This is a genomic window from Pinirhizobacter sp. (genome assembly GCF_036499745.1).
In the GTDB taxonomy this organism is placed as follows: Bacteria; Pseudomonadota; Gammaproteobacteria; order Xanthomonadales; family Rhodanobacteraceae; genus Pinirhizobacter.
In genome coordinates this window covers 1-42,907 of record NZ_DASYDG010000007.1, presented here as the reverse complement: position 1 = coordinate 42,907, position 42,907 = coordinate 1, and the positions used below count along the sequence as shown (strand labels likewise).

Below are 42,907 nucleotides of genomic sequence, written 5' to 3'. Positions count from 1 at the left end.
CGACCGCTCCCCCGGACGCAACAGCGGGTTGTGGGGAGAGCGGGATTTTGCTTTGCAAGGCCGCCTCAGGAGTCGGAGGGAGCGGTTGGGTGTCACCCTGAGAACGCTTCCGCAGGGAGGCGAAGCCGACTGAGGACTTAGCGACGTAGCGCCATCCGACCGCTCCCTCCCCGCCACGCGATAGAATCGGAGGATGGATGTTTCTCATTTGCTTGATGCGCTTAACGATGCGCAGCGTGAAGCGGTTAGTGCCGAGCCGGGCCACTACCTGGTGCTGGCTGGTGCGGGGTCGGGGAAAACCCGTGTATTGACGCACCGCATTGGCTGGCTCACGCAGGTGCTGGGGGTGCCGCCCTGGGCGGTGTTGGCTGTCACCTTCACCAACAAGGCCGCGGGCGAGATGCGTTCGCGTCTGGAAGGGCTGATCCCCGGTGGTACGCAGGGCCTTACCGTTGGCACCTTTCACGGCATCGCGCATCGACTGCTGCGCCGGCATTGGCGCGAAGCGGGGCTGGTGGAGGGGTTCCAGATCCTCGATTCGGACGACCAGCAGCGCCTGGTCAAGCGTGTCGTGGCCGGCATGGGCCTGGACGAGGCCCGTTTTCCGCCGCGCCAGGCCAGCTGGCAGATCAACAACTGGAAGGATGAAGGCAAGCGCGCAAAAGACGTCGAACACCGAGACCATCCGGTCACCCGTACCTTCGTGGAGATCTTCAAGGCCTACGAAGACGCCTGCCAGCGGGCGGGTTTGGTCGACTTCGCCGAGCTGCTGCTGCGCGCGCACGAATTGTGGCTGAAGGATCCGCAGGTACTGGAGCACTACCGGAATCGCTGGCGGCACCTGCTGGTCGACGAATTCCAGGACACCAACACGCTGCAATACGCCTGGATCCGCATGCTGGCCGGCGACACCGGCAAGGTGTTCGTGGTGGGCGACGACGACCAGGCCATCTATGGCTGGCGTGGCGCGCGGGTGGAGAATGTGCAGCAGTTCCTGCGCGATTTCCCCGGTGCGCGGACTATTCGTCTTGAACAGAACTACCGCTCCACCGCCATCATCCTGAAGGCCGCCAACAGCGTGATCGCGCGTAACGGTGGGCGCCTTGGCAAGCAGCTATGGACGGCCGGCGACGAGGGCGAGCGCATCGCGCTGTATGCCGCTTATAACGAGCAGGATGAAGCGCGTTTCGTCATCGAGCGCATCCGCGAGCACATCGCGGAGAAAGGCCGTGCCCGTGACTGCGCCATCCTTTATCGCTCTAATGCGCAATCGCGCAACTTCGAGGAACAACTGATCCAGCGCGATATTCCCTATCGCGTGTACGGCGGGCTGCGTTTCTTCGAGCGCGCGGAAATCAAGGATGCGCTGGCGTATCTGCGCCTTACCGCCAATCGCCACGACGATGCCGCCTTTGAGCGCGCGGTGAACACGCCCCCGCGCGGCATCGGCGACCGTACGCTGGAGGAACTGCGCCGCCGCGCGCGCGGCGAGGCTACCTCGATGTGGGAAGCGGCGCTGTCCGAACTCTCCTCAGGCTCGCTCGCGGCGCGTTCGAAGAATGCCGTGAAGGCGTTCCTGTCGATGATTGAAGAGATGGCGCGCAGCTTCGGCGGCCTGCCACTGGATGGCGCTGATTCGCCCTCCGCGTTGAACCTCGCCGAGCAGATCGAACACGCCATCATGCATACCGGCCTTCGCGATTATTACGAACGCGACAGCCGCGGCAATGCCGAATCCCGGGTGGAGAACCTGGATGAACTGGTGAACGTGGCCAGTCGCTTCGAGCCCACGGCCGACGACATCGATGCGGGCCTTACCGAACTTACCGCATTCCTGTCACACGCCTCGCTGGAGGCCGGTGAAGGCCAGGGTGAGGCCTGGGACGACTGCGTGCAGCTGATGAGCCTGCATTCGGCCAAGGGCCTGGAATTCCCCGTTGTGTTCCTGGTGGGCATGGAAGAGGGCCTGTTCCCCAGCCAGCGCACGGTGGAAGAAGACCGCCTGGAAGAAGAACGACGCCTGGCCTATGTGGGCATCACCCGCGCCCGCGATCGCCTGTTCGTGACCCATGCCGAATCACGCCGTATGCATGGCAGCGAGATGCTGGCGCGGCCCTCGCGATTCCTTGGTGAGATTCCAGCCGAACTCATCGACGAAGTGCGGCCGCGCGTGCAGGTGTCGCGGCCTGTCTACGGCGGTGCCGGCAGCGCCTATGCCGCGCCGGTAGTCGATAACCTGCCTGTGGCGCTGGGTTCGCGCGTCTCGCATCCGAGCTTCGGCGAGGGTGTGGTGGTGAGTGCCGAAGGCGGTGGTGCCCATACCCGGATCCAGGTGAATTTCACCGATGCCGGTTCCAAGTGGCTGGTGCTTGCCTACGCCAACCTCACGCCACTGTAGTTATTTCGGCAGGCGCGGCACGCCGTGCACGTCGCGTTCTTCCACGGCCACCGGCCGGGTATCGATGCGGCTGGCATGCACCGCAGGCAGCGGTTCAGCCGCCTCGCCACGGGCGATCGCCAACGCATTGCGATAGCAGCGGTGGGCGAGACTCGTTTCACCCTGCCCCACGCAGGTATCTCCCAGCGCCTCCCAGGCCAGCGGGTCCGGAGCCAGCGCCAGCGCACGCTCGAGATAAGCCCGTGCCTTGCCCCACAATTTCAGGCGCACGCACATGCGGCCAAGCGTCGTAAGTAGCGAGGCATCGTTCGGATGCGCGTCGAGCCAGCCCTCGGCACGGCGCATGCGTGTTTCGATGTCGTCAACACCAAGCGCGCCATAGGTGGCTGCCAGGGAGGACGACCACTCGCGGCGCAGCGATGATTCCACTTCGTCCATCGCGGCGAGATTCTGGCCAAAGCCCGCGGCGCGGCGTGCATAGGCATCGACCACCGCCGCCGACCTGCGCTGGTTTTTCGGCAACTGCGACCAGAATTCGGTCAGCGCCGCACCGTCGGGAGCGCGGGCAATGGCCATCTGAAGAATGCGGTTCTCAAGGTCTGCGAGCTGTTTCGTCGATAGCACGCCGCTCTTCTGCAGAGGCTCAAGGCAATCGCGGGCACGACGGGTGTCACCTGCGAGCACCGAGGACTCGGCCAGTTCCACCCAACCCGCAGGCGGCAGGCTGCGGCTATCCGCGTCGGCTGCCAGCAGCGCGACCGATTCCTGCGGACGGCCGTCAAGCCGAAATAGCCGCGCACGCACGATGCGCGCGGTGGCCGGCGTGATCTGGGCGGCCTGGTCGAGCGATTCGATGGCGCGGGCTTTCTCTCCACGCCGGCTGGCTGCTTCCGCGGCACCGAGCAGCGATGCTGCGCGAAGGGGCTCGTACCGCGAGGCACGGGCGAGATCCCGTTCGGCATCGGCATTACGGCCTTCGAACAGGGCCACGATGCCATCGCTGAAACGGCGACGGCTTTGCCGCCGTTGACGGCGGGTGGTGGCATCGAACGGCCACCGCAGCAAAAACCAAAGCGCGCCGAGCAGGAACCAGATCACCAGCAAGGCAACGATCGCAAAAACCACTGTCGTGGTAATGCGCACACCACGGATGCGCACGAACACCAGGCCTGGGTCCACCGCAATCCAGTGCCAGCCAAAGGCGGCCACGGCCGCCACGAAAATCAACAGCAGTAACCAGCGCCAGGGCTTCATGGCCGACCCTGGGCCGGTGCCGACGAAGCCGCGGCGGGCGCAGCCGGCGCACCATGCAAGGCATGCACGGAACGTGCATTGGACAGTTCCGCCAGCGCCGCGCCCAGCTGCGGCGGAGCGACGTTGCCGGTGGTCTCCAGCAGCATGTCCGCGATCTGTGCGCGGGCCTGGCGCACGCGTGCGTCGCTCGGGTCGAAGTTCCTTTCCAGCGTGGTATCGACGCGGCGGAGGGCATCGGTACGGCCCTTGTCGTCGAATGCGAGCAAGGCGGCCTGGGCCTGGGCAAGGTCGAGTAGTGCCAGTTCACGCGCCAGACGGCCGTCGGCCATCGCCAGCGGGGTGCCGTCGTCGCGCTGGATGCTGATCACACCAGCCAGGGCGTGGCCGACACGACCGAAGAACCCCTGGGCACCTTCATCGGCGACAGGCATGTCCACCGGACGGTAAGGCATTTGTGCAAGGTCGCCGCGCATGGCCGACAGCAGGGAAAGATCATGCGCCATCGCCGGCACCTTCACCTTCGACAGCGCCTCGCGTTCGGCATTGAGGCTTTGCCGCACACCGGAATAGGCACCGTCGTTCACCGCCGCCAGGGCCTGGTCGGCCGAGGTATAGGCGGCGATGGCGCCGCCGGCGTCGTTGAACAGCACGAAGCGCTCGCGGCCCATGCGCAGCAGCGATTCGGCCTCGTCCAGCAACATGGTGTCGTGGCCACTGACGCTTCGCTCGGACAACCTGGCCACGGCGTCTTCAAGGTTGCGCGTGCGTTCGGCATTGCCCAATACGTCTTCGCGCAGCGAACGATTCACGCCATCGGCATCAGCCAGGCGCTGGCGAAGGCCGGCGCGCTCGTCGCGCAGGTTGTTCACCTGCAGGCCCAGGTTGCCGACCTGCTGGCGAAGGTCATCCACCGCACGTCCACCCGCGGCACTGGCCTGTTCAAGTTGCCAGCCGCGCCAGGCGACGTAAGCGGTGCCGGCGAGAGCCACCAGGGCCACCAGCAGGGCCAGGGCGATGGTGCCGCCGCGGCGCGGCGCGGCGCGGCCGATGGAAGCCTGCGAAGGCGTGCGGGGCGATGCCGGCGTGCTGGTCGCGGCGGGCTCGGGCTGGACGGGAGTCGTTTCGCTCATGCATCGCATGCTAGCAGGAGCGCGTAACGGGGTCGTCAATCAGGAACGTGCGCGGCGACATCCAGCAAAGCCTGGCCTTGCGCTGCCGACGCCACGTGGACGATGGCGATGCCTGCGTCACGGGCCATGGCAGCCAGGCGCTCGCTACTTACGATCCAGGTGGCGCCGAGCAGCGCCTGCCACGGCGCCCCGGCCAGTCCCCGTTGGAGGTTCGCCAGGGCCTCGGCGCTGGACAGCAGCACCCGATCGCGCGGCGTGAAGGCGCCGGCGGCGGCGCGATGGCGCGCATCCAGCCGCGCTGGGCCGCGCCGGTACACATGCACTTCTTCGAATTGAGCCGAGCGGTCGCGCAACGCCGCACGCACTATGCCGCGACCGCCCGCTGCACCCACCAGGGCAACGCGTGCATGGCCAAGCTGCGACATGACGTCCATGGCCAGCAGTCCCTCGCTGTCCTCGCGATCGGGAAACCGCACATTCGTGATGCCCGCGCGGGCAAGCGCCTTCGCCGTGCCGGCACCTACAGCGCAGGCCACCGCGGTCGTGGCCAGCGAACGCAGTTGCCGGGCATGGGCCACGGCTGCCGGGCTGGTGAACACGACGACATCGGCGGTCAACGCATGATCAAGCAGGGTGGCAGCGACCCGGGTGTCCTCCACCGTGCGCAGCGAAAGACCGGGCAAAAGCACGGGCATTCCCCCGCGGGCACGCACCGCCGCGACCAGCCCAGCGGCGGTACCGGCCGGTCGCGTGATCGCCACGCGGCGGTCCTTGAGTGAATGATCCGACGTATCCGCCATAAGGCTCCGGAGTCTACCCTGCTTGCCCCCGCCGGCCTGCGGCGGCAGACTGCCGCGCCATGTCGACCGAACCTGGACTACACCTTTCCGCGCTGCTGGCGCGCATCCCCCTGGTGCAGGCCATGCAGCTTCGGCTGCATGCATGGGACTCTGGTCAGCTTGTAATGACCGCGCCGCTGGGGCCCAACGTGAACGACAAGGGCTGCGCGTTCGGCGGCAGCCTTGCCAGCGTGATGACCCTGGCCGGCTGGGGGCTGGTGGAACTGGCCATGCATGCGCGGGGGCTGGACGCTGACATCTTCGTGGGTGAATCCACCGTGCGCTACCTGCAGCCGGTATGGGACGACTTCAAGGCGGTCGCCACGCTGGACGAAGGTGCCACCTGGGAAGCCTTCTTCGACGACTGGGCCCGCCATGCCCATGCCCGTGCGCAGGTGCTGGTTACCGTCCCCGGGCCCGGCGACAAGCCCGCTGCCACCCTGCAGGCACGCTTCGTGGCCAAGCGCCGCAAGGCATGATGCGGCACAATGGGTCCTTCGGATGGGGCTTGAGATCACCAGGGGAATTCACCGATGCGCCGACTTATCCTGATCCTGGCCGTGATGGCAACCGCGCTTGCCGGTTGCGCCAGCGACCGCCGCTCCGATTCCATGACCGAGACGCTCAACCGCTATGGCTCGGTGGTGCGCTGGGGCGACGTCCGCAGTGCCATGTCCTTCGTCGACCCGAAGGTGCTTGAAGCAAACCCGCCCTCTTCGATGGAGATGTCGCGCTGGTCGCAGGTACGCGTGAGCGGCTACGACGAAGGCGTGGGCCCTCTTCCGGGCGACAATCCCAACGAAGTACGCCAGGTGGTGCAGATCGGCCTGATCAACAACAACACCCAGGCCGAGCGCAGTGTGGTGGATCACCAGGTGTGGCGTTACGACGCAGAAAAGCACAAGTGGTGGCTGATGAGCGGCGTCCCGAACATCGCGCCGCAGTAACCGGGCGCCCTGAACCGCTATAATCGCCGGCTACCTGCCTGGACGCGCCGATGAACGACGTGCTGCACAAACTGCCCCAGTTCCTGGGCAACCATCCTTTCCTGCTGGCCCTGTTCGTGGCCCTGGTGCTCGCGCTTATCGTCACCGAGGCCCTGCGGCTCACCCGCAAGTGGAAGGAATTGACCCCGGCGGCGCTTACCCTGCTGATCAACCGCGAGAGCCCGCTGATGGTGGATATTTCCGCCTACGCCGATTACGAAAAAGCCCATATCCCTGGGTCGAAGCACGTCCCGCCCAGCCAGTTCGATCCGGAAAACAAGGAACTGGCCAAGGTCCGCGAACTGCCGGTGGTGATCGTGGACAAGGATGGCCGCTCCATGGACAAGGCCGCCGCACGCCTGGTCAAGGCCGGTTTCACCCGGGTGCACACCCTCGGCGGCGGCGTCGAGGCCTGGCGCCAGGCCCAGCTGCCGCTGGCCAAGGGCAAGAATTAACCGCTAGAGCCCGTGGATCCCGGCGCGGGCGGCCAGGATGCTGGCCAGCACGTCGGGCGCGTATTCGAAGGAATCGAAGTAGAGGCGATCCTCGGGTAAACCCGCCGCCACCAGGCGCTCGCGGCTGGCTGCGATCATCGCCGGCGGCCCGCTCATGTAAAGATCCACGCCGGAAAGGTCGGGCCAGTCTTCGAGCACCGCCTCATGGACCAGGCCCGCGCGCATACCCACCTGGCGGGCCTCATCGGCATCGCTCAACACCGGAATGAAGGTAAGGCCCGGGTGCCGCATGACCCACCCTTCGGCGCGTTCGCGGTCGTAAAGGTCTGGCTCCACGCGGGCGCCCCAGTACACGGTGATCGAGCGCTGTGTCCCCAGGGCCAGGAAATGCTCGACGATGGCCTTGATCGGCGCGAAGCCCGTGCCGCCGGCCATGAACACCATCGGGCGCTCGGTATCCTCGCGGGGAACGAAGGTGCCCTTGGGCCCCTCGATTTCCAGCGTATCGCCTACCGCCAAAGTGGAATCGACATACGCGGTAAAGCCACCGCCGGCCACGTGGCGCACGTGCAATTCGATGCCGTGGTCGTCCGCCGGACTGCTGGCGATGGAGAACGGCCGGCGCTTGCCGTCTTCAAGCACGATATCCAGGTACTGCCCCGGCAACCAGCGCAGCGGTGTGTCATGCACCGGCACCAGGCGCAGGCCGATCACATCGGGGGCCAGGCGTTCCTTGCGCGATACGAGCACCTGGATCCTCACCCTGGGAATATCCTCGACCGACGCCACCTCGCGCGAGGCGATGGTGATGTCGCCAAGGGGCACCGCCTGGCAGGTAAGGATGGAATGGCGCACCTGCTCGGCCGCCGACAGGGCCACCGGGGGATTGCGCGGGTAATCGCATGCGCCCTGCAACAACGTGGCCTTGCAGCTTCCGCAGACACCACCCTGGCAAGAGTACGGCAGGGCTATGCCCGCCCGTTGTGCCGCCTCAAGCACGGTTTCGCCCGGCGCCACGTTGAAGCGGTGGCCGGAGGCTTTCAGGGTTACGGTGTGCACCAGCGCATTGTCGCCAAGCGGGAAGAACCACGACAATGCGGCCCAACGCGCAGGAGATCAAGCATGTCCATCTGGAAACAATCCACCGATCTGGCCCGCATCAATGGCTGGAGTACGAACACAATGATGGCCACGCTCGGCATCGCCTTCAGCGCGGTGGGTGATGACTGGCTCTCAGCCACCATGCCGGTGGACCATCGCACCCATCAGCCGTTCGGCCTGCTCCATGGCGGCGCATCGGTGGTGTTGGCAGAGACTGTCGGCAGCACCGCCGCGATGCTTGCGCTCGATCCGGCTATTGAAGTCGCCGTGGGCCTGGACATCAACGCCAACCATATCCGTGGTGTGCGTTCGGGGCTGGTCACCGGCACCGCGAAAGCCGTGCACCTGGGCCGAAGCACGCAGGTGTGGGAAATCCGCATCGTGAACGAAGAAGATTCCCTGGTGTGCCTGTCACGGCTGACCATGGCCGTGGTGCCTACCCGCAAAGTAGCGCCGGCCGGCTTCGGCCAGTGAGCCACGACGCGCCGTACGCCGCGCTCTCGCCCGACGTGGTGCTACAGGCGGTCGAGGCCACGGGCCTGTGGACCGATGGGCGCCTGCTCACCCTCAACAGCTATGAGAACCGCGTATTCCAGGTGGGACTGGAAGATGGCGGGTTCCTGGTGGGCAAGTTCTATCGCCCCGGCCGATGGAGCGATGCGGCCATTGCCGAGGAACATTATTTCGCGGGGGAACTTGCCGGCGCTGAAATTCCCATGGTGGCGCCGCTGCGATTCGGCCACGACACGCTGCTGCACCATAACGGCTTCCGCTACGCGCTCTATCCGCGCCGCGGCGGCCGCGCGCCCTCGCTGGAATCCTCCGATCAACTCGAGTGGCTGGGGCGCCTGATCGCGCGCATCCACCTGGTGGGCGCGAAGGAGCCTTTCCAGGCCCGTGGCCGTCTTGACCGCAAGACGATGATCACTGAACCGTGCAATGCAGTACTCGCCTCGCCGCTGTTACCCGTGTCGGTTCGCGAATCCTACCGGCTTGCCGCCGCACACGTGAGTGAAGCGATCGATGATCGCCTGGACGCTTACGGACCGTGGCGCGCCCTGCGCCTGCATGGCGACTGTCATCCGGGAAATGTCCTTTGGACCGACGACGGCCCGCATTTCGTCGACCTTGACGATGCCCGCATGGGCCCGGCCGTCCAGGACCTGTGGATGCTTGCCGGCGACGATGCTTCCATGCGCGCACTGCTGGAGGGCTACACCCAGTTCCGCGAGTTCGACGAAGCGGAACTGGCGCTTGTACCGGTGCTCCGTGCCATGCGCCAGGTGCACTACGCCGGATGGATCGCCCAGCGCTGGGGCGATCCGGCCTTCCCGGCCGCCTTTCCTTTCGCAGCCGAACCCCGTTGGTGGGAGCAACACATCGCCGACCTTGGCGAAATCACCGATGATCTGTCGTAGACGTTTTCCCTGGAGCCCCGCATGACGCTTTTCCTCTTCCGCCTGATTGGCCTGGTACAGATTGCCGGCGGTTTCTTCGGCCTGTCGTCGATGACCTATCGCCTGCTGGCCGGTGGCGGCGGGATGCATGCTTTGGTGGACATCCTGGGCGCCGCGCTCTATGCCTTCATCCTGGTGGCAGGCGTGTTACTGGTGTCCAACGACGGTCGCGGCCAGGGCCTGTCGATGTGGGCGCAGGGGCTGCAGGTGCCGTTGCTGTCGCTGCCGTTGATCCACTATGAACTTCACGCCGGCGCCTTCTTCTACCTGATCGTGCACCTGGCTCAGGGCGCGCACCTGGGCGTCGATTACCACGTGGGCACCTACGGCTGGGGCGCCTGGCTCGGTGGGGGCGGATCCTCGCGATTTGGCATCAACCTCCTGGCTGCGGTGTCCTGGCTGATCCTCAAGCTGCGCTAGAGGGTCGGCTATCATGCGTGGATGGATAATCCCGCACTCCCCGTGATCCGCCTTAAATCCGACCGCGCGCCCGGCCATCCCTGGGTGTGGTCGGCCCAGGTGCACAAGCCCGATAGCCGCCTGCCACCCGGCACCGTGGTGGATATTGCCGACAGCCGCGGCAACATCGTCGGCCGTGGCTTCTGGAATGGCCATGCGCGGATCGCGCTGCGCGTGCTGGGCAATGGCTACGAAGCCATCGATGACACCTGGATTGCCGCCCGCATCCGCAAGGCCGTGGCGCTGCGGCGCGAGCTGCTGTCACTCGATGACACAAGCGATGCCTGGCGCGTGGTGCATAGCGAAGGGGATGGGCTTTCGGGCCTGGTGGTGGACCGCTACGCCAACTCCCTGGTGGTGGAATATTTCGCCGCCGGCATGTGGCGCTTCCGTGAGGCCATCCACGCTGCGCTCGCTGAATGCTTCCCGGGAAGCTCCCTGTACTGGTTCGCCGAACAGCACGTGCAGAAGCAGGAATCCTTCGATTGCCGCAGCGGCGAAGCGCCGGAACCGGTGGAAGTGCACGAACACGGCCTGCGCTTCCGCTCGGCGCCGGGCCTGGGCCACAAGACCGGCTTCTTCGCCGACCAGCGCGACAACCGCGCGACCTTCGCGCGCCTGGCCCAGGGTCGGCGCGTGCTGGACCTGTGCTGCAATGCCGGTGGTTTTGCCGTGCATGCAATGGCCGGGGGTGCGGTCGATGCCATCGGCGTGGATGCGGACGCCGCCATCCTGGATATCGCCCGCGGTAACGCTGCGCTCAACAACGTGCAGGCCACGTTCGAGCAGGGCGACATTTTCGAATGGCTGCGTGCGGCGATCGCCGATGGCCGCACCTGGGACGCGGTGGTGCTGGATCCGCCCAAGCTCACCCGTGACCGTACCCAGGTGGTTCCGGCGCTGAAGAAATACTTCGCTATGAACCGCAGCGCGCTCGATGTGATCGCACCGGGCGGCATTCTGCTCACATGCTCGTGCACCGGACTGGTGTCGGAAGGCGACTTCCTGGAGATGCTGCGCCGCGTGTCGCTGAATGCCGGTCGCAGCATCCAGGTGCTGGAAGTGTCCGGCGCCGGCGCGGACCACCCGGTGGCGGCCACGGTACCCGAAGGCCGGTATCTGAAGGCGGTGTTCTGCCGCGTCGATTGATCTACCAGGGGGAACTCCATGGACCTTATCCTGCGTGGCGCCAGCCTTCCCGACGGATGCTCGGGCATCGACATCGGCATCCGCGACGGGGTGATCTCGCACCTTGGACCTGCGCTGGAAAATTCGGCCGCCGAGGAGATTGACGCGCGCGGCCGTCTGGTAAGTGCTCCCTTCGTCGATGCACATTTCCATATGGACGCCACGCTCTCGCTGGGCCTGCCGCGAATGAATATCTCCGGCACGCTACTGGAGGGCATTGCGCTTTGGGGCGAGCTCAAGCCCATGCTCACCGTCGATGCGCTGATCGAGCGCGCCATGGCCTATTGCGACATGGCCGTGGCCCAGGGCATCGGCGCCATCCGCAGCCATGTGGATGTCTGCGATGATCGACTGCTCGCCGTCGATGCCCTGCTGGAGGTTCGCAAGCGTGTGGCGCCCTACCTCGACCTGCAGCTGGTGGCCTTCCCCCAGGACGGCCTGCTGCGTTCGCCGAACGCGAAGGAAAACCTCCTGCGCGCGCTCGATCGCGGCGTGGACGTGGTCGGTGGTATTCCCCATTTCGAGCGCACCGACGCCGATGGCGCCGAGTCGATCCGCTGGCTGTGCGAACTGGCCGCCGAACGCGGCCTGATGGTGGACATGCATTGCGACGAGACGGACGATCCGATGTCGCGGCATATCCAGACGCTGGCGGCGCAGACGATCCGCACCGGGCTGCAGGGTCGGGTCACCGGTTCCCATCTCACCTCCATGCATTCGATGGACAACTACTTCGTATCCAAACTGATTCCCTTGATAGCCGAAGCCGGCGTGCACGCCGTTGCCAACCCGCTGATCAACATCACCCTGCAGGGCCGCCACGATACCTACCCCAAGCGCCGCGGCATGACCCGCGTACCCGAACTGATGGCAGCGGGCGTGAACGTGGCATTCGGCCACGACTGCGTGATGGACCCCTGGTATGCGATGGGTTCGGCCGACATGCTCGAGGTGGCCCACATGGGCCTGCACGTGGCGCAGATGACCAGCCGCGACGGCACGCGCGCCTGTTTTGATGCAGTGACTACCAACGCCGCGAAAGTCATGGGCCTGGAAGGCCATGGCATCGAGGTCGGCAAGCGGGCCGACATGGTGTTGTTACAGGCGGCCGACACCGTGGAGGCGATACGCCTCAAGGCCGCGCGTCTGGCAGTGATCCGCGGCGGTAAAGTGGTCGCCAGCGCTCCGGAACGCGTGGTCAACCTGGACCTCCCTGGACGCCCTGCGGCGCTCCATTTCGAACGCCCTTCCGGAAACTGAACAAAAGCGACGGTACCCTCGCTTTCCACCCCCCTCGTTCAGGTTCATCACCCTACATTGCAGCTGCCGCCCGGCCTTCCGAAAGTTTCAGGAAAGACGCCGGGCTTTACTGGAGGAATTGGCCATGAACCGACTTACCCGCATTGCCGCTGCCGTCGTCCTGGGCTGCGCGAGCCTGTCGGCATTCGCCCAGCACGACAACGATCGGGGACGTGACCATGGCCGCAGCGGCCATGACGACCGTCGAGGCAACGACCACCGTGGCAACGATCACCGCGGTTACGACCATCGTGGTGGCTATGGCCATCGCCCGCCGGCACGCTATTACGGCCATCCGCATTACTACGGCGGCCACCCCGGCCCCTATCGTGGACACTGGGTCCGCGGCCATCGTTACAACGGTCCGGTATATGTCGTAAATAATTACGGTTACTACCGTCTGCGTCCGCCGCCGCGCGGTTACCACTGGGTACGCAACGGAAGCGACTATCTTCTGGTTGCCGTCGCCACGGGTATCATCCTGGACATGGCGACACGTTGATCGATCCCCTTGGCGCGGCCTGCACGCGGGCCGCGCCATGCTTCCCCCTCCCCTTGAGGAAACACCATGAAACCGATCCGAAGCCTGTTGCTGGGTGGTCTGCTGCTCTCGGCCACGAGCATCGCCATGGCCCAACCGCCGCATGACCACGACGGCGACCGTGACCATGACAACCACGGTCACGATAATCGTAATGACCACCGCGATGACCACCACAATAATGGCGGCCATGAACGCTGGTCGCGAGGCCACGCCCTGCCGTCGCAATACCGGGACCGCGGGCACTATGTCACCGACTACCGCACCTATCGCCTGCGCGAACCGCCCCGTGGGTACCGCTGGGTACGCGCCGACAATGATTTCGTATTGGTAGCCATCACCACCGGGTTGATCGCCGACATCGTCGCCAACTCGCAGTAGTCCCCCACGGCTGTATCGGAAAGGGCGGCCCCTCGCGGCCGCCCTTTTTCGTGCGCCGCACAACACCGCAGCACCCAACGTCTGCCTATACTCGGTCGGTCCGTTGCTTTCAGGGGAACGGCTCGACAACCAACGAGGAGGCTTCGATGCTGCAGCAGTACGGCTTGTGGATCGCCCTGGCTTGTGCGGTCCTGGCAGTTCTTTATGGCGCTTTATCCGTTCGATGGATCCTGGCGCAGTCCCCCGGCAACGAACGCATGCAGGAAATCGCCGCCGCCATCCAGCTGGGCGCGCGGGCTTACCTGAACCGGCAATACGCCACCATCGGCATGGTCGGCATCGTCCTTTTCCTTATCGTCGGCTTCGCCCTGGCCTGGTCCACGGCCATCGGCTTTGCCATTGGCGCCATCCTTTCCGGTGCCACCGGCTATATCGGCATGAATGTCTCGGTGCAGGCCAATGTCCGCACCGCGGAGGCCGCGCGTAACGGCCTGGCCAGCGCGCTAAAGGTCGCCTTCCGCGGGGGCGCCATCACCGGCATGCTGGTGGTGGGCCTGGCCCTGCTTGGCGTGGCTGGCTATTACGGAGTGCTGCTGCATTACGGCCTGCCGCAGATGGAGGCCCTGCACGCGCTGATCGGCCTGGCCTTCGGCTCGTCACTGATCTCCATCTTCGCCCGCCTGGGCGGTGGCATCTTCACCAAGGGCGCCGACGTAGGCGCAGACCTGGTGGGTAAGGTCGAGGCCGGCATCCCCGAGGACGACCCACGCAACCCGGCGGTGATCGCCGACAACGTGGGCGATAACGTGGGCGATTGCGCCGGCATGGCCGCCGACCTCTTCGAAACCTACGCCGTCACCCTGATCGCCACCATGCTGCTGGGTGGCGTGATGGCCGAACAGACCGGAACCAACGGCGCGCTGTTCCCGCTGGTGCTGGGCGGCGCCTCGATCGTGGCCTCGATCATCGGCACATTCTTCGTGCGGGCCGGCAAGGGCAAGATCATGAACGCCCTGTACGCAGGTGTGGCGGTGTCGGCGGTCCTCGCGGCCATCGCCTTCTACCCGATCACCCAGGGCCTCATGGGCGATTCGAGCTTCGGCGCGGGCAAGCTGTTCGGGTGCGAACTGATCGGCCTGGCGCTCACCGGCGCCATGGTGGTGATCACCGAGTACTACACCGCCACCGAGTACGGTCCCGTGCGCCACGTGGCCAAGGCCTCGCTAACCGGCCACGCCACCAACATCATCGCGGGCCTGGGCGTGTCGATGAAGTCCACCGCGCTGCCGGTACTGGCCGTGTGTGCGGCGATCTGGGGCGCCTACGACCTGGCAGGCCTCTACGGTATCGCCATCGCCGCCACCGCCATGCTCAGCATGACCGGCATGATCGTGGCCCTGGATGCCTATGGCCCGATCACCGACAACGCCGGCGGCATCGCCGAGATGGCCGAGCTTCCGCCGGAAGTACGCGGCGTTACCGATCCGCTGGACGCGGTAGGCAATACCACTAAGGCGGTAACCAAGGGCTATGCGATCGGTTCGGCGGGCCTGGCAGCGCTGGTGCTGTTTGCCGATTACACCCATAACCTGAGCCAGCACCTTGGCGTGGCGCAGGTGCCTTTTGACCTGTCCAACCACTACGTGATCATTGGCCTGCTGATCGGCGGCCTGATCCCCTACCTCTTCGCCGCCATGGCGATGGAAGCGGTGGGACGCGCCGCTGGCGCGGTGGTGGAGGAAGTGCGCCGCCAGTTCCGCGAAATCAAGGGCATCATGGAAGGCACCACCAAGCCTGATTATTCCCGCGCGGTGGACATGCTCACCCGATCGGCGATCAAGGAGATGCTCGTTCCCTCCCTGCTGCCGGTGCTGGTGCCCGTGGTAGTGCTGTTCCTCTTCAAGTGGCTCGGCGGCAGCGAAGCCGGTGCGCAGGCACTGGGTGGCGTGTTGATCGGCACCATCGTTACGGGCTTGTTCGTGGCGGTCTCGATGACTACCGGTGGCGGCGCCTGGGATAACGCCAAGAAATACATTGAAGACGGGAATTTCGGCGGCAAGGGGTCCGATGCCCACAAGGCTGCCGTCACCGGCGATACGGTGGGTGATCCGTACAAGGACACCGCGGGGCCGGCGGTGAATCCGTTGATCAAGATCATCAACATCGTGGCGTTGTTGTTGGTGCCGTTGTTGTAAGCAGTACTGGCAGATTGCAAAAAAGGCGCCCCGAGAGAAACCGGGGCGCCTTTTTTTAACCCGGAACGGATCTTAATCAGCCGACGGGTGGATTGGTGGTGTTAAACGTAGGCCGGTCCTGAGACCACGACAACTGGCTTCACGCACGACGCTTGGCGGATGCCGCAGCCTTCCCCGCCCGCTCGCGATGCGCTGCCTGCTTGGCCCGGTTGCCGCACACAGCCATGCTGCACCAGCGCCTGGCGCGGCCACGCGTATGGTCGACAAACAATAATGTGCAGGCGTGGCCCTGGCAGGGCTTCACGTCGCTGAAGTTCTCCGTAGTCAGCAAATCCGCGATGCTTCGCGCAATCGGTATCAACAGCGTGTCCGAAGAACGCCAGCGCCGACGCGATTCAAAGGCTAATCCAGTGGCGACACCGCTGCTTGTGCCATCCTGCCTCGCCACGATCTGCCCGTAGCCCTCGTCTCGCGCCAGTATCCGATTGAGCGGATCCAGCGCGCCCACCGCATCGTCCGACAGCGGCTTACCCATGTGTTGAACGACGAAACCACGGAACCATTCCCTGAACGCGCGGGCATGGGTCGCTACGGCATCGAGTTCCCCCGGTGCGGCGGTAGCGCTGAACTGCTCCAGCACCTCCTTCGGCACCAGATGAGCCTGATCCAGCCATGAAAGCAGGCTCCCGCCGTCGCCGATGAATTCCACGGTGGTGTCGACCGGTATGGCAATGGAGTTCAAGAAGTCCAGGCCAAGTGAATCGGCAATAAAGAGTGCTGGGGGGTTTGCCTGGTTCATAAATACTCAATGGGGCAGGGGAAACTGGGCGGGTTGCGAAGAAACTTTACGTAACCACTATAACAGGTATTGACAAGTTATGCGGATCGGAGAAGACTCCACGTCAGCCCGCTTAGTAACCTCTTTAAATACACCTGAAAGGTTATGTAAGCGTCAACGAATCCTGACGACAGGCTACACACGCCATGACCGCCGAACATCCGAGCCCTGAGCGACTGATCCTGTTTTCCGACGCCGTGTTCGCGATCATCGTCACCTGCGACCTGACACTTTCAAGCCCAGCTTCATAAAGCAACGTCCTACCCCGACCGCCTGACCCGACAACTTAAGTCACCCGAATCTGGGAGATGGCCTGGCCGTCGCCAAAGGGTGAACTTGTTTTAAAAAAACGCATTGGAGAACAACATGACTGACGCAAACAATCTTCCCACCATCATCCTGGTCCATGGCGCGTGGGTGGATGGAAGCAGTTGGGCACATGTGATCGTGGCGCTAGCCGATCGCGGATACAAAGTCATTGCCGCGCCGCTGCCGCTAGCTTCGTTGAAGGCGGACATTGATTCCTTGCAGGCCGTGATCGATCGTACGGAAGGCTCCGTCGTGCTGGTGGGCCATGCCTATGCCGGCGCTGTGGTTTCAGGTATCCAGGACGAGCGTGTATCTGCGCTGGTGTTCATCTCAGGCCTTGCACCTGCACAGTCCGAAACTGTCGCGGACGTGTTCTACCGCGATACCCAGCATCCCGATGCACCAAAGCTTGCACCGGAACCGGACGGACGGTTCTGGCTGGCCGCCGACAGTTTCAGCACGGCATTCGCGCAGAACGCCGATAAAAAAACGCTCACGGTGATGGCGTCCGTGCAGCGACCGATCGCCGCACCGTGCATCACCGAGCCGATGGGCCCAACGCTATGGAGCAAGCGTCCATCCTGGTACCTGGTGGCGCTTGACGACCGGATGATTCCCACGCCAACCCAGCGCTTCCTTGCCCAGCGCATGAATGCCACCAGCCGCGAAGCGGCGGTTGATCACTGCCCAATGGTGACCGCTCCGGACGAGGTGGTCTCAATCGTCGATGAGGCCGCACGGCTGGGCACGAAAACACGCTGACCCCCGCGCGTTACGCACAAGCCACGACCCTAACCAACTTCCTACAGGACAACTCCCATGACAACCGTACATTTCAAGTCAATCAAAGTCGACGGCCTGGACATCGCCTACCGCGAAGCCGGCCCTTCAAACGCCCCGACACTGCTCCTTCTGCATGGCTTCCCTACCTCCAGCCACATGTTTCGCGACCTAATTCCCGCGTTGGCGGATAAGTACCACATCGTAGCCCCCGACTTCCCCGGCTTTGGCCGTTCGTCGATGCCCGATCGCAGCGAATTCGCTTATTCCTTCGCCCATCTGGCCGATGTCATCAGCCGGTTTACCGAAGTGGTTGGACTGAAGACGTTCGGCATCTACATCTTCGACTATGGCTCGCCCGTCGGTTTGCGCATCGCATTGAAGCACCCGGAGCGCATCACCTCGATCATCAGCCAGAACGGTAATGCCTACGAGGAAGGCCTGAGCGACGGCTGGAACCCGATCCGCACCTACTGGAAAGATCCCAGCGACGCCAATCGCGATGCGCTGCGTGGATTCCTTTCGCCTGAAAGTACGTATTTTCAGTACACGCACGGTGTAGCCGACACCACGTTGGTATCCCCGGATGGTTTTTCGCTCGACGACTTCTACATGGCACGTCCGGGCGCTCATGAAGTGCAATTGGACCTTCTGCTCGATTACGCCAGCAACGTGGCGATGTATCCAGAGTTCCAGGCCTATTTCAAGAAGCATCAGCCGCCGATGCTGGCAGTGTGGGGTAAGAACGATCCGTTCTTCCTGCCGCCAGGCGCTGAGGCATTCAAGCGCGACATCCCAGCCGCCAGCGTGCAGTTTTTCGACACCGGGCATTTCGCGCTCGAAACGCACCATGCGCAGATCGCCAAGGCGATCCTCGGTTTCATGGGTAGCAGGTCATGAGCCAGGAGACCGTGGCCATTGTCACGGGTGCCAGCCAGGGCATCGGTCGCGCCACGGCTATCCGCGTGGCTCAGGATTTCTCGCAGGTGGTACTGGTGGCACGTAACCGCGGACATCTTGAAAGCACGGCCGACGCGGTGAGGCTTGCCGGTGCCGAACCCCTGGTGATCGATGCCGACTTAAGCCAGGTGCCCGCCGCGGACCAGGTAGTGCGGGAAACGCTGGCTCGACTCGAGCGTATCGACGCGCTGGTGAACATTGCCGGCGCGGTGCCACAGATCGATCTGTTCGAGATGACCGACGAGCAATGGTATGCCGGTACGGAATTGAAGCTTCACGGCGCGCGCCGCCTCACCATCCGTGCATGGGATGCGCTCAAGGCCTCGCGGGGCGCGGTCGTGCTCACTTCCGGCAACTCCGCGCAGTTTCCCAAATCGCCCTATGCCGCCGTGGGCGCGATCAACGCGGCAATCGTGGCCCTGGCCAAGGCCTTCGCCGAGCGCGGGCTGAAAGACGGCGTGCAGGTGAACAGCGTGATGCCCGGCCCGGTCATGACCGGGCGTCGCGAAAGTTATCTGAAAAAATGGGCGACCGATCACAAGCTCACCGTCGAAAATGCGACGAGCGCATTCCTTGCCCAATCGGGTATCAGCCGTTATGGCAAGCCCGAAGAACTCGCCGACCTCATGGCGTTCCTGGTGTCGCCCAATGCACGTTGGCTTACCGGCGCATCCATCCGCATGGATGGCGGCGAAGTCACGTCGATCTGATCGGGAAAAGTTCGTATCAAGAAGAGCGCAGTCCGGGCCGGATCGAGGAAAACGCCTCGCAGTCCGGCCCTGCCAGGCTAAGCTGTCGATGGCCCGATAGTGGTAGATCGGGCCGCTGAGGGCGTATCGAGCAACTTCCGAATGTCGCGCCCGCCCGGCTCCTGGAAGACGTTCAGGCTGAACTCGCCCATCACGGCCAGCAGATGGTCGAAGATGTCCGACTGGATATCCTCATAAGCGGCCCAGGCCGTCGTGGCGGTGAAGCAGTAAATCTCCAGCGGCAACCCTTGCGGCGTCGGCTGTAGCTGGCGCACCAGCATCGTCATCTCGTTGGAGATACCGGGATGGGCGTGCAGATAGGCCAGGACATAGGCCCGGAAGGAACCGATATTTGTCACTCGCCGGCTGTTGACCGGGTCGCATCCCTGATCGGCCAGTTTACGATTCCATGCGTCCAACTCGACCTGCTTGCGGTCCAGATAGTCGTCGATTAGCGCAAAACGCCGTAGCGCGGTCTGCTCCTCGGGCACAAGGAAGCGCACGCTGGCCTGGTCGATCAGTAGCGACCGCTTGATCCGCCGCCCGCCCGACTCCGACATGCCGCGCCAGTTCTTGAAGCTGCTTTCAATCAGCTTGTAAGTCGGGATGGCCGTGATCGTCTTGTCCCAGTTCTGCACCTTGACCGTGTGCAGCGCAATATCGATCACATCGCCGTCCGCGTTGAGCTCGGGCATCTCGATCCAGTCGCCCACGCGTAACATGTCGTTGGAAGTGAGCTGCACCGAGGCGACCAGCGAGAGGATGGTGTCCTTGAACACCAGCAACAACACTGCCGCCATCGCGCCGAGGCCTGAAAGCAGCAGCAGCGGCGACTGTTCCATCAGCGTGGCGACCACCAGGATCGCCGCGCCCGCGAACAGCACGATCTTGAGCACCTGGATATAGCCCTTGATCGGCCGGTTCGCCGCATCCGGGCGACGCTGATACAGATCGTTGGCGAAACCGAGAAACGCGCTGATCGCCAGCACGATCGTCAGGATGATGAAGGCGCTCGCGACATTCTTCGTCACGGTGACCGCACCGGCCGGAAGATGGGGAATCAGTTCGATTCCCCGTGAGATGATCACCGCTGGCACGATGTTGGTCAGCCGGGCGATCGCCTGCGCTGGCGTTACCCCGTCGTTCGGCAACACTCGTAGAGCCAGCTGCAGCAGAACCTTCTTGACGAGGAAATTGGCGAGCCCGGCGAAGGCGATCAGAATGGCCAGGCCAATGAGGGACTCCGCCCAGGGCGGCAACGTGGGGAGAGCGGCGAGGATGGGAAACGGGTTGGCTTCGGTCATGTTGCGAACTGATTGAAAGGAAATTGAGCAATGCCAGCTACAGGCTGGACTGTCACTTCGCTTCCGGGTAAAGAAAAATCCTGATTGTCTCGTCAGGATACAGCCAATCCGGGCCAGCCTCGGACGCAGGATCGAATGGGCCGATTTTGCGTAAACCTGCGGCAATACGTCAGCAACTCAAGTTTGGACGTTAATCGAAAGCACGAGGCATTCGCGCCATAATCCCCGCCGATCCCGCTCCGGCGATGCTGGCGGGGGAAGGACGATCGCGCCCGATGAGGGCGCGAAGCCGGCAGGGAATGCCGCGAGCCTCGCCATGCAACCTCCAGGAGTGCGCATGGCACAGCGACGCGCCCGTCGGGTCCAGCGACCTGCAAACGCTTAGCGAGGCTGTCATGTTTTCATCCCCTTACCGTGCCTGGCGGCGAATGAATGCCAGGCTGGACCACCCCGGCATTGGCCAGTCCATCGACGATGATGGCCGCCTGGCAGCCAGCTACCTTTTCATGTGTGCGATGGCCGCGGGCATCGCCATGATCGGCCTGCTATGCAACTCAGCCTCGGTGATCATCGGCGCCATGCTGGTATCGCCATTGATGGGTCCGATCGTGCGCCTGGGTTTGGGGATCGGCACACTGAGCTTCACACGGGTCTGGTGCTCGCTGGGCACGCTGGCCTGCGGCATGACGGTGGCGCTGGTGGTTTCAGTGGTGATCGTGGCCGTTTCGCCGCTGAAGGTGGCGACACCTGAAATCCTGGCGCGAACCAACCCGAACATCTTCGACATGGTGGCGGCCACCCTATCGGGTCTTGCCGGTGGGTACGCAATGATCCGCAACCGTGGCGGCACGATCGTCGGTGTCGCCATTGCCACCGCGCTGATGCCGCCGATGGCGGTGGTGGGTTTTGGGGTGGCCACCGGCCAGTTTGCTTTCGCCCGGGGGGCGTTGTTGCTGTTCACCACGAACCTGGCGGCGATCGCCCTCAGCGTGACACTGGTGTGCACCTTCTATGGCTTCGGTGGCGCGGCCACGCGCAAGGCGGTGGCCTGGCAGTTCGCTGTCGGCGCGCTGGTGTTGTTGCCGCTCGCCTTGCCGCTTAGCACTGCCCTGGCCGACATCGCCCGGCAGACTCGCACGGTCAATACCGTGCGGGCCGCAATGACGACCGCGCTGGGTAATCAGCAGATGCGTATCCTCGATCTCAAGCTGGACAATACCGGCGCCACGCCGCTACTGGATGTCACCTTCGCTGTACAGGCTTTCACCCGGGAAGAGGACGAGCGCCTTCGGCGGGCGCTGGCGCCCGCCCTGGCCGCCGGTACCGTGATGCGGTTCCAGCCTGTGATCGTTGCCGATCCCCTGGGTACTGAAGGCGGTCGTTCCAGCCTGGGTAGCGCGGTGGTCGGCACGGTGGTTGCCAGTGCTTCAGTGGCCGAAGATCCCACGGCCGGGGACATCGTGCGGCACTTCCCCCTGCCGTTGCTCGATTCGCACGTCGACGCCGCGAAGCGCAGCATCGAACTGGTGGTCTCGCCCTCGGCCCGTGTATCGCTGGCCACGCTTCGCCAGATGGAAGCCACGCTTGCCGATGGCGCCCCCGATTGGCGGGTAGGCATCATCCCATCACCACGCCCGCTGCCGCCCATATTGTTCGCGCGCGGCTCAGCAGCCCTCGGAAACTCGCAGATGGGCACGCTGGCCGACCTCGCCTGGGCCATGCGCCATTGGGGCAGCAGTAGCGTCTTGGTCGAGGGCCGTGCCAGCAGCGATGGCCACGGCCCGGTCGACCTGGCCCAGGCACGCGCCGAGGCCGTGCGCGGCTGGCTTGAGCAGCAAGGTTTCATGGTTACCCTCGGTGCCAGCTATCCCCTGCCCGACCAGCAACGGCGCGAGGATGCCGAAGGTGTGGATGCTTTCCGCAGTGTCTTCGTGCACGTCACCGATGCCCAGGCCCCCGACGCACCACCCCATGATCCCTGACCTTCGGCAGGGGGCCTTGCCCCCATGCGACGCTATGGTCAACCTGTTCACTGCGGTGCCGCCTTTAATGCCGGCACCGCAACCACCACCTGCCAGGGGACAACCTTTGTGAAACGAAGCCACCTTGCCCTCTGGGCCAGCCTTGCGATGACCGGAATGACCTACGCCCAACCTCCCGCCCAGCCGGCAGCGCCAGCGGCCAGCGCAAGTACCAGCGACGACGCCTATCTGTGGCTTGAAGACATCGATGCGGCAAAGTCGATGGACTGGGTCAAGTCGCGCGATGCCGACACGGTAAAGAAATACGGGGACTCCACCGAGTTCGCCACCATGCAGGCGCAGTTGCTGGAAGTGCTCGATTCGGAAGCGCGCATCCCGATGGTCACCAAGATCGGCGACCACTACTACAACCTGTGGAAAAACAAGGCCAACCCACGCGGCGTCTGGCGGCGTACCACGCTTGATGAATACCGCAAGGACAAACCCGCCTGGGAAACCGTGATCGACGTCGACGCACTGGGCAAGGCGGAGAGCACCAACTGGGTGTGGCACGGCGCGCAATGCGTGAAGCCGGACTACAAGCGCTGCCTGGTGTCACTGTCGCGCGGCGGCGCCGATGCCGATGTGGTGCGCGAGTTCGACCTCACCACCAAGAGCTTCATCAAGGACGGCTTCACCTTGCCTGAGGCAAAGAGCCAGGTGGCCTGGCGCGACCTCGATACCATCTACGTGGCCACCGATTTCGGCCCGGGTTCGATAACCGAATCGAGCTACCCGCGCATCGTCAAGGAATGGAAGCGCGGCACGCCGCTCGCTTCCGCGGCCACGGTGTACGAGGGCAAATCCACCGATATGTCGATCTCGGCCTTCCGCGATCTCACCCCCGGATTCGAGCGCGACTTCGTACAGCGTGCACTGGCCTTCTACGACGACGAACTCTACCTGCGCGGCAAGGACGGCAAGCTCACCAAGGTCGACGTGCCCGACGATGCGGTCACCGATATCCAGCGCGAATGGCTGCTGGTACAGCCACGCACGCCGTGGAAGGTGGGTGGCAAGACGTATCCTTCCGGCTCGCTGCTGGTGACGCACCTTGACGACTACATGGCGGGCAAGCGCGAGATCACCGTGCTGTTCACACCCAATGAGCATCAGTCGCTGGCCGGGCATTCGTGGACGAAGAACCACCTGATCGTCACCGTGATGAACGACGTGGTGAGCCAGCTCACCGTCTACACCCCGCCCAAGGGTGGCAAGGGCGCCTGGACGCATGCACTGCTTGGCGGCGCGCCGGCGTTGTCGTCGATTGACGCCTCGGGTGTGGACGCGGACGACAGCGATGACTATTTCCTGGTCTCCAACGGCTTCCTGCAGCCGGCCACGCTCTACTACGGCACCGTAGGTGGCAAACAGGAAGCGCTCAAGCACGCCCCGGTATTCTTCGATGCTTCGGGCTTCCAGGTAAGCCAGCACTTCGTCAAATCAAAGGACGGCACCCGCGTGCCGTATTTCCAGATCTCGCCCAAGTCGATGAAGCTCGACGGCAGCCATCCAACGCTGGTGTATGGCTACGGCGGCTTCGAGATTTCGCTGGAGCCGGCGTACTCAGGCGGCATGGGGCGTGCCTGGCTCAGCCATGGCGGCGTGTACGTGATCGCCAATATCCGTGGCGGCGGCGAGTACGGCCCGCGCTGGCACCAGGCGGCGCTGAAGGCGAACCGCCTGCGTGCCTATGAGGATTTCGCCGCGGTGTCGCAGGACCTGATCGACCGCAAGGTCACCTCACCCAGGCACATGGGCATGATGGGCGGCAGCAACGGCGGCCTGCTGGCCGGCAACATGCTCACGCTCTACCCGCAGCTCTACGGCGCAATCGTGAGCCAGGTGGCCTTGCTGGACATGAAGCGCTACACCCACCTTTCCGCCGGTGCCTCCTGGATGGCCGAATATGGCGACCCGGACAAGCCAGCGGAGTGGGCCTTCATCCAGAAGTTCTCGCCGTACCAGAACGTGAAACCCGGGGTGAAATACCCGCCCGTGCTGTTCACCACCTCCACCCGCGACGACCGCGTGGGCCCGGTGCATGCCCGCAAGATGGCCGCCAAGATGCAGGACATGGGCTACGACGCCAGCTTCTACGAGAACATCGAGGGCGGCCACGGCGCGGCGGCGGACAACAAGCAGTCGGCCTTCATGAACGCCCTGGGTTACAGCTTCCTGTGGGACCACCTGAAGTAGATCCAGGGTTACCGGACAAAGGAAAAAGCCGCCTTCGGGCGGTTTTTTTCACTGCGGCTGGACACGCGGCACATGGCGATGCCACGGTTAGCACCTGCCGCCTGTCTTCGAGGTTAATCCATGGATCGCTTCGCTCCTTCGCGCCGTCATTTCATGGGCCTGCTTGGCATCACCGCGGCAGCAGCGGTCTCTGGCCTGCGGGCGGCCGACGTGCAACTGCCTTTCGACAATGGCAAGCGGCAGCTGGTGGAGGGTTTCGAAGGCAAGGGCCGGATGATCCTGCAGCGTACCCGGGCACCCTTGCTGGAGACGCCGTTCGAGGTCTACGACAACGGACTGCTCACGCCGGTCGATCGCTTTTACGTGCGCTGGCATACGGCCAGCGCACCACGCCAGATCGACACCGCCGCCTTTCGCCTGAATGTGCATGGCCATGTGGAACGCGAACTGTCGCTGGCCCTGGCCGATCTACGGTCCCTGCCGGCCAGGGAGGTCACCGCCGTGAGCCAGTGCGCGGGTAATTCGCGCGGATTCTCCGACCCCCGCGTACCGGGCGCACAGTGGGGCAACGGGGCGATGGGCAATGCCGTGTGGCGCGGAGTGAACCTGCGCCAGGTACTGGACCGCGCTGGCGTAAAAGCAGGCTCGATGGCGATCCGCTTTCGCGGACTGGATGCCGCACCGCCCCACTTCGGTAAATCACTGGGCGTGGATATCGCCCGAAACGATGATGTCTTGCTGGCCACCCACATGAACGGCCAGCCGCTGCCATGGGACCACGGGTTTCCATTGCGTCTGGTGGTTCCAGGCTGGTTCGCCACTTACTGGGTGAAGGCCGTCAGCGATATCGAGGTTCTCACCACCGAGGACGACAACTACTGGATGGCCAAGGCCTACCGCATACCGGCCACGCCCGACGGAAGCACCACACCTGGTGCGCCCGCAGGTGCCACCACGCCGATCAGCACAATGCCGCCGCGTTCGTTCGTCACCAATGTGCGCGATGGCGACCGGCTGCGCGCCCATAGCCAGCACGCGATCCGCGGTATCGCCTTTAGTGGTAAAGCTGCCATTCGCCGCGTCGAGTGGTCCGGTGACGGCAACACCTGGCATCGCTGCCAGATCGATGGCGAGGGCGGCGTTTACGGTTTCCGCCGATGGCACACCCAGATACCGGTGGGGGCGCCGGGCGGGCAGCAACTGCTGGTGCGTGCCACCGATGCCGCAGGCAACGTGCAACCGCTTCATGCAGGCTGGAACCCCGGTGGCTTCATGCGTAACGCCGTGGAATCGCTGAATCTGGTGATCGCATGAACATCCGCATACTGATCCTGGCGCTCATTACCCTGCCCTTTGCCGTGTCGGCACAGGTGACCGAACCACCGTTGCCATTGACTGGCGCCCCGCCTGCCGCAGCGGTCTGCATTGCTTGCCATTCATCGGAAATGATCGATTCCCAGCCACGCCTTACCGAGGCCCAATGGCGCGCCACCGTCCTTAAGATGAAGGCCGCCTACGGCGCCCCGGTCGCCGATAAGGATGTCGACGACATCGCGCGCTGGCTCACCGCGCACCAGACAGGCAGCGGGCAGGCTGCTGCGAGACAAGGCCGATTGCCGTAAACTTGTGGTTTTCCGCGCTTTCCAAGGACTACCCATGGGCCTCCACCTGGTCGCCGCCGGCCGCAACGTGCCGGACGAAATCAACGTCATCATCGAAATCCCGAAGGATGCCGAGCCCGTCAAGTACGAGGTGGACAAGGAAAGTGGCGCGATCTTCGTCGACCGTATCCTGTCCACGCCCATGCGCTATCCCTGCAACTACGGCTACGTGCCGGGCACCCTGGGCGGCGATGGCGATCCGCTGGACGCCCTGGTGATCCTGCCGCTGTCGCTGGTGCCGGGCTCGGTGATCCGCTGCCATCCGGTAGGCATGCTGAAGATGACCGACGAGGCCGGAGCCGACGAGAAGCTGGTGGTGGTCCCGGTCGACAAGGTGTTCGCAGGCTACGCGCACATCAAGGACATCAAAGGCGTGTCGGGCCATTGGCTCGAGCGCATCGGCCACTTCTTCGAGCACTACAAGGATCTTGAGAAGGGCAAGTGGGTCAAGATCGACGGTTGGGTCGGCGCTGATGAGGCCAAGGCCGAGATCATCGCCGGCGTCAGGCGCTACAAGGAAGACAAGGGGCCGAAGGCCGTCTAAGCCCGCCAAAGGCGGAAAATGAAAAGGGGCGCGAAAAAGCGCCCCTTTTTTATTGCTGAAGCAAGCGAAGCCCGTTAACCGCGCTTGAGCAACTCGCGCAAGTCGATCAACGCCGCATTGGCGCGGGACACGTAGTTGGCCATCACCAGCGAGTGGTTGGCAAAGAACCCGAACGGCGAACCGTTGAGGATGATGGGACTGGCGACAGGTTTCTGCGCTTCTTCCAGTTCACGGATCACCTGCTGCAGGCCGACGTCGGCGTTCTTGTCTTTCAGCACCGGGCCGAAGTCCTTCTGGAAGGCGCGCAACTGCACCAGCAGCGTCCATGTGTAGCCGCGCGCTTCGTAGAAGTTGTCGTCGATCTTCGACCATGGCGTCTTGATCATCTTGCCGCCATCGGGCGCGGTGGTGATTTCCACCTTGTCGGCCTGGTCGGGGCTGGGCACGGTATCCAGGCGGATCTGCCCCACGCTCGCCGACAGCCTCTGCGACAACGATCCCAGCCTTCCCGAGGCCACCTGCAGGTAGTCGGCAAGGTTATCCGCACGCGCGTAGAAGTGCGCGTTGCCTTCGTCTTTGTCGCCCAGGCGTTTCAGGTAGCCTTCCAGGTGATCCACGGCCTTTCGCAGCTGGCTTTCGGTGCTTGGCAGCAACCAGCGGTCGTTGGGCGAGTTGAGCAGCGGATCGGCCTGGGCCAGGTCCGGGTCTTCGGTCGATTGTGTCTGCGAACGGCTGAAATCGTTTCGAAGGGCACGGACGAGGTCACGAGACGCCGTGAGCGAGCCGAATTCCCAATTGGGCACGTTGTCCATGAACACGCCGGGCGGAAATTTGTCGTTGCTAAGGTAGCCGCCGCGCTTGTCCATCAGGGTGTCGACCGAATCGATAAGTGCCACCGTGGTGGTGGCGCCGGCATTGACCGGCTGCTTGAGCTCAGTGGCGCGGGCCGCCGCGGCCTTCACCGGATCGAATGATTCAGGTTCCTTGTCCCACCACCACATCACGGCCAGATCCACCACCACCAGGGCGAGGATCAGCGCCAGTACGGTGCGGATCAGCCCCGTGCGACGAGGACGGGAAGACGTGGGCGTAGTGGCATCCATGACGAGCGCTCCAGTGACAGGTTCGGTGCGTTGAGTCTAATACGCGCGTGACCGCCGACGATTCAAGCGATCACCCACGGCGCCCAACGCAGCGAAAACCGTTAGTGGGGACCGTAGGCCCGCATGAACATGTCCACGGCAGCTGCCGCCGTGGCACTGACTTCCTCGGCGAACTCGTATTTGCAATCCTCACAGCCGAACAGGCGGCGGAACACCATGTCACCCTTGAGCAGGGCAAGGAACTGACCGGCGGCGCGGGATACGTTCTCGATCTGCAGCTCGCCGTCGTCCACGGCCCGTTGCAAAAGCTCGGCCACCAGTTTCTGCATCCGCGCCGGGCCTTCTTCCCACACCAGGCGGCCGAAACGCGGGTTGCCCTGCTGGCAGTCGGACAGGATGGCGCGGAAGGCGCCTACGGTGTCGGCGTTGGTTTCAGCCAGCGCGTGGCGCTGGGCGATTTCGTCGAGGATGTCGCGGATGCCCACATCCGGCCGCTTGGTGAAGAGCTCGGCGGGCAGTTTGTCCTGCACGTGAGCGCGGATCACTTCACGGAAAAGGTTGTCCTTGTCGCCAAAATGGCTGTAGACAGTGAGCTTGGATACCCCCGCGGCAGCCGCCACGGCATCCATCGAGGTGCCGTTGAAGCTGGACATGGCGAACAGGTTACGGGCGGCATCCAGGATGAGCGCACGCTTCTCCATGTCCTTGGGGCGACCGGGGCCCTGCGGTTTGGGTTTGAGGCTGGCGTTCATGGGTGCACCTTCACAAGCTGACGTCTCAAGTTTATTATACGCGGCGGTTCAGTATTTTGCAGGTCGGGCCGAAAGCGATCAGCCGTACGATGGTTTCGTATGTTCTGGCGCCGGGCCGCAGGGGCAAGTACCTGCCGGCCGGTGGTTAAGCTGCCGGTGGGTCATGTGACGCAAGTCAGGGGCGTCCGGTGACTTCCGGCACTTCGGTCACGACCCCTGAACGATAATGCTTGCGATTGTCGCCCCGGCGCTAAGCGCTTATGCTTTCAGACCTTTTTACCGCGCATCAGGACATTCCCCCATGGCGATGAATTTCGAACAGGCCCGCACCAACATGGTGGAAAACCAGGTGCGTCCCTGGGAAGTGCTGGACATGCGCGTCCTGGACGTACTTTCCAGCGTACAGCGCGAGGATTTCGTCGATCCGGCGCACCGGAACCTGGCTTTTGCCGACCTTGGCCTGCCGCTGGGCCATGGCGAGGTGATGATGAAGCCGGTGGTGGAAGGCCGCGTGCTGCAGGCGCTTGAACTGAAGCCGGACGACCGCGTGCTTGAGATCGGCACCGGCGCGGGCTTCCTTACCGCGTGCCTGGCCCGTCTGTCGGCACATGTCACCTCGGTGGACATCCATCCGGACTTCACCGCCCGGGCCGCCGAACGGCTGGCCCGCGCCGATATCACCAACGTCACCCTGGCAACCGCCGAGGCGGTGGTTGCCTGGCAGCCGGGCGCTGTCTTCGACGCCGTCGTGGTCACCGGCGCCACGGCAGAACTTCCTTCCCGCTTCCTCCACTGGCTCAAGCCTGGTGGCCGCCTCTTTGCCATCCTCGGCCAGTCGCCCGCGCAGACCGCGGTGCTGGTGACACACGAGGGTGAAGGGCGGCAACGCAGCGAATCGCTGTTCGAAACCGACCTGCCGTACCTGGCGCATGCGGCGCCGTCGCGCCAGTTCGTGTTTTAAGCAACCCGTTTTCAACACCTTTTAAATTTCACCCGAAGAGGCACACCATGCGTTTGAAGCTCCTGACCCTGGCGTTGGCCCTGGCCGCGGCACCGCTGTCCAGCCATGCCGAGGATCTGCTCGACGCGTATCGGCAAGCCCGCGCGAACGATCCTACCCTCGCCCAGGCCGATGCCCAGCGCCTTGGCCAGCACGAAACCGTGGTGCAGAACCGCGCATTGCTGCTACCGCAGGTGGATGCGAGCCTGTCGCTGAACCAAACGCAGAGTGCGGGTAATCGGCCGACCGTCATAACCGACGACCTCGGCAGCCCGGTTGGCACCTCGCCCAACACCGGCTGGGTGCGCGCACGCAGCCAGTCGCTGAACGTCACCCAGTCGGTGATGGACTTCAGCCTGTACGCCAACCTGAAGGCTTCGCACGCGCTCGATGCTGCGCAGGAGGCCAGCTACCAGGCATCCCTGCAGCAGCTTGCCACGCGCACGGCTACGGCCTACTTCCAGGTGCTGACCAATATGGACGCGCTGGCCTTCGCCAAGGCCAACGAACAGGCCCTTGCTCGCCAGTTGGAGCAGGCGCAGCAGCGTTTCGACGTCGGTCTGTCTGCGATCACCGACGTGCAGGACGCCAAGGCCCAGCACGATACCTCGGTGGCCGATGTCATCGTGGCCGACAACACACTTTCCGATTCACGCGAAGCGTTGACGCAGATCACCGGCCAGCCGGTGGGCGAACTGAAAAAGCTGCGCGAAGATCTTCCGATGACCCCGCCGGCGCCGAATGATCCGAAGACCTGGGTCGACACCGCCATGCACTACAGCCCCACCGTGGCATCGGCGCAGTTCCAGGTGGAATCCTCCGAGGCTTCGATCAATGCCGCGCGAGCCGGTCATCTGCCGACCATCAACGCCACCGCCGGCTGGGGACGTACCAGCCAGTGGACACAGAACGGCGGCGTCGACCTCAACAGTGCCACCGGCGGCACCAATAACCATCCATCCACCACGGTCGGTTTGACGCTGTCCATTCCCATCTTCTCAGGCGGTGCAACGCAATCGCGCGTTCGCCAGGCGATCTACAGCCGTGATGCCTCGCAGGACGTACTGGAAGCCACGCGCCGCCAGGTCACCCGCGACACGCTGAATTTCTACCGTTCGGTGGTGGCCGGCATCAGCCAGGTGGAAGCCACCAAGGCAGCGGTGACCTCCTCGCAAAGCGCCCGTGATGCAACGCAGGCCGGCTTCGAAGTGGGTACCCGCACCATCGTCGACGTGCTGATTGCCCAGCAGAACCTCACCCAGGCACTGTCGAACTACTCGCAGTCCCGCCATCAGTTCGTGCTGAATAAGCTGCTGTTGAAGCAGACTGCGGGCGAAGTAGATATCAAGGACCTCGAAGCGGTGAACTCGCTGCTCCAGTAAACAGCACAGCTCAGGGTCGGGGTGAAGACTCCGGCCCTGCATCGGAAGGATTATTCCTCCAGCAGGCGATCCACCAGCCGCATCACACGCTCCACGGCGCCCCGCTCGCTTTCGAACACATGCCGGGCGCGATCTCCCATCTGCCGACGCTCGTTGCCATCACGCAACAAGCCACGCACCGCATCACCAAGCTCCGATGCCTCGTGCACGCGCACGCCGCCGCCTTCCTGCACCAACGTATTGGTGATTTCCTCGAAATTGAAGGTGTGCGGCCCCACCACCACGGGTGTGGAAAGCGCCGCGGGCTCCAGTACGTTGTGGCCGCCGATCGGCACCAGGCTGCCACCGACGAAGGCAACATCGGCCGAGGCGAAGAAGGGCATCAGTTCACCCATGGTGTCGATCACGAAGCACTGGGTGGCATGTCCTGGCAGGCCATCGACGCTGCGCACCGCGACGGTGAAACCTAGATTACGTACGGCGCCTTCTACCTGGCGGAAGCGTTCGGGGTGGCGCGGCGCGATCAGCAGCAGGGCATCGGGCAGGCGCTCAAGTACCTTCAGGTGGGCCTCCAGCACGGGCATTTCCTCGCCCTCGTGGGTGCTGGCGGCAATCCACACCGGCCGCGCCGTACCCCAGGCATCGCGGAATCCCTGGCCGCCGCCCTTGGTCGTGGCGGGAAGCGGCATGTCGAACTTGAGATTGCCCACCACCGACAACTGCGTGGGCTCAGCGCCCAGCAGGCGATAGCGCGCGGCATCGGTGCGCGACTGCGCGGCAATGTGGCTGACGCAACGAAGCGCTGCGCGCACGAGGCTTTTCAGCGGGGCGTAGCCGCGCAGCGAACGCTCGGACAAGCGGGCGTTGGCGATCAATAACGGGATGCCACGGCGGCGGCAGCCGAAATAGAGGTTGGGCCAGATTTCCGTTTCCACGATCACCGCCAGCCGCGGACGGATCTTGCGAAGGAAGCTTCGTACAGCGAAGGGGAGGTCGTAGGGCAGGTACACGCTGTGCACGCTTTCACCGAACAGCTGCAGAACGCGCTCGGAGCCGGTGGGCGTGACCGTGGTCACCACAAGCGGCGCGTCGGGATAAGCCTGCATCAGCGCCTTCACCAAGGGCTCGGCGGCATTGACCTCGCCCACCGACACCGCGTGCACCCACAGGCTGCCGTTGATCCCAGGCGCGGGGAATATGCCGAAGCGTTCGCGCCAGCGGCGGTGGTAGCCACGATAGCGAACACCGCGGGCGAGCAGCCGCATCACGATGATCGGCGTCACCAGGTACATGGCCAGGGTGTACAGGAGGCGCAACGAAGAAGACCCCTTGCTTAGCTTAGCGGGGCAGTATACCCGTGCCCCGCCGTGGGCAGCCCGGTAGAATGATCCGATGCCCGGTGCCGTCCTGCCTCCCCTTCCCCGTCGTCTTCTAGGCCCGCGCCACTGGCCAGCCTGGATCGGCGTGGGCGTGATCTGGCTGGTGGCCCACCTGCCCTGGCGCGTACTGGAGGGCCTGGGCCGATTTATTGGCAACCTGGCGCTGGTATTGAACGCCGAACGCCGCCAGATCGCCGCCACCAATATTGCGCTGTGTTTTCCAGAACTCGATGCCGATGCCCAGCGTGCCCTGGTCCGGGCGAACCTGCGCGACGTCGGCATGATGCTGGTGGAGTTCGCACTGGGCTGGATGGGCAGCGATCGCGCCATCGCCCGCGTGCCATTGCGCATCGAAGGCCTGGAGCACTTGCAGGCGGCACGCGATGCCGGCCGCGGCGTGCTGCTGGTGGGCGGACATTTCTCCCACCTTGAGTTGGCCGCGCGCCTGGTATCCAGCCGCATCCGCATCGCCGGCATGTACCGGCGGATGGATTCAGAGGTATTCGAGTGGGTGGTGCTGCGCTCCCGCCTGCACTATGCCGACGCCATGTTCGACAAGGATGACCTGCGCGGCACGGTGAAGTACCTGCGTGCCGGCGGCACGCTGTGGTATGCCCCCGACCAGGACATGCGCAGCAAGGACAACGTCTTCGCGCCGTTCTTCGGCGTTCCCGCGGCCACCATCACCGCCACGCACCACCTGGCCCGGATGTCGGGCGCCGTGGTAATCCCCTTCTTCCATCGGCGACTGCCCGACGGCGGCGGTTACGTGCTGCGGCTTGCACCACCCATGCCCGACTTCCCAGGCAAGGATGCGGCAGTAGACACCTTACGCGTGAATGAAGAAATCGAGCGCATGGTACGCGAAGCACCCGAGCAGTATCTCTGGGTTCATAAACGGTTCAAAACGCGCCCGCCAGGCGAACCCCGCATTTACTGAAGGGGTTTCCCGCCAACTCGCGTGATGAATGCCATTAGCGACGGCCTTGTCGCCGTGCCTCGTGCAGCTTGGCGTATTTCAGGAACGCATAGAACGCACCGGTGACGCTGGCAATGAAGCCGGCCCAGCCGTTGAGAAAGTAGCGCTTGAGCAGGTACTGCCGCAGGAAGAACAGCGGCGGATAAAACACCATCCGCAACCCGGTGAAGCGTTGCCGCTTGCGCAGTTTGTGCGCCACCATACCGGTGGTATAGCGGTTGATCTTCTCCACCCGCGTGGCGATGTCGCCGTCGCCATCGTTGACGAAGTCCGCTTGCCACAGGTTGCGTACCGGCCCGTCCACCTCCACGGCCGAGTGCACTTCCACATCGTTCATGCGGCCACGGCGCCGGTCGAACAGTCTCAGGTGCGGATTCCGCCACGACCACCGGTGCTGCACCGTCCAGAACATGCGTTCGCGCCTCGGCAGGCGAAAGCCGGCGTGGCGCGGGGCTTGAAGTGCATGTTCGATCACCTGGCGCGTACCGGGCGACAGCACCTCGTCGGCATCGAGGTTGAGGATCCAGTCATGGCGGGCCAGGGCATAGGCGCGCTGCTTCTGCGGGCCATAATCGTCGAAGGGGTGTACCTCGACGCGGGCGCCATGCCTGCGCGCAATCGCAACCGTGGCATCGGTGGAACCTGAATCCAGGACGACGATTTCCTCGGCCCACGACACCTCTGCCAGAACGCGGTCGAGCGTGTCGGCGTTGTTGTAGGTGATCAGCACCACCGAGAGCGGTTCGCGTGTCATGCCACTGCCTTGTCGGCCGTGTCGGGGATATCCGCAAACAGGGCCGCGCACCACAGCGCCAGCAGCCACGCAAACAGCAGTCCCCACCAGGCGGAATAAAAGGCCAGGTGCGTGTTGATCGGGAACAGCATCGCCGAGAGCGCCACGGTCACGGGAAATGCCCGGGCGCGCGCTGCCGGTGGACGGGTCCACCAATGGCGGATGGCAACGCAGGTGGCCGCAAACCACAGCACCAGGCCCAGTGCGCCCGTCTCGGTAAGGATCTCCAGCAGCAACTGGTGGGCGTGACAGGCACCCTCGCCCGCGCCGCAGGATTCATCAGTAACAAAATGATCGTTGGCCGGTGCGTACGAGGGATAGGCATATCGGAAGCTGCGCACGCCCACGCCATTGACCGGATGCGCCGCCGCCATATGCAGGCTGGCCCGCCAGATCGATAACCGTCCGGTGAGGGCTTCGTCCACGTTGGCGCCGTGGCCCTGGAAAACTTCCAGGGTGCGTTCCATACGCGCATGGAATGGTGTCGACACCTCCCAGGCGATGCCGGCACCGGCTCCAGCGACCACCGCGATGGCAAGGCATGCGGGAAGAAAGCGCCGCCAGCCACCGCATTCGACCCAGGCAAAGGCGAGCACCACCACGCCATAGCACAGCCAGGCAGCACGTGATCCGGCCAACAGGATCGGGCCGAGCATCGCCAGGGCCGCCACCAGCAGCCCGCGCCAACCCCAGCGCTCGCGAGCCGCCCAAAGCAGGAAGGGCGAGAGCACGGCAAGGGTGGGGCCAAGCTTGAGGTTGTCCGCGCCGAAGATGCCCGATACCCGCTCTGCTTGTGCGTGGCCACCCAGGCTCCAGCCAGTGGCGGCCTGCACCCAGGCATCCAGTACCCACACCGCAATAACCACCGCGGTGGCGCGGAACAACGTAAAAAGCCGCGACGGACGCCGCATGGCGAAACACGCGTAGATGCCGATCGGCAGGTACCGCAGCACCGCCGCCACGGTACCCCATGCCTTGCCCGGCGCCACCGCATCGAACGCTGAGAACAATGCGGCGCCGATGTAGGCAGCCATCAAGGCCAGGAACAGCTTCGCCCCGGCATGCTCACCCAGCGCGCGGGGTTCGCGCACCAGCAGCATGATGCTGCCGATCAGGCACAGCGCCGTACAAAGCTCCGCGCTGCGGCCAAGTGGCAGTAGCGCCGGCAGCACCCAAAGCGGCATCAGGGGCGAAGTGAGCCCGGCCTTGATCGACAGCTTGTTTGGAATCATGGGCCGCGGCGTGTGGACGAGCCCCGGATTGTAGTTCCCCGGGCGCCGGCAGTGCTCAGTCGGCGGCGACTTCCTGGTAAAGCGCCAGCGTGGCTGCCTGCATGTCATCGAGTCGGTAGTTCTTCAATGGCGCGATGGCCGGGGCAAGACGCAGCAGTTCGGCCACACGCTCGACCAGGCGCTCGCGGTCACCCAGGGGTACACGGCCGGCGGGGTAAAGCTCCGCCAACAGCTCACCCACGCCGCCGTGCGCATAGCCCACCACGGGCCGGCACAGGGATAGCGCCTCGACCACCGTACGGCCGAACGACTCAGGCTTGTTGGAAAGCTGGAGAATCAGGGCGGAACTGGCGTAGATGTCGCGGATGTCAGCGCGCGTACCCGACATCACCACCTTGTTCGCCACGCCGCGGCGCTCGGCCAGCATTTGCAGTTCGCGCACGTAGGCCTCGCGGCCAGGCTCAATCACGCCCAGCAATAGCAGGCGGGCATCGATGCCACGGGTGGCAAGCTCGGCCAGGAGTTCGATGGCGTCCGCATGACCCTTCAGGCGTGTGCCCCGGCCGGGCAAGGTAAGCAACGGCGCGCCGGCCAGCTCCGGGAACTCGTTGAAGAAGTGCTCACGCCAGGCTTCTTCCGGGCGATAGCCGTAGGGAAAGGCGTCGATGTCGATGCCCCGCGGGATCACCGCGATGCGCGAGGGATCGAGCCCCGCGTAGTGGCGCATGACGTAGTCGCGCAGGGTTTGCGAGACCACGATCACCCGCTCGCCACGGGTAAGGATGGCGCTGTAGCGGCCCGGTGTATTGAGCCCGTGTACCGTGGTGATGAAATGGGGCCGTTTGGCCATGCCACGCATCGCCCACCAGGCAAGCCAGGCCGGCACGCGCGAACGCGCATGGACGATGTCCGGTGCCAGCGCTGAAAGGATGCGCCGCAAGGCGGGCACCTGCAGCAGCGAGAACACGGACTTCTGGCCGATCGGCAGAGTGACGTGTTCGCTGCCTTCCTGCTCCAGCTGGGGTACCAGCCGTCCGCCACCGGAAATCACCACCGACCGGTGCCCCGCTGCCACCAGGGCCCGGCCCACTTCCAGCACCGATCGCTCCGCGCCGCCGGCATGCAGGGCCGGGATCAGCTGGATGACGGTAAGTTTGCGTTCGGGCGGGGTATTGGGCACGTCGGGAAAAGGTCAGATGGGGTGCCCGAAGGCAAGCACGGATCGTGCCGCAAGGGCCGGTTTAGTCCTTCAGCACGTAGACGGCGCCACAATAAGAGCACTTCGACTGCCCACCATCGTCGACGACGGGCAGGTAAACGCGGGGATGCGAGTTCCACAGTTCCATCCCGGGCATGGGACAGGACAACGGGAGGTCCGCGCGGGTCACCTCGTAAAGGTTTTCGGCGTTGGCGGGAATGAGGTTGGCCATGGGTCAATTCCGGCTAATGGTGCAAAACGTGATGTTAGCAGGGGGGAGGCACCCCACATGCAAAAAAACCCGCGCCAGGCGCGGGTTTTTCGCAAGGCACGTAGCCTGGCGCTTACTTGCCGAATTTTTCCTTGTACGCCGCTGCCTCCAGGCCCTCGGTGGTGATGGAAATCTTGATGTCGTCGCTGACGGCGGGGACATAGGCGCCGACCCCGAAGTCTGAACGCTTGATCATGGCCGTGGCATTGAAGCCGGCGGCCGGCGCCTTGAGCATCGGATGGTCGGCCACCTTGTTGACCGTGACGTCCAGGGTCACCGGCTTGGTTACGCCGTGGACGGTGAGGTCGCCGGTAACCTTCAACTTATCCTTGCCAGCCGCCGCCACCTTGGTGCTTTTGAAGGTCATCGTGGGGTACTTGTCAGCGTCGAGAAAGTCCGGCTTCTTCAGGTGCTCGTCCAGCGCCGGCACGTGCGTGTCCAGCGCCGAGAGCGGCATGGTGACATCCACCGTGGCCTTGGTCGGGGCGGCCGGGTCATACACCAGGGTGCCCTGGGAGATGCCGATATCGGCGGTGGGATTGGAGTAGCCGAAATGGTTCCAGCTGAACAGGACCATGGTGTGGCCCGGGTCGAGCGTGTAGGTAACCGGGGCCGCATGGAGCGCGGTACCGGTGGCGAGCAGGCTGGCCAGGGCCAGGTAGGCAATCTTGCGCATGGGTTATCTCCGTGGAAAGGGCAAACTTGAAATATCAGGCGATGCGGGCGGCTTCGTGGAAATCGAGCCGGGGGCTGCGCGGGAACAGGTTGCGGCTGGCGTCGCCGTAACCGAGGTTGACCAGGAAATTGGACTTTATCGCGGTGCCGCCAAAGAAGGCAGCGTCCACACCGGCATTGTCGAAGCCCGACATGGGGCCGGTATCCAGGCCCAGCGCACGGGCGGCCAGGATCAGGTAGGCGCCTTGAAGCGAGCTGTTGCGAAAGGCCGTCTGGTCGATCAGCGCCTGGCTGCCGACGAACCAGCTGCGTGCATCGGCGTGGGGGAAAAGCCTGGGCAGGTGTTCGTAGAATTCATGATCGGAGGCCACGATGGCGGTGACCGGCGCCTCCATGGTCTTGCCACGGTTGGCTTCCGACAGGAAAGGCGAAAGCTTCGCCTTGGCCTCGGGTGACTTCACGAACACCAGGCGCATTGGGGAGGTGTTCGCACTGGTCGGGCCGAATTTGACCAGGTCGTAGAGCTGATGGAGAAGCGTGTCGTCGACGGGGCGGTCCGTCCACGCGTTGTGGGTGCGCGCGTGGCGGAAAAGCTGGTCGAGAACAGCATCGGAAAGCGGGGTCGTCATGGGCATCCTCTTCAGTGACGATCATCTCGCCCGGCACTTCCGGGCGAAACCCCAGTTTAGGCGCGAACGGCACCCCGCGGCGACTGCTCCACACGAACGTACTGTTGTCCCACACGCTACAATCGGGAACGATGAAGACGAGCCACGGCGGCGAATGCTGGGTCATCACCGACGGGGCCGCCGGCAACGAGCGCCAGGCCATGGCCCTGGCCCAGACCACCGGACTCATCATCCGCCCCTTTCGCGTGGAACTGCGCCGTCCATGGGCATGGGCGGCGCCCCGCCTGCTGCCGGCCTCGCTGCTGGCCCTGCCACCGGTACAGCGTGAACAGTTCCGTCCGCCCTGGCCACGCGTGGCGATCGGCTGCGGACGCGCCGCGGCGATGCTCACCCGCCTGGTCGGGCAACTTAGCGACCGGCGCACCTACACCGTGCAGATCCTCGATCCGCGGTTGGATACACGCTACTGGAACCTGGTGGTGGCCCCGGTGCACGACGAGCTTAAGGCCGCCAACGTGGTGGAGATGACCGGCTCGCTCAACCCCATCGACGACACCTGGCTGGCCGAGGGGCGGGAAGCCTGTCCTACCTTAAGCGACCTTCCCAAGCCGCGGCGGGCAATCCTGCTGGGAGGCGAACGCCGCGGCATTGAGCTTGGTGCGCCGTACGCCACGCAGCTGGTGGAAAGCCTGCGCGGCATGGCCGCCCGCGAAGGCGGCAGCTTCATGATCTCAAGCTCCCGGCGCACGCCGGCGGCCTTTCGCGATGCCGTCGTCGCCGGACTGGCCGATTTCCCCGGCCATGTGTGGACGGGCGGCGACACCGCCGGCAATCCTTATGCAGGCTACCTGGGCTGGGCGGACTCATTGGTGGTGACACCCGATTCAGTGAACATGCTTTCCGAAGCGTGTGCCACCGGCCGCCCGGTGCGCACACTGGTCACCACACCGTTGCCGGCTAAATTGGCCCGGCTGCATGCCACCTTGCGCTCGCGCAACCTGCTGGGCGACCTCGACGATCACTTGCCATCGAGTTTCACCCCGCTTCGCGAAACCCAGCGCGTCGGCCAGGACCTGCGCCGGCGCATGCAGGAGTATGTCGGTCCGGTCGCTAGCTGAAGACGAACCCGGCACCGGCGGCAACGGCCAGTACCTGCGCCGCCGCCTCGTCCAGCGCCGCCTCACGGACGGCAAGGCGGGGACGCCCGTCGAGCGTGCAGGCCAGCGCACGCGACAGGAACAGCGCATGGGCCCGTTCGAGCGCACCTGCGTCGGCCGGCGCCAGTACGCCAGCTTCCATCAACCAGGTGAGCAGCGCTGGCGTGCTGCTGGGTATCGCCTGGGCCGTGGCAGCGATGGCCGCATGGGCAAGCACCAGCCCCTGTAGCAGGAACTCGATGTCGAGCAAGGTGCCCGTGCCTTGTTTCAAGTCGATGCGCGTGCTGTCGGAACGGTCGCGTTCCTGGCGCCAGCGTGCGCGCATCGCGGCCACTTCGGTGCGAACCACGGTGCCGTCGCGCGGGCGCCGCAGAATGGTTTCACGCAGGGCATCGAACTGGGCATGCAGGGCCGCATCGCCGGCAATGCCACGCGCACGCACCAGTGCCTGGTGCTCCCACGTCCACGCGCGTTCTTTCTGGTAACCAGCGAAGGCATCCACGCTGGTCACCAGCAACCCCTTCGCGCCGTCGGGCCGCAGCCGGGTATCGATCTCGTACAGCTTGCCGCCGCGGGTAAGCGCACCCAGCCAGTGCACGATGCGCTGGGCCAGGCGCTGGTACCACTGCGCGCCGTCCAGCGGACGCGCACCGTCGCTACGTGCGCCAGCGCGCGCGCCGTCATACACGAATACCAGGTCAAGATCGGAGGCGAATCCCAGCTCCGCGCCACCGAGACTGCCGTAGCCGAGCACGGCAAAGCCGGTACCTTCGCCGGGCAGACTGCCGTGCTGCGCCTTCAGTTCACGCTCGGCCATCGACAACACGGCGGCGACCACCGCCTCGGCGAGCGCGGCCAGGCGTCGCGCGGTGGCTGCAGCATCGGCGCGATCATCGCTGAAGGCCAAGCCCAGGCGGAAGCCGAGGCTTGATTGCAGTTCGTTCAGACGATCAAGTTCGCCTTCGGCATCGCGCTCGTCCAGTGCCGACAGCGCACGGCCAATCTCCGCCGCGACGTCGGCGCGCTTGAGCGGCAACTGGTCGATACGCGGATCAAGTACGTCGTCAAGCAATAGTGGCTGGCCGATGATTTTTTCGGCCAGGAACGCGCTGCGCGCGAACACCGCCACAAGCCGCCGTCGGGCGGCTGGTTGTTCTTCGAGCAAAGCCAGGTAGGACGACCGCCGTGCCACCGCCTGTACCAGCCGGCATAGTCGCGAAAGTACCGTTGCCGGCTCCGACGACTCGCGAGCCGCGGCGATCAGCTGCGGCATCAGGCGATCCAGCCGCTCGCTCGAACGGGTGGACATGGAACGCACCGCTGCTCCGCGCGGCAGGCTCAACAACACGTCCACGGCTTCAGGCGTGGGTGGGAATCCCGCCTCGGCCAGGTTCGCGGCCTCCAGTTCTCCAGCCCGCGCCTTGCGCCACAGATCGGCATCGACGGCTGGCACAATGGCGGCACTGCCGCCCTGGGGCACCAGCACGGCGGCAAACTCGGCCGAGACCAGCTCGCGATGGGCGGCGAGTTCCGCTTCCAGTGCGGGCCAGTCCGCGTAACCGAGTCCAAGGGCGATGCGCTCGCGGGAGAGATCGTCTTCGGGGATGTCATGGGTTTGCGCGTCGCGCAACATCTGCACGCGGTTTTCCAGCCGCCGCAGGAACAGGTAGGCCTCGCGCAATGGCTTGGCGCGCCCGGCGGGAATATGACCGCGCGCCTCGCAGGCGGTGAGTGCGGGCAACAGGCCGCGCACACGCAAAGCCGGGTCGCGGCCGCCGCGGATCATCTGCGTCAGCTGCACGATGAATTCGATTTCGCGGATACCGCCCGGTCCCAGCTTCAGGTTACCGGCAAGGTCGTTGCGCACCACTTCCGCATCGATCAGCGCCTTCATCTCGCGCAGACCGGCGAACGCCGTGTAGTCGAGGTAGCGGCGGTAAACGAAGGGCCGCAGCATGTCCTGCAGTTGCCGACCCGCCGCGCGGTCGCCCGCTACAGGCCGTGCCTTGATCCAGGCATAGCGTTCCCAGTCGCGGCCTTCGCGCTGGTAGTACTGCTCCATGGCGGCAAAGGGCAACGCCAGGCGGCCGGCGTTGCCGAAGGGCCGCAGGCGCAAATCAACGCGGGCGCAGATGCCGTCGCTGGTGGGTTCGGCGAGTAGACGCACCAGATGGCGGACGAGGCGGACGAAATACTCGTTGTTGTCGAGCGGGCGGGCGCCGTCGCTCTGACCACCGTTGGGATAGGCCAGCACCAGGTCGACGTCGGAAGAGAAGTTCAGCTCCGACCCGCCGAGCTTGCCGAAGCCCACCACCACCAGCCGCTGCTCCGCACCTGAGGCGTCGCGTGCCTTCCCGTAGCGCCGGGCCATGGCGCGCTCACTCCAGGCCAGGCAGACACCCAGGAGGGCTTCGTAAAGCTGGCTGGTGGCTGCCAGGGTCTCGCCGACATCGTCCAGGCCATTCACGTCCCGGAACACCAACCGAAGCGACTCGGCATGGCGAAACCGTCGCAGGTTCGCCAGCGTCTGGGTTTCGTCGTCGGGAAGTTGCAGCGCCTCGATCCGCGCGGATGCGTCGGCACCGGAACGAAGGCGTTCGATGCCTGCCGGCGCCAGCCATTCGGGGTGTCGTCGGAGTACGTCGAAGGCGTAGTCGCTAGCCAGCAGCAGTTGGCGAAGGCGCTCGGTGACGCCGGCGTCATCGTGTACTGCCACGCCCATGGCGCGGCAACGGGCCATCAAGTCGGCCAGGCGGCCATTGACGAGGGTGCGTAGTGCGGGGGAGGGGCTGGGCTGGGGCATGGCCGTCCATTGTGCCGTTGATGGCGGTCAGCGGACAGTCAGTCGGCAGGCACGCGCAGTTCATGACCAGTCGGTTACAGTACTTGCCCATTAGCGTGACAGTCCCCGTCATGGCGCAAATTCCTTCTGTGAAATCAAGGTTATGGCACCGGCGCGTTTTGTACGTCACGGTGCCGTTCGCGATGGCTGTGACGCTGGTATTTCTTACCTCTTTGATCGATGGAAACCCCGGCGTAAGCCCTGGTGTCTGGTATCAGCGCCCCCTGCACCTGTTCGCCAACGCCCTGCCCGGATTGATGGTGGCGATGCTGCTGGTGGTGCTCACCCGCAGGATCCTCCTTTCCTTGGGGCTGACCTGTCTGGGGCTGGGGGTCGTTTACGGCGTCAATGCGATCAAGGTGCGCAACCTCGGCACCCCCCTGGTGCCTGCCGATTTCCGTATGGTCGGCCAGCTCAAGGGTGGCGGTGCGCACCTTCTTGGCGGTTACCTGCCCGCCAGCCCCTGG

General features: G+C 64.6%; 40 protein-coding genes and 1 pseudogene. 25 read left to right on the top strand and 16 right to left on the bottom strand.

What is annotated here, in order from left to right; translation table 11 throughout:
• Window positions 1–193 precede the first annotated feature (193 nt).
• Window positions 194–2,398 carry a DNA helicase II gene (gene uvrD, locus VGM61_RS02055; RefSeq protein ID WP_331521043.1) on the top strand — a complete coding sequence of 735 codons (2,205 nt, stop codon included), beginning with the start codon at window positions 194–196 and terminating at the stop codon, window positions 2,396–2,398.
• Here uvrD and VGM61_RS02050 read toward each other — a convergent pair whose 3' ends face one another.
• The 3 genes from VGM61_RS02050 to VGM61_RS02040 are packed head-to-tail and all read right to left on the bottom strand — an operon-like array spanning window position 2,399 to window position 5,543.
• The gene (locus VGM61_RS02050) at window positions 2,399–3,652 is read right to left on the bottom strand and encodes a heme biosynthesis HemY N-terminal domain-containing protein (protein ID WP_331521042.1); all 1,254 of its coding nucleotides are present in this window, start codon (window positions 3,650–3,652) and stop codon (window positions 2,399–2,401) included.
• Window positions 3,649–4,782 (bottom strand): uroporphyrinogen-III C-methyltransferase, encoded by a 1,134-nt coding sequence (locus tag VGM61_RS02045; RefSeq protein WP_331521041.1) that lies wholly within the window; start codon window positions 4,780–4,782, stop codon window positions 3,649–3,651. Before VGM61_RS02045 ends, VGM61_RS02050 begins: the two co-directional genes overlap by 4 nt.
• Before the next feature lie 35 nt (window positions 4,783–4,817).
• A complete protein-coding gene (locus VGM61_RS02040; RefSeq protein WP_331521040.1) occupies window positions 4,818–5,543 on the bottom strand; it encodes a uroporphyrinogen-III synthase in 726 nt (241 codons plus the stop codon).
• A 98-nt stretch (window positions 5,544–5,641) separates the two neighbouring features.
• Between VGM61_RS02040 and VGM61_RS02035 the strand changes: the two genes are divergently transcribed.
• From VGM61_RS02035 to VGM61_RS02025, 3 genes are read left to right on the top strand one after another with little or no spacing between them, the layout of a single operon-like run.
• On the top strand, window positions 5,642–6,100 hold the full coding sequence (locus tag VGM61_RS02035; protein WP_331521039.1) for a YiiD C-terminal domain-containing protein: 459 nt from the start codon (window positions 5,642–5,644) through the stop codon (window positions 6,098–6,100).
• Between the two features lie 54 nt (window positions 6,101–6,154).
• A complete protein-coding gene (locus VGM61_RS02030; RefSeq protein ID WP_331521038.1) occupies window positions 6,155–6,568 on the top strand; it encodes a hypothetical protein in 414 nt (137 codons plus the stop codon).
• 50 nt (window positions 6,569–6,618) lie between these two features.
• The gene (locus VGM61_RS02025; RefSeq protein ID WP_331521037.1) at window positions 6,619–7,062 is read left to right on the top strand and encodes a rhodanese-like domain-containing protein; all 444 of its coding nucleotides are present in this window, start codon (window positions 6,619–6,621) and stop codon (window positions 7,060–7,062) included.
• Window positions 7,063–7,065: 3 nt separating this feature from the next.
• Here VGM61_RS02025 and VGM61_RS02020 read toward each other — a convergent pair whose 3' ends face one another.
• A complete protein-coding gene (locus VGM61_RS02020; protein ID WP_331521036.1) occupies window positions 7,066–8,157 on the bottom strand; it encodes a 2Fe-2S iron-sulfur cluster-binding protein in 1,092 nt (363 codons plus the stop codon).
• Between the two features lie 27 nt (window positions 8,158–8,184).
• Here VGM61_RS02020 and VGM61_RS02015 point away from each other — a divergent pair, with 27 nt between their 5' ends.
• The 8 genes from VGM61_RS02015 (at window position 8,185) to VGM61_RS01980 (ending at window position 15,683) form a co-directional block, all read left to right on the top strand.
• Window positions 8,185–8,637 (top strand): hotdog fold thioesterase, encoded by a 453-nt coding sequence (locus VGM61_RS02015; protein WP_331521035.1) that lies wholly within the window; start codon window positions 8,185–8,187, stop codon window positions 8,635–8,637.
• Complete coding sequence (locus VGM61_RS02010) at window positions 8,634–9,581, top strand: serine/threonine protein kinase (RefSeq protein ID WP_331521034.1); 948 nt, start codon at window positions 8,634–8,636, stop codon at window positions 9,579–9,581. The genes VGM61_RS02015 and VGM61_RS02010 overlap by 4 nt, the downstream gene beginning before the upstream one ends.
• Before the next feature lie 21 nt (window positions 9,582–9,602).
• Window positions 9,603–10,040, top strand: a complete 438-nt coding sequence (locus VGM61_RS02005) for a hypothetical protein (RefSeq protein WP_331521033.1) — start codon at window positions 9,603–9,605, stop codon at window positions 10,038–10,040.
• Window positions 10,041–10,061: 21 nt separating this feature from the next.
• Window positions 10,062–11,228 carry a class I SAM-dependent rRNA methyltransferase gene (locus VGM61_RS02000; RefSeq protein ID WP_331521032.1) on the top strand — a complete coding sequence of 389 codons (1,167 nt, stop codon included), beginning with the start codon at window positions 10,062–10,064 and terminating at the stop codon, window positions 11,226–11,228.
• An 18-nt stretch (window positions 11,229–11,246) separates the two neighbouring features.
• Complete coding sequence (locus VGM61_RS01995; protein ID WP_331521031.1) at window positions 11,247–12,527, top strand: amidohydrolase family protein; 1,281 nt, start codon at window positions 11,247–11,249, stop codon at window positions 12,525–12,527.
• Window positions 12,528–12,651: 124 nt separating this feature from the next.
• The gene (locus VGM61_RS01990) at window positions 12,652–13,068 is read left to right on the top strand and encodes an RcnB family protein (RefSeq protein WP_331521030.1); all 417 of its coding nucleotides are present in this window, start codon (window positions 12,652–12,654) and stop codon (window positions 13,066–13,068) included.
• A 66-nt stretch (window positions 13,069–13,134) separates the two neighbouring features.
• Window positions 13,135–13,488, top strand: coding sequence for an RcnB family protein (locus VGM61_RS01985; protein WP_414694778.1), 354 nt, complete (start codon window positions 13,135–13,137; stop codon window positions 13,486–13,488).
• A 146-nt stretch (window positions 13,489–13,634) separates the two neighbouring features.
• Window positions 13,635–15,683 carry a sodium-translocating pyrophosphatase gene (locus tag VGM61_RS01980; protein WP_331521029.1) on the top strand — a complete coding sequence of 683 codons (2,049 nt, stop codon included), beginning with the start codon at window positions 13,635–13,637 and terminating at the stop codon, window positions 15,681–15,683.
• A gap of 139 nt (window positions 15,684–15,822) precedes the next feature.
• Here VGM61_RS01980 and VGM61_RS01975 read toward each other — a convergent pair whose 3' ends face one another.
• Window positions 15,823–16,482 (bottom strand): CGNR zinc finger domain-containing protein, encoded by a 660-nt coding sequence (locus VGM61_RS01975; protein WP_331521028.1) that lies wholly within the window; start codon window positions 16,480–16,482, stop codon window positions 15,823–15,825.
• 405 nt (window positions 16,483–16,887) lie between these two features.
• Here VGM61_RS01975 and VGM61_RS01970 point away from each other — a divergent pair, with 405 nt between their 5' ends.
• The 3 genes from VGM61_RS01970 to VGM61_RS01960 are packed head-to-tail and all read left to right on the top strand — an operon-like array spanning window position 16,888 to window position 19,280.
• Window positions 16,888–17,592, top strand: coding sequence for an alpha/beta hydrolase (locus VGM61_RS01970; protein ID WP_331521027.1), 705 nt, complete (start codon window positions 16,888–16,890; stop codon window positions 17,590–17,592).
• Between the two features lie 57 nt (window positions 17,593–17,649).
• Entirely contained in the window at window positions 17,650–18,510 is an 861-nt protein-coding gene (locus VGM61_RS01965; protein WP_331521026.1) for an alpha/beta hydrolase, read from the top strand.
• On the top strand, window positions 18,507–19,280 hold the full coding sequence (locus tag VGM61_RS01960; protein ID WP_331521025.1) for an SDR family oxidoreductase: 774 nt from the start codon (window positions 18,507–18,509) through the stop codon (window positions 19,278–19,280). The genes VGM61_RS01965 and VGM61_RS01960 overlap by 4 nt, the downstream gene beginning before the upstream one ends.
• Before the next feature lie 77 nt (window positions 19,281–19,357).
• Here the strand turns inward: VGM61_RS01960 and VGM61_RS01955 are convergent, their stop codons facing one another.
• Window positions 19,358–20,623 (bottom strand): mechanosensitive ion channel family protein, encoded by a 1,266-nt coding sequence (locus tag VGM61_RS01955; RefSeq protein WP_331521024.1) that lies wholly within the window; start codon window positions 20,621–20,623, stop codon window positions 19,358–19,360.
• A 428-nt stretch (window positions 20,624–21,051) separates the two neighbouring features.
• Here VGM61_RS01955 and VGM61_RS01950 point away from each other — a divergent pair, with 428 nt between their 5' ends.
• The 5 genes from VGM61_RS01950 (at window position 21,052) to ppa (ending at window position 27,048) form a co-directional block, all read left to right on the top strand.
• Window positions 21,052–22,605, top strand: a complete 1,554-nt coding sequence (locus tag VGM61_RS01950; RefSeq protein ID WP_331521023.1) for a DUF389 domain-containing protein — start codon at window positions 21,052–21,054, stop codon at window positions 22,603–22,605.
• Window positions 22,606–22,752: 147 nt separating this feature from the next.
• Window positions 22,753–24,843 (top strand): prolyl oligopeptidase family serine peptidase, encoded by a 2,091-nt coding sequence (locus VGM61_RS01945; RefSeq protein WP_331521044.1) that lies wholly within the window; start codon window positions 22,753–22,755, stop codon window positions 24,841–24,843.
• 120 nt (window positions 24,844–24,963) lie between these two features.
• On the top strand, window positions 24,964–26,157 hold the full coding sequence (locus VGM61_RS01940; protein WP_331521022.1) for a molybdopterin-dependent oxidoreductase: 1,194 nt from the start codon (window positions 24,964–24,966) through the stop codon (window positions 26,155–26,157).
• On the top strand, window positions 26,154–26,465 hold the full coding sequence (locus tag VGM61_RS01935) for a hypothetical protein (protein WP_331521021.1): 312 nt from the start codon (window positions 26,154–26,156) through the stop codon (window positions 26,463–26,465). Before VGM61_RS01940 ends, VGM61_RS01935 begins: the two co-directional genes overlap by 4 nt.
• A 34-nt stretch (window positions 26,466–26,499) precedes the next feature.
• Window positions 26,500–27,048 (top strand): inorganic diphosphatase, encoded by a 549-nt coding sequence (gene ppa / locus VGM61_RS01930; protein WP_331521020.1) that lies wholly within the window; start codon window positions 26,500–26,502, stop codon window positions 27,046–27,048.
• Between the two features lie 74 nt (window positions 27,049–27,122).
• Here the strand turns inward: ppa and VGM61_RS01925 are convergent, their stop codons facing one another.
• The gene (locus VGM61_RS01925; protein WP_331521019.1) at window positions 27,123–28,151 is read right to left on the bottom strand and encodes a DUF2333 family protein; all 1,029 of its coding nucleotides are present in this window, start codon (window positions 28,149–28,151) and stop codon (window positions 27,123–27,125) included.
• 101 nt (window positions 28,152–28,252) lie between these two features.
• Window positions 28,253–28,903, bottom strand: coding sequence for a TetR/AcrR family transcriptional regulator (locus VGM61_RS01920; protein WP_331521018.1), 651 nt, complete (start codon window positions 28,901–28,903; stop codon window positions 28,253–28,255).
• Between the two features lie 301 nt (window positions 28,904–29,204).
• Here VGM61_RS01920 and VGM61_RS01915 point away from each other — a divergent pair, with 301 nt between their 5' ends.
• Together VGM61_RS01915 and VGM61_RS01910 are read left to right on the top strand one after the other, a co-directional pair.
• Window positions 29,205–29,864, top strand: coding sequence for a protein-L-isoaspartate O-methyltransferase (locus VGM61_RS01915; protein ID WP_331521017.1), 660 nt, complete (start codon window positions 29,205–29,207; stop codon window positions 29,862–29,864).
• 47 nt (window positions 29,865–29,911) lie between these two features.
• Entirely contained in the window at window positions 29,912–31,285 is a 1,374-nt protein-coding gene (locus VGM61_RS01910; protein WP_331521016.1) for a TolC family outer membrane protein, read from the top strand.
• Window positions 31,286–31,335: 50 nt separating this feature from the next.
• Here VGM61_RS01910 and waaA read toward each other — a convergent pair whose 3' ends face one another.
• Window positions 31,336–32,601, bottom strand: coding sequence for a lipid IV(A) 3-deoxy-D-manno-octulosonic acid transferase (waaA, locus tag VGM61_RS01905; RefSeq protein ID WP_331521015.1), 1,266 nt, complete (start codon window positions 32,599–32,601; stop codon window positions 31,336–31,338).
• A gap of 76 nt (window positions 32,602–32,677) precedes the next feature.
• Here waaA and lpxL point away from each other — a divergent pair, with 76 nt between their 5' ends.
• Window positions 32,678–33,604, top strand: coding sequence for an LpxL/LpxP family Kdo(2)-lipid IV(A) lauroyl/palmitoleoyl acyltransferase (gene lpxL, locus VGM61_RS01900; protein ID WP_331521014.1), 927 nt, complete (start codon window positions 32,678–32,680; stop codon window positions 33,602–33,604).
• A gap of 34 nt (window positions 33,605–33,638) precedes the next feature.
• Here the strand turns inward: lpxL and VGM61_RS01895 are convergent, their stop codons facing one another.
• From VGM61_RS01895 to VGM61_RS01870, 6 genes are all read right to left on the bottom strand, one after another.
• On the bottom strand, window positions 33,639–34,397 hold the full coding sequence (locus tag VGM61_RS01895; RefSeq protein ID WP_331521013.1) for a glycosyltransferase family 2 protein: 759 nt from the start codon (window positions 34,395–34,397) through the stop codon (window positions 33,639–33,641).
• A complete protein-coding gene (locus tag VGM61_RS01890; RefSeq protein ID WP_331521012.1) occupies window positions 34,394–35,668 on the bottom strand; it encodes an O-antigen ligase family protein in 1,275 nt (424 codons plus the stop codon). Before VGM61_RS01890 ends, VGM61_RS01895 begins: the two co-directional genes overlap by 4 nt.
• A gap of 55 nt (window positions 35,669–35,723) precedes the next feature.
• Window positions 35,724–36,848: a glycosyltransferase gene (locus VGM61_RS01885; protein WP_331521011.1), complete on the bottom strand. Its 1,125-nt coding sequence runs from the start codon at window positions 36,846–36,848 to the stop codon at window positions 35,724–35,726.
• Window positions 36,849–36,909: 61 nt separating this feature from the next.
• Window positions 36,910–37,098 (bottom strand): zinc-finger domain-containing protein, encoded by a 189-nt coding sequence (locus tag VGM61_RS01880; RefSeq protein WP_331521010.1) that lies wholly within the window; start codon window positions 37,096–37,098, stop codon window positions 36,910–36,912.
• Between the two features lie 112 nt (window positions 37,099–37,210).
• The gene (locus VGM61_RS01875; protein WP_331521009.1) at window positions 37,211–37,813 is read right to left on the bottom strand and encodes a YceI family protein; all 603 of its coding nucleotides are present in this window, start codon (window positions 37,811–37,813) and stop codon (window positions 37,211–37,213) included.
• 34 nt (window positions 37,814–37,847) lie between these two features.
• Window positions 37,848–38,441: a malonic semialdehyde reductase gene (locus VGM61_RS01870; protein ID WP_331521008.1), complete on the bottom strand. Its 594-nt coding sequence runs from the start codon at window positions 38,439–38,441 to the stop codon at window positions 37,848–37,850.
• Window positions 38,442–38,572: 131 nt separating this feature from the next.
• Here VGM61_RS01870 and VGM61_RS01865 point away from each other — a divergent pair, with 131 nt between their 5' ends.
• The gene (locus VGM61_RS01865; RefSeq protein WP_331521007.1) at window positions 38,573–39,559 is read left to right on the top strand and encodes a mitochondrial fission ELM1 family protein; all 987 of its coding nucleotides are present in this window, start codon (window positions 38,573–38,575) and stop codon (window positions 39,557–39,559) included.
• On the opposite strand, the gene glnE is transcribed toward VGM61_RS01865, so the two are convergent.
• Complete coding sequence (gene glnE / locus VGM61_RS01860; RefSeq protein ID WP_331521006.1) at window positions 39,552–42,401, bottom strand: bifunctional [glutamate--ammonia ligase]-adenylyl-L-tyrosine phosphorylase/[glutamate--ammonia-ligase] adenylyltransferase; 2,850 nt, start codon at window positions 42,399–42,401, stop codon at window positions 39,552–39,554. The genes VGM61_RS01865 and glnE overlap by 8 nt on opposite strands.
• A 182-nt stretch (window positions 42,402–42,583) precedes the next feature.
• Between glnE and VGM61_RS01855 the strand changes: the two are divergent.
• Window positions 42,584–42,907, top strand: a pseudogene (locus tag VGM61_RS01855) (LTA synthase family protein); the annotation flags it as partial.

Bases quoted from the DNA above. Each gene is read 5' to 3' on its own strand.
- uvrD (WP_331521043.1), top strand. From the start codon at position 194: ATGGATGTTTCTCATTTGCTTGATGCGCTTAACGATGCGCAGCGTGAA.
- VGM61_RS02050 (WP_331521042.1), bottom strand. From the start codon at position 3,652: ATGAAGCCCTGGCGCTGGTTACTGCTGTTGATTTTCGTGGCGGCCGTG.
- VGM61_RS02045 (WP_331521041.1), bottom strand. From the start codon at position 4,782: ATGAGCGAAACGACTCCCGTCCAGCCCGAGCCCGCCGCGACCAGCACG.
- VGM61_RS02035 (WP_331521039.1), top strand. From the start codon at position 5,642: ATGTCGACCGAACCTGGACTACACCTTTCCGCGCTGCTGGCGCGCATC.
- VGM61_RS02030 (WP_331521038.1), top strand. From the start codon at position 6,155: ATGCGCCGACTTATCCTGATCCTGGCCGTGATGGCAACCGCGCTTGCC.
- VGM61_RS02025 (WP_331521037.1), top strand. From the start codon at position 6,619: ATGAACGACGTGCTGCACAAACTGCCCCAGTTCCTGGGCAACCATCCT.
- VGM61_RS02015 (WP_331521035.1), top strand. From the start codon at position 8,185: ATGTCCATCTGGAAACAATCCACCGATCTGGCCCGCATCAATGGCTGG.
- VGM61_RS02005 (WP_331521033.1), top strand. From the start codon at position 9,603: ATGACGCTTTTCCTCTTCCGCCTGATTGGCCTGGTACAGATTGCCGGC.
- VGM61_RS02000 (WP_331521032.1), top strand. From the start codon at position 10,062: ATGGATAATCCCGCACTCCCCGTGATCCGCCTTAAATCCGACCGCGCG.
- VGM61_RS01995 (WP_331521031.1), top strand. From the start codon at position 11,247: ATGGACCTTATCCTGCGTGGCGCCAGCCTTCCCGACGGATGCTCGGGC.
- VGM61_RS01990 (WP_331521030.1), top strand. From the start codon at position 12,652: ATGAACCGACTTACCCGCATTGCCGCTGCCGTCGTCCTGGGCTGCGCG.
- VGM61_RS01985 (WP_414694778.1), top strand. From the start codon at position 13,135: ATGAAACCGATCCGAAGCCTGTTGCTGGGTGGTCTGCTGCTCTCGGCC.
- VGM61_RS01980 (WP_331521029.1), top strand. From the start codon at position 13,635: ATGCTGCAGCAGTACGGCTTGTGGATCGCCCTGGCTTGTGCGGTCCTG.
- VGM61_RS01975 (WP_331521028.1), bottom strand. From the start codon at position 16,482: ATGAACCAGGCAAACCCCCCAGCACTCTTTATTGCCGATTCACTTGGC.
- VGM61_RS01970 (WP_331521027.1), top strand. From the start codon at position 16,888: ATGACTGACGCAAACAATCTTCCCACCATCATCCTGGTCCATGGCGCG.
- VGM61_RS01965 (WP_331521026.1), top strand. From the start codon at position 17,650: ATGACAACCGTACATTTCAAGTCAATCAAAGTCGACGGCCTGGACATC.
- VGM61_RS01960 (WP_331521025.1), top strand. From the start codon at position 18,507: ATGAGCCAGGAGACCGTGGCCATTGTCACGGGTGCCAGCCAGGGCATC.
- VGM61_RS01955 (WP_331521024.1), bottom strand. From the start codon at position 20,623: ATGACCGAAGCCAACCCGTTTCCCATCCTCGCCGCTCTCCCCACGTTG.
- VGM61_RS01950 (WP_331521023.1), top strand. From the start codon at position 21,052: ATGAATGCCAGGCTGGACCACCCCGGCATTGGCCAGTCCATCGACGAT.
- VGM61_RS01945 (WP_331521044.1), top strand. From the start codon at position 22,753: ATGACCGGAATGACCTACGCCCAACCTCCCGCCCAGCCGGCAGCGCCA.
- VGM61_RS01940 (WP_331521022.1), top strand. From the start codon at position 24,964: ATGGATCGCTTCGCTCCTTCGCGCCGTCATTTCATGGGCCTGCTTGGC.
- VGM61_RS01935 (WP_331521021.1), top strand. From the start codon at position 26,154: ATGAACATCCGCATACTGATCCTGGCGCTCATTACCCTGCCCTTTGCC.
- ppa (WP_331521020.1), top strand. From the start codon at position 26,500: ATGGGCCTCCACCTGGTCGCCGCCGGCCGCAACGTGCCGGACGAAATC.
- VGM61_RS01925 (WP_331521019.1), bottom strand. From the start codon at position 28,151: ATGGATGCCACTACGCCCACGTCTTCCCGTCCTCGTCGCACGGGGCTG.
- VGM61_RS01920 (WP_331521018.1), bottom strand. From the start codon at position 28,903: ATGAACGCCAGCCTCAAACCCAAACCGCAGGGCCCCGGTCGCCCCAAG.
- VGM61_RS01915 (WP_331521017.1), top strand. From the start codon at position 29,205: ATGGCGATGAATTTCGAACAGGCCCGCACCAACATGGTGGAAAACCAG.
- VGM61_RS01910 (WP_331521016.1), top strand. From the start codon at position 29,912: ATGCGTTTGAAGCTCCTGACCCTGGCGTTGGCCCTGGCCGCGGCACCG.
- lpxL (WP_331521014.1), top strand. From the start codon at position 32,678: ATGCCCGGTGCCGTCCTGCCTCCCCTTCCCCGTCGTCTTCTAGGCCCG.
- VGM61_RS01895 (WP_331521013.1), bottom strand. From the start codon at position 34,397: ATGACACGCGAACCGCTCTCGGTGGTGCTGATCACCTACAACAACGCC.
- VGM61_RS01890 (WP_331521012.1), bottom strand. From the start codon at position 35,668: ATGATTCCAAACAAGCTGTCGATCAAGGCCGGGCTCACTTCGCCCCTG.
- VGM61_RS01880 (WP_331521010.1), bottom strand. From the start codon at position 37,098: ATGGCCAACCTCATTCCCGCCAACGCCGAAAACCTTTACGAGGTGACC.
- VGM61_RS01875 (WP_331521009.1), bottom strand. From the start codon at position 37,813: ATGCGCAAGATTGCCTACCTGGCCCTGGCCAGCCTGCTCGCCACCGGT.
- VGM61_RS01870 (WP_331521008.1), bottom strand. From the start codon at position 38,441: ATGACGACCCCGCTTTCCGATGCTGTTCTCGACCAGCTTTTCCGCCAC.
- VGM61_RS01865 (WP_331521007.1), top strand. From the start codon at position 38,573: ATGAAGACGAGCCACGGCGGCGAATGCTGGGTCATCACCGACGGGGCC.
- glnE (WP_331521006.1), bottom strand. From the start codon at position 42,401: ATGCCCCAGCCCAGCCCCTCCCCCGCACTACGCACCCTCGTCAATGGC.